The following is a 57671-nucleotide window of genomic DNA, read 5'->3' as shown; positions in this document are numbered from 1 at the left end:
ATACGGGTGGTCAAGACAGGCCATCGCTGTACTTTGAAATTCGTCGTAATAGTGAAGCGCAGAATCCGAAATCTTGGTTAAAACGCTGATTATCTGACTCATCGACTTATAATAAAAAAGGAGCCACTCGGCTCCTTTTTTGCATTCATATTTTGGAAAATGCTATGCGTAGTAGGTTTCTACCGCATCAATAAAAGCATGCACATCATCTTTGCTTAACGCGTTGATTCCTGCCGCCGCCTCTCGGCCCCCACCTGTCGGGAACTGACCACACACGGCCACGGCACCTTGTTTATTGTTTAACGGGGCACGAAGTGAAACCGTATAAGTCCCATCTGCATTTTCAGTAAGTACCGCATGCGCAGAGTCAGGGGTTTGGTTTGCCAGCCAGTTGCCATAAACACCACTGATTCGGCGTGATGCCGCCGTGTTTGGTAACTCAAACAACTTTAGCTTACCGCTCTCATGCATGGCAGGCACTGCGAGAGCCGCCTCCATGTCTTGTTGGTAAGCCGATTGCAATTGGTAGTATGGCGAGGCCGTATCTTCAATAGCTTCAAATGGTGACATGTACTTCAGCAAAGCTCGGTACAGCTCCGCAGGATGAAAGTGTAAATCTTCGACTTTCGAGCCGTAGCCGTTGTAGTTAATTAAAGTACCCAGCTCTTTTAGCTGCTCTTTCTGTTGCTGCGACAAGCCCGCGTTATTCGCTAACTCATCGGCTTTAGCAATCATGTTATCGCCATAAGCCGCCGTAATCGCCCAGTCATGAAAACGCCCATCAAGCAACTTATCGACAATCAACGCCGTGCACATGTTGGCATCGAGATCGATGTGCGCATCCAAATTACCATGCTGAGGAATGTCGCCCGCTTTGTGATGGTCGGCGTAAAAGACGTGAGCGCCTTGAGCCAAAGCTTGCTCTAGACCTGCCATGTTCTTTTCCATCGAAATGTCTAACACAGTCAGCTCATCACCCGCTTGCACGTCTACTTTTTCCACCAGTTTGATGTCGCGCTTTACACCGGTTATTAACTGGGCATCGACAGGATCAGCCAAACGTAATTGCAGAAGAGCAATGATGCCATCAGCATCACCATTAAAAATGTCGTAATTCATGGGGCGATAGTTCCTTTATCGAGAATCTTATCCCTGCAAGGGTTTTTAGCGTATGGGACTATTGTGCGTGGCATATTTGACAAGTCAACTCGAGCCACGACTCGAAAATGAGAGTGACTCTCGAAATATTAAGCAGTTTGACGTTTAACTGTGTAGATTGCTAACCGCATCTTCTAATAACAGTAGCTGCTCTAAGCCCTGCTCAGTTGCTAATGGCTTAACGACATTAAGCATCTGCAACATCCCTTGCTTCACCATTTGCTCAGTAATGTTGGTTTTTGAAGCCATCGCAGATTGATACGCCAACCAACTACACGCAATCAAGTGCAATGTACATACCAGTGACTTCAACTGTTGTTGATCGACATTCAACAGCTTCATCGTTACGAACTCTTGCATAATAGCAATGAGATTCGCTTGCAGCTTCTCTTGCACATCGATGTACTGCTCGTGTAGCTGTTCATCTCGTGACAAGATTTCTGGTAGGTTTGCGTAGAAAAAGCGGTATTTCCACATCAAGGTAAAAATAGAGTCTAGGTAGCTCTTCAGCATAGTCAGGCTCTCTTGCGAACCTTGAATAGGGGTAAATCTTTCTAAAAGTTCTGCTGAATAAAGCGCAAAGATCTCACGAACGATTTCTTGCTTATTGCGGAAGTGGTAATACAGATTACCAGGGCTAATTTCGATGTGATCGGCAATGTGATTGGTGGTGATGTTGCGCTCACCATGTTGGTTGAACAACTCCAGTGCCGCGTAGACGATTTTGTCGCGCGTTTTCATTGTTATCGTGTTCCCTCTTCATTAACGAATCGAGTATAGCGACTTCACCAACCTAGGTCGATAGAGGCTCCAAATCCGGTAACATAACAGACCAGTTAAGATACCAGTTGAGTTGGCGACAAGGTCTAACCAAGAAGTTTGTCGCCCTACATACCCTTGCAACCACTCAATAACGGCGCTGAATAGCAAAATACTAATCGCCACCGCCCAACGTTGACGCCAACGCCACACACAAAAACAACCTAAAAACGCAAAGCCGCTGTATGCCATAGCGTGCTGCATTTTGTCGAGATACACGATATTGCCCCAGTCTTGCAGTTCACCTGAACTCAGAGATAAAAAAGCGATCAATATGGCGTAGCTAAAGATGACGAAACGTGCAGCCGTCAGGTTCATTGGACGTCCTTATGCAATTGGAAATGGAAAGGCCGTCACTTGATCAATGTGGTCACAGCCTAGCGCCAGCATGATCAAACGATCGATACCCAACGCGACCCCTGCACAATCTGGCAACCCTGCTTCCAGTGCAGAGATCAGATGATAATCGATCGGCTGTGGTTTTAAACCCATTTCGATACGCTTTGCGTTATCTTGTTCAAAGCGCGCTAATTGCTCTTTCGGGTTATCCAGTTCATGAAATCCGTTCGCCAGCTCTATCCCCTTAAAGTACACTTCAAAACGATCCGCGACGCGATGATCTTGAGGATTGATTTTCGCAAGCGCCGCCTGTGATGCAGGGAAATCGTACACAAAAGCCGGCACGTCCTGACCAATTTTGTTTTCTACTCCCACGCTAAATAGTAGTTGCAGCAGCGTATCGCGATCTTCTTCTGGCTCAGCAATGTCACTCAAACCCAGCTTGCTTGCCGCCGCTTTCAGCTCAGTCATCGAGCCTTCCAGTGGACACACACCCAACACATCAATGAAGGCTTGCTGATACGTCATGCGCTGCGCTGCGCCACACTTCAATACCAGCTGCAACAGGTCATCCATTTCATCCATCAATTTATGATGGTCAAAGCCAACGCGATACCACTCCAACATCGTGAATTCAGGGTTGTGGTAGCGACCATTCTCTTCATTACGAAATGCTTTGTTGATTTGATAAATACAACCGCTACCCGCAGCCAAAAGGCGCTTCATATGGAATTCTGGGCTGGTCATAAAAAACAGCTTACTGCCATCGGCGTAGCCTGGGCCAACAAACTCGGTTTGGAAAGTATGCAAATGAATGTCAGTCACGGTTGCGTGACTCATGGCTGGCGTATCGACTTCCATCACCTGTCGGTCAGCGAAGAATTGTCGAATCGACGCGATTAACGTCGCACGTTGACGAAGTTGGTCAATGGAAGCAGTAGGTTGCCAGTTGGTTTGCATAACAAGTCTCTCAAACTTTAATTCAGCGAGGAAAGTCTCATTCTACATGCTTTTTACTCTTCAAGAAGAGAGGAATATCCCTTCTTCTTTTTACTAATGTGCTCGCAAATTTGAGGTAAGCATTACTCGTGCCGCAGAACAAAAAACACTCGGTTAAAATCCTATTATCCATGCGGTTAATGTCACGCAACACGGGTTTAACATCCCTAATGTTAATGCTTGAGGGCCAAAACCTCGATGCCGTGATAGCAGTCACATAACCTATAAATTCTATGCCCTTAAGTGCATTACCGAAGCAAAAACCCAATTACATCAATTTTTCTGCCATGTGGCTCATCTACACTAACCCTACTACTTTTGGGGAGTTCTTTTTAAGGAGCGCCTCGTAATGACAATAACAAGCGGATTTCCGCAATCACACACTGGAGGATAACTGTGCAAATTATCACCACAGATATCGCAGTCATCGGCGCAGGCGGCGCTGGTCTTCGTACTGCTATTGCAGCGGCTGAAGCAAACCCAGACTTAGAAGTCGCTCTGATTTCTAAAGTTTATCCAATGCGCTCCCACACGGTCGCTGCAGAGGGTGGCTCAGCAGCAGTTATCAAGGATGAAGATAGCTTAGACAACCACTTCAACGACACTGTTGGCGGTGGTGACTGGCTATGTGAACAGGATGTTGTTGAATACTTTGTAGAGAACGCGACTCGCGAAATGATCCAAATGGAGCAATGGGGTTGCCCATGGAGTCGTAAAGAGAACGGTGAAGTCAACGTACGCCGCTTTGGTGGTATGAAGGTTGAACGTACTTGGTTCGCTGCAGACAAAACTGGCTTCCACATGCTTCATACGCTATTCCAGACATCAATGAAGTACAGCAACATCAAACGTTTTGATGAGTACTTTGTGGTGGATCTGCTTGTTGATGAAGGCGAAGTTCAAGGTCTGATTGCTATTCACATGTCTGAAGGCGAGCTTGTTACTATCAAAGCAAAATCTGTTGTTCTAGCAACAGGTGGCGCGGGCCGTGTTTACCACTGTAACACCAACGGCGGTATCGTAACGGGCGATGGTATGGCAATGGCGTACCGTCACGGCGTTCCTCTACGTGATATGGAATTCGTTCAATACCACCCAACCGGTCTTCCTGGCACAGGTATCCTGATGACGGAAGGTTGTCGTGGTGAAGGCGGTATCATCGTTAACAAGAACGGCTATCGTTACCTACAAGATTACGGCATGGGCCCTGAAACTCCAGTTGGCCAACCGAAGAACAAATACATGGAACTGGGTCCTCGTGACAAAGTTTCTCAAGCTTTCTGGCACGAACAACAGAAAGGCAACACCATCAAACACCCACTGGGTGACGTGGTGCACCTAGACCTTCGCCATCTTGGTGAAGAGTACCTACAAGAACGTCTACCGTTCATCTGTGAGCTAGCAAAAGCTTATGTAAACGTGGACCCTGCAAAAGAGCCAATTCCAATTCGTCCAACCGTTCACTACACCATGGGTGGTATTGAAACGGACGGCGGTTGTGAAACTCGCATTAAAGGCCTATTCGCGGTGGGTGAATGTGCGTCTGTTGGTCTTCACGGTGCAAACCGTCTAGGTTCAAACTCACTGGCTGAGTTCGTGGTATTTGGCCGCGTAGCAGGTGAAAACGCCGTGAAACGTGCGGCAGAATTCAAAGGCTGGAACGACGCGGCAATTGACGCGCAAGTAAAAGCGGTTGAAGAACGCATCGCTAACCTAATGAACCAAGAAGGCGACGAAAACTGGGCAGAAATCCGCACGGAAATGGGTCACACCATGGAAGCGGGTTGTGGTATCTACCGCCAAGAAGATTTGATGCAAGCGACTATCGACAAAATCACTGAGTTGAAAGAACGCTACAAACGCATCAGCATCAAAGACAAAGGTAAAGTGTTCAACACTGACCTTCTGTACGCCATTGAAGTAGGCTACGGCCTAGAAGTCGCAGAAGCGATGGTTCACTCTGCGATTCTACGTAAAGAATCTCGCGGTGCGCACCAACGTCTAGACGACGGTTGTACAGAACGTGATGACGTGAACTTCCTAAAACACTCACTTGCTTTCTACAAGCCAGAGTCAGCACCAAGTATCGATTACAGCAATGTGACCATCACTAAGTCACAACCAAAAGCTCGTCTATACGGTGAAGCAGCAGAAAAAGCCGCGGCTGAAGAGAAGAACGCAGAGGAGCAAGCATAATGTCAGCAAATCGCATTCAAAAAGTAGACATCCTGCGTTACGACCCAGAAAAAGATGCAGAACCATACAAGCAAACATTCGAAGTCCCATTCGATGAAACCATGTCTGTACTTGACGCACTTGGTTACATCAAAGACCACCTAGACAAAGATCTGTCTTACCGTTGGTCTTGCCGTATGGCGATCTGTGGCTCTTGCGGCATCATGGTGAACAACGTACCGAAACTTGCTTGTAAGAGCTTCCTACGTGACTACCCAGACGGCGTGACTATCGAGCCTCTAGCGAACTTCCCAATCGAGAAAGACTTGATTGTTGATATGACGCCATTCATCGAGCGCCTAGAAGCAATCAAACCATACATCATTGGTAACGATCGTAAACCAGAAGACGGTACGAACTTGCAAACGCCAGAACAGATGGCGAAATACAAGCAGTTCGCTGGCTGTATCAACTGTGGTCTGTGCTATGCCGCATGTCCTCAGTTTGGTCTTAACCCAGAGTTCATCGGTCCTGCTGCACTAACGCTAGCCCACCGCTACAACCTAGACAGCCGTGACAACGGTAAAGATGAGCGCATGAAGCTTATCAACGGTGAAAACGGTGCTTGGGGTTGTACGTTTGTTGGTTACTGTTCTGAAGTTTGTCCGAAAAACGTTGACCCAGCAGCGGCAGTAAACCAAGGCAAAGTGGAGTCTTCTATGGACTTCGTGATTGCTATGTTGAAACCTGATGGTTCACCAAAGAAAGTGGAGGCATAAGGATGAGCAATCGTAAACCTTACGTTCGTGAAGTTAAACGCACTTGGTGGAAGAACCATCCTTTCTACCGCTTCTACATGCTACGTGAAGCGACGGTGCTTCCGTTAATCCTATTCACTCTGTTCCTAACTTTCGGTTTAGGTTGCTTGGTGAAAGGTCCTGAAGCATGGCAAGGTTGGTTAGCGTTCATGGCGAACCCAATCGTAGTCGCAATCAACATCGTTGCACTACTCGGTAGCCTATTCCACGCTCAAACTTTCTTCAGCATGATGCCACAAGTAATGCCAATTCGTTTGAAGGGCAAACCAGTGGACAAGAAGATCATCGTATTGACTCAGTGGGCCGCTGTTGCGTTCATCTCACTGATCGTTCTCATCGTGGTGTAAGGAGCTGAGCAATGAAACCGAATTATAGTGTAAACACATCACCAAAACGTTCTGATGAGCCAATCTGGTGGGGTCTGTTTGGCGCAGGTGGTACTTGGTTCGCGATGATCACGCCAATCACCGTTCTTGTGCTAGGTGTCTTGGTCCCACTAGGCGTGATTGACGCAGAAGCGATGAGCTACGAGCGTGTCTCTGCCTTCGCAACCAGCATCATCGGTGCGCTATTCATCATTGGCACGCTAGCATTGCCAATGTGGCATGCAATGCACCGTGTACACCACGGCATGCACGACCTTAAGTTCCACACTGGTGTGATTGGTAAAATTGCATGCTATGCATTTGCAGGCCTCATCACTGCACTAGCAGTTATCTTTATCTTCATGATTTAAGAGACTGACCAAAAAAAGAAAAAGCTGGCTAAATGCCAGCTTTTTTATTGCTTTGGGTTACCTATGATCTTTTTGCTTTTTAAGCTTTTGACCACCCATGATCTTATTGCTGTGCGACCTTCTTTGTCTGGTCCATAAGACCCAGAGCACCAAAGCCAGTAATCACATCTAGGTTTGTTTTCAAGCCCGTTTCGTCACTTCCACCAATGTAATTTTGTGGCATCTGAACTTGGAAGTTTTGCAAATTGTTGTACAGCGAGTTCGCTACGTCTCGATTCAATTCTGCCAAGTAAACTTCACGGTTTGCTCCTAACGCCGCATACTTACCTTTTAGGACTTCAGATTCTGCGCGACCTTTCGCTAATATCGCTTTCGCTTCAAACTCAGCAGAAAGTGCGTTCGCTTTTTGAATCGCTAAGTTAGCCTCTGCGATAGCTAGCTCTTTCTCCTTCTCTACTTCAGCAAGTCGTTTGGTTTTTTCCACTTCAACGATTTCACGCTCTGCAATCTGACGTGCAACTTCCACTTCTTTTTGCTGAGCAATAATTGCGAGTTCTTTACCACGCTGAGCGTCTTGCACCTCACGTGTTCGTTGAATCTCTTTGCGTAACTGCTCGGTCTCTGCCTGTGCTTTCGAAGTTTCTTGTTCCTGAATCGCGCGAATACGATCCGCCACTAAACGCTTTTTATCTGCCAATAGCTGATCTAATTGCTTTTCTGGCTGCGGGTCACCAATGGTCACCTGCGTCACTTGAATACCGTATTGTTGTAACGGATTGTCTTGACGAATTGGTTGCCCGGTTTTGTCTACGACTGGCACAGTTTTCCATACCAGTTGATTGGTGCGCTGTAATTGGTTCGGATTGGCTTGATTCGCCCCAACAGGCGCAAGATCCAACTCTTCCACTTCAACCTGACGTCGCTCTGTTAGATAAATCCCCTCTCGTAACTGATCGCCAAGTTTCGATTTGAATTGGTTCAAACCACCTTGGAAAAACTCTTCACCCGTGTATTGGGTTGCGGTAATCACCGTTACGTTACGTGCGTTCTTTACAAGCAGCGCATCGATCAAGTTACTGTTGTTGCGGAACTCTTTATGCATCTTCTTCACCGCTTCAGGGTCATTACTGAGCTTAAAGCGGAATGTTACGGGGATCTGACCAATATAGGTGTCGGCAAATCGAACCTGAATCGCATCAAGACGTTGATAAAAATCTTCGCCCTTGCTGTTACCGAATGACACGGTGATCACTTGGTCATACTTGGTGATTTTGGACAGAAATGGCATACGAAAATGAATGCCAGGTTCAGTAAACACATCCAACTCACCAGTAATATTATTCTGATGCACGTAGCTGTAACCCGCATCGGTCATCAGCACCGAGCTATTAATCGTTAAGCCTATTGCCAACAGCGGTACGCCAAATACGGCTGCTTTTAATCCTTTATGTAGTAACTGACGTCTTTCTTCCACCTTTAAACCCCTTCCTAAACCTCTGCTTTCCATTTTGTTCTCCTTTTTTGGATTGTTACTGAGTTAAATCGATAAAAATCAGATTGCTATGCAACTCAGCAACAAGTACTAATGTATCAAAATGTTACATTAAGGAATAATCGACAGATTCATGGAATAAATAAGATTTTTACGAATAATACAAAATCATCAAAAATTTGCGGAGGATATCGATGTTTTACGCAGAGGGATTAAAAGAGAAGAATCACAGGCAATAAAAAAGGCCGCCGAAGCGACCTTTCTAACAATCATATAAAGTGCTTACTTCACACGACCTACGTATTCAGCAGTACGAGTATCTACGCGAATCACTTCACCAATTGAGATGAACAGAGGAACACGAACAACAGCGCCAGTTGATAGCGTCGCTGGTTTACCGCCAGTACCTTGAGTATCACCTTTCAGGCCTGGGTCAGTGTCTACAACTTCTAGCTCAACGAAGTTTGGTGGAGTAACAGTAATTGGGTTACCGTTCCAAAGAGTGATCATACAAGTGTTGTTTTCTACCAACCACTTAGCGTTTTCACCTACCGCTTTTGCATCCGCTGCGATCTGTTCAAACGTTTCACTGTTCATAAAGTGGTAGAATTCGCCGTCTGAATATAGATAATCTAGGTCGATATCCATTACGTCTGCCACTTCACAAGTGTCACCAGACTTGAATGTTTTCTCTAGCACTTTACCAGAAAGAAGTTTACGAATTTTAACACGGTTGAACGCTTGGCCTTTACCTGGTTTAACGTATTCGTTTTCCAGAATTACACAAGGCTCGTTATCAAGCATTAACTTAAGACCGCCTTTAAATTCATTGGTGCTAACTGTAGCCATTTTTTCCTCTTACATTCTTAGAGCTAAATTCAATGCCGCACATAATAACCCGAAAAGTCGAATCTGTTGAGCAAAACTGGCTCAAACAGTTGGCGAATGGGATCTCTGATCCTGCAAAATTGCTCGAAATACTGGAAATTGATCCTTCACCGTGGCAAGACGGGTTTGCCGCGCGCAAGCTGTTTGCACAGCGTGTACCGCAAAGTTTTGTCGATAGGATGGAGAAAGGCAACCCTAAAGACCCTCTTTTACGTCAGGTTTTACCACTGAGCGACGAATTTGAGGTGCATCCGGGTTACTCCAATGATCCATTGGAAGAGCAGGACAATGAAGTCCCTGGCCTGCTACACAAGTATCGCAACCGCGCCCTGATGATTGTCAAAGGTGGCTGCGCGGTAAATTGCCGTTACTGTTTTCGTCGTCACTTCCCTTATCAAGAGAACAAAAGCGGGAAACAAGCCTGGACCAAGTGCTTAGAGTACATGGCACAACAACCAGAGTTGAACGAAGTCATCTTCTCAGGTGGTGATCCATTAATGGCAAAAGACGATGAGATTCATTGGCTTTTAGAGCACATTGCTCACATTCCTCACATCAAACGTCTGCGTATTCATAGCCGTTTACCTGTGGTGATTCCTGCTCGAGTCACTGATGAACTATGCCAACTTCTGCAAGCATCAAGGTTACAAATCATCCTCGTCACTCACATCAACCATGCCAACGAAATCAATGACGAATTTGCTGAACAGATGTTCAAGCTCAAAAGAGCGGGCGTTACGCTTCTAAACCAAGGCGTTCTGCTGAAAGGCGTGAATGATTCGGTAGAAGCTCAAGTGGCGTTAAGTGAGGCCTTATTTGACGCGGGTATCTTGCCTTATTACCTCCACGTTCTTGATAAGGTGCAAGGCGCAGCGCACTACTTTATTTCGGACGAAGAAGCGAAAGCTATTATGCGCGGACTCATCACGCGTGTATCGGGTTATCTGGTACCAAAACTCACACGAGAAGTTGGTGGCAGGCCAAGTAAAACGCCGTTGGATTTGCATTTAGAATAAGCTCTGACACTCAATTAAATTTGTCGTCTAGATTGATTATTTTTGTTCGCTTTGCACGGTAAGTCTATGCATACTCCGCACTTTTGGAGGTCAAGATGCATACAGCATTCGAACAAATTTTCGATCTTGGCCCATTCAGTTGGCCTGCCCTACTATGCTGCGCCATTAATGGGCTCATGATCGGTATAGAGCGCCAAACTCGTGGTAAACCGGTTGGCATTCGCACAGCAATATTAATTATTTCAGGCACCTACCTGTTTATGTCGATGGCAGTGTCGTTATCGCCAAATACACTTGATCAAGCACGAGTGCTTGGTCAGATCATTACTGGCGTCGGCTTCTTAGGCGCTGGCGTTATGATGACACTTGATGGAAAAATCCATGGCGTAACATCCGCGGCTGTAATATGGGTGCTAGCAGGTTTAGGTTTGATGATAGGTTTGGGTTATTTAACGCAGTCGGTGGTTATTACTCTCCTGACACTAACCGTGTTGTTAGGTGTGGATAAAGCAGAAAACCACATCAAAGCATTACGCCGCGGTGTTCATCAAAGAATTCAACAACGCAAAACTTCATCACGATTAATTAAATAGTTAACGCTCCGAGAAACTCGCTTCATCTCATCAGTAATTAAAGAGCCCTCGACAAACATCGAGGGCTTTCTGTATATAAAGATTCTGACTTTCTCAGGGATTACTTAGCAAAGTTGATGAGTGGGAAACACTTGAAGAAACCGTTATCCGCACAGTTCAAAAGACCAATTTGCACGCCATCGATTTGATCGGTCATGTTGAAGAAACCAAACTGGAAATTAGACTTCTTAGAGATACTCGCTAAGCCCACATCCGCCATGGTGTAGCCTTCAGAATAGTTCACCGCGCTCCAGTTCAAGCCTTTTACGTTGTTCGTAATGTTAACAGCACCCAAGTTAACACCCGTCGTCTGACCTTGGTTCCAGTTAACTAAGCCTAAAGACGCGCCTTTCATTTCTTGATTTACTTTTGCTGCACCAAAAAACAGACCAAAGTTCACACCTGTCGTACGATCCGTTTCTGACATACCAAGCAGTGAAAAGTCGACACCTTTAACCTCATTTACCTGCCCATGCAACACAGCTAAACGAACGCCACCTACTGAGGAATTAGAGGGTGCGTTTGTGTTATCGATAGTAGAGAACATCACAGGTGTACTGTCGGCTAAAGCAACAGGTGATGCGATAGCGGCTGCAACCGCCAATGACGTCATAAGCTTTTTCATTTTCATCTCCATGATGGGAAGCAACAATTTACAACATAGTGTAATGTTCAGATTTTGCTCTGTCCCCGTTCAAAAAGTGTTAGCAATAGGTCAGATTTAACCATCTGACTCAAAAGAAAAAATATTTCTCTTCGATTTTTTGCTTCTGAAATGGCGCTTTTTACGCTCAAAAATTTCATGATAAGCCACACCAGGACGTCATGTTTCTCAGGTGGCACGCATAAAAAAGTCGAGGCATCTGCCTCGACTTTTAAAGGTTTGGTCGGTTATCTTTCCGCTATAAGGGCTTCCTTAGAGCGATGAGATAAGCTGGCTGTCGGGTAAGGAACAGCCATTACTAGCCGTCCCTCCCCTAAGAACCGTACGTGCGAGTTTCCCCGCATACGGCTCAAGCCTTTATAAGTATCCACTAGAAATGGATACCAGCAACTTTGATGAAATAGGTTGAAGGAGTTGATTGGATTCAATTTTCACTTGGCCTACCTCTCAACTTTCGTGGTCCGCTCAATATCAACTAGCATTAATATTTTCGGTCAACATGAGCATGACAAAAACAGCTCTCGTATCTATCCCACTACCTTCCTGATTTGTCCCCTCTCAGCCAAGACTACCAGTGCTAGCTAGTATGTGAATTGGAGACACTCAAAAATGCTTCCAAAAGAAACCTCCTGAATATCTCTATATTGGTGACAAAAGTATCTTATCTCACAAAAGTAAAAAATTACACGTATGAAGAGTGTAATTGACGGTGACAATTTACATGCAACATCATCAAATTCGAGCTATTGTCGGTGCCACCATCAACCCGCCTGACAATATGGTGAATATCCCATTCGTCTTCTGAGTTAAACTGTTGATGGCAAACCGCACATTGAAAGTTTTGTCTATCAACAATCTTCCACAGTTTCATGTTACCCGCCAAAGATTTCTTCAATCTTTGCATCCTCAGACGCTCAAAATATTGTTCGTCTTCAGGCAAATAACAGTTGGCTGTAGCCCGAATTTTTACGTGCTTGTCGATTTTCACTTTCGCTGCACTTAGCAGGCGATAGTGGCCATCTTCTCCTTCTGGTTTTGGCGCACTAAATACCCAACTTCGGTTTCCGACTGCCTTAAAGTATTTGTCTTTAATCCAGCGTTTACGTCTGTTCAGATGAATGCGCGTACACCACTTCCAGAGCATTTTCCAGATCCGGTAATCCACGTACTTGAACATTTCGCTCGCACAGATCCAGCGATGGTAGTTGCACCATCCCCGAATCATTGGATTCAGTTTGGCAATAACTGCTCTGGCTGGCACCGTTTTGTGCGATTGAAGATAATCTCGTATGTTGTTCAACAGAACCTGTACGTTTTTCTTCGACGGTTTGATTAACATCTTGCCGTTATATTTACGTACGTTCTGCCCCAAGAAGTCGAACCCCTGTTCTATGTGCGTAATCAGCGTCTTTTCCTTCGATAGTGTCAACCCCCGTTCGGCCATAAAGACCTCTACTAGAGGTAGCACTTTATTTTCCAGCAGCTCTTTCGAGATACCAGTAATGATGAAGTCATCCGCGTAGCGAACATAGTTAACCTTGGTTTTGTAACTCGCTTTGGTATTCTTCCTCCCAAAATGAGATTCCAATACCTCGTCCAGCCCATCCAAGGCCATATTGGCAAGCACCGGTGAGATAATTCCACCTTGTGGTGTTCCTGCTTCTGTAGGATTCCAACTTCCGGACTCCATAAACCCGGCTTTCAACCATTTCTTTAATATCGCTTTATCCATAGGAATATGGGCAATAAGCCAGTTATGGTTGATATGGTCGAAACACCCTTTGATATCGCCCTCCAGCACCCATTGGGCACTCGACTTACGGCTGAGGTTCACGAAACATTGTTCGATAGCATCAGCGCAAGAACGGTGAGGTCTAAAGCCGTAGCTATTCCTATCCGCAGTGGTTTCCGATATCGGCTCCAAAGCTAACAGGTACAATGCCTGCATCGCTCTATCACGTATAACCGGAATCCCCAGCGGTCGGGTTTTGCCATTGGCTTTGGGAATATGAACACGTCTTAGCGGCATCGGTTTGTAACCTTTTCGGCTGAGATTATGTATCGCTTCCCACTTCAGTTTCGGTGTATTCCAGATTTCTCCGTCAACACCAGGTGTTTTCTTTCCTCGGTTCTCAGTTACCTTTCGAACCGCTAATGCTCTTGCAGAGAAGGACTTCACAAGCATTCTCTGTAGTTGCTTTACTTGTCGCCAGTTTTTACTTTGTGTTGCTTTCGCAATCCGTACCTGTAGCTTCTTCACCCTCTGATGGCATTGCTTCCAATCTATGGTATGCCAGCCATCATTCTGGTGTGAGAATGCAGGTAAACACTGAATGTTACTCATCTTGCTTTCCTCATGGTGGACCCCCATGAAAATGAAGATAAATCTCCCTGTAGGGGTGATTTGTCATTCACCCTTAGGGGATAGTTTCTGATTAACGAGGCAAATTTCGTTAATCAGCCTTCAGCTTTACAAGCCATTTTGCGATTAAAGACCTAATGGAAGTCAGCACCCTTTCGGGTTAAGGCAAAGCCTGAACCTCTATCTCGACCATTACAGCCAAGCATTCGCTTCCTCCATAATTCCTTTACCCACTTATCCAACAGCTTCCCTTGCGAGTCACCTGCCACTTGGGCGAATAATTGGGCTTACCAAGTTTCTTTACTTGTACAACTAGTTACTTAGGTTCTACCTATTCAACGGTGGCACAACAGTAGCGTATTCCCAGATGTAAAGAGAATATCCTGTCCACGTACCTTTTGGTCAGAGCGTATCAAAGACATTTCGCTCGTCGCGGCTGACGTTGTTTATCAGTAGTTCACATATGTTAACCCTATAACTTAGCCTAGCCCCTTGATCGGATGTCATTACCGATCTCTGTATTATTCGTTCACACGAAGAACACACCTTTACAGGGGGTACATTGTCAGGAAGCTCCGCACCAGTCCGTTACCAGACTCGCACTATCCCTAGGCTACTACTTGCTACAAAGTAGGTCTTATCACATCAAACTGCTGTTGAGAGCAAGACAATACAAGCAAAGACTTAAGCGCGTTAACTAAAAATGCAAGTACATCACCCCTGTACGACTAAGCTTCAAAGCTTAGTTATAGGACTTTGTTTTTGCTATTGCAGGACGCAAAAGAAAACGAGAGAAGCAAATGACAAAGGTCAGTTACTCCTTGTTTCTTGATCAGCGTGTAAACGCTATGACTAGTTGAAAATGTCAACTAGGAAGGACTACATCAAATACCCTCCCTCAAAGTGCACCCAAGGGCTCTTTGAGGAGGGTTATTGATGCAAAAATGGGGCTGGGTACCCATTAGGCTCCGAAAAACCAAAGGTGTTTTCGGTGAGACAGTACGTTTTGTTAGGTATTTACACCATCGAAGGTAAGCTTCCCTCTAATAGTGAAATATTTCTCCTAACTGTACTGTAATAACCAAACTAGTAGCTTAAAGCTCCGCTAGATGGTGACCTTCATATGAAGGTTATTTTTTCCCTTTAACCACAAGGGGGGACTTCAGAAGCATACAGCTTTCTGACTCAACTGGGAAGTTGAGGTTTTAGTTAACACGACTCTTGTCGCGCTACATCATGCCGCCCATACCGCCCATGCCACCCATGCCGCCCATGTCAGGCATCGCTGGCGCGTCTTTTTGCGGTAGGTCAGTAACCATCGCTTCAGTTGTGATCATCAGACCTGCAACCGATGCTGCGAATTGTAGTGCAGAACGAGTAACTTTAGTTGGATCTAGGATACCCATTTCTAGCATGTCGCCGTATTCGCCTGTTGCCGCGTTGTAGCCGTAGCTACCTTCACCCGCTTTCACGTTGTTCGCAACCACTGAGTCTTCCTCACCTGCGTTCTTCGTGATTTGACGGATTGGCGCTTCCATTGCACGTAGTGCAACGCGGATACCAACGTTTTGTTCTTCGTTGTCACCCGTTAGGTGAGCAATCTTAGATGCCGCACGGATCAGTGCAACACCACCACCAGCAACAACACCTTCTTCAACCGCTGCACGAGTTGCGGCTAGCGCATCTTCTACACGGTCTTTCTTCTCTTTCATTTCAACTTCAGTCGCTGCACCGACTTTGATTACTGCAACACCGCCAGCCAGTTTAGCAACACGCTCTTGTAGTTTCTCTTTGTCGTAGTCTGAAGTTGCGTCTTCGATTTGTTGACGAATCTGAGCAACACGGCCAGAGATCATCTCTTCTTCACCGATACCATCGATGATAGTCGTGTTTTCTTTCGTGATAGAAACACGCTTCGCTTGACCTAGATCTTCTAGTGCAACTTTTTCTAGCTCTAGACCGATCTCTTCAGAAATCACAGTACCGCCAGTTAGGATAGCGATGTCTTGTAGCATTGCTTTACGACGGTCACCGAAGCCAGGTGCTTTCACAGCTGCAACTTTTACGATGCCACGCATGTTGTTCACAACCAATGTTGCTAGCGCTTCGCCTTCTACATCTTCTGCAATGATAAGCAGTGGACGAGATGCTTTCGCGACAGCTTCTAGCGTTGGAAGAAGCTCACGAATGTTTGAGATCTTCTTGTCTACTAGAAGGATGAATGGGTTTTCTAGATCAACACTGCCTGATTCTTGGTTGTTGATGAAGTAAGGAGACAGGTAACCGCGGTCGAACTGCATACCTTCTACTACGTCTAACTCGTCTTGTAGCGCCTGACCTTCTTCAACCGTGATAACGCCATCACGACCCACACGCTCCATTGCTTCTGCAATGATATTACCTACGCTTGCGTCTGAGTTTGCAGAGATAGTACCAACCTGCGCGATCGCTTTTGTATCGTTACATTCAACAGAAAGCTCTTTTAGTTGCTCAACTGCCGCAGCAACAGCTTTGTCGATACCACGCTTAAGATCCATTGGGTTCATGCCCGCCGCGACTGCTTTTAGACCTTCGTTAACGATAGATTGCGCTAGTACCGTTGCTGTTGTTGTACCGTCACCCGCTGCGTCGTTTGCTTTAGACGCAACTTCTTTAACCATTTGTGCGCCCATGTTCTGGAATTTATCTTCCAGCTCGATTTCACGCGCTACTGATACACCATCTTTCGTGATAGTCGGTGCACCAAAAGATTTGTCTAGAACGACATTACGTCCTTTAGGACCCAGTGTTACTTTTACTGCGTCAGCCAGAACGTTTACACCTTCCAGCATTTTAACTCGTGCGTCATTACCAAATTTAACGTCTTTAGCAGCCATCTTTGATTTCCTTTCTAAAATTCTTTGTGTGTAATTTCGTAATTGAATCTGAGCAAAAAATTACTCAATGATTGCTATTATTCAACGATCGCCATGATGTCGTTTTCAGACATGACAAGCACTTCTTTACCGTCGATTTTTTCAGTTTTTGTACCGTAACCTTCAGCAAAGATAACGGTATCACCGACTTTAACGTCTAGTGGCAGTACGGTGCCGTTTTCTAGGATGCGGCCTTTACCCACAGCTAGAACAATACCGCGAGTCGATTTTTCTGCAGCAGAACCAGTCAGAACGATGCCACCAGCAGACTTAGATTCAACTTCTTTACGTTCAACGATAACTCGGTCATGTAATGGACGAATGTTCATCGGTCGTCTCTCCTGAAAATTTCCATGTTTATTTGATAATTGTCCTTAGGGACTGTAGCCCCAGACACGTGATCCCTATATAAGGGGTCGAAGCAGCGATCCCAAGGGGGTGGCACAAAATTTTTGTGACTTAGTTAAAATAACGAACAACTAGGCAACGGTTTGCGTTAGAAATGCTCACTCGCTCGGCATCTCGCTTTCTTGTATCCTTGCAGTTTGCTCACCAGATAGTTGTCACACATGCAGGAAAATAACAAGCTGGAACCCCAAGCGACCGATAAGCATGGTTTGTTGACCGCACCCATTCCTGAAACGCTGCGGAAAATGACCGTACCCATGACCATGGGCATGATCGCGATTTTGATGTTTAACTTGGTCGATACCTTCTTCATCTCGTTATTAGGCACTCAAGCGCTAGCGGCTATCAGCTATACCTTCCCTGTCACCTTTGCGGTTAACTGCATTACGATGGGGATTGGGATGGGACTATCGACCAATATTGGTCGCTTGCTTGGGCAAGGTCATGCACCACAAGCTGCACGGTTCACCACCCACGGTTTGTTATTAGCCGTGTTACTTGTGGCTATCGCGTCTTCTATTGGCTTTACCACCATTGCGCCATTGTTTCGTTTTCTTGGTGCGTCTGATGATCTCATCCCTCTTATTGAGCAGTATATGCAGGTCTGGTATCTCACCATTCCTCTGCTAGTGATCCCAATGGCGGGCAACAGTGCTATCCGAGCTACTGGCGACACAAAAACACCAGCAAAAGTCATGATGTTGGCTGGTTTGATTAATGGCATGCTCGATCCATTGTTGATTTTCGGTTATGGCCCTTTTCCGGAACTTGGCATTCAAGGCGCAGCCATAGCAAGTGCCTTTAGCTGGTTAGGTGCTTTGTGTGGCTCATTCTATGTGCTAATTAAACGGGAAAAATTGCTTGCTCAACCCCAATGGGCTTTGCTGAAACAAGACTGGCAACAGACACTAAAAATTGGTACCCCTGCAGCGTTATCAAACGCGATGAATCCGTTGTCCGGTGCCATTCTGATGATGCTGTTATCCAACCACGGTACAGCGGCGGTTGCTGCTTACGGCGCAGCGCAGCGTATTGAGTCCATATTGATTTTAGTATTGATGTCGCTGACCTCTGCCCTCACACCGTTTATGGCACAAAATTTAGGAGCCAAACAACCGCAACGAGCCTTTTCCGGTTTATTTATTAGCATGCGTTTTGCAGTGGTATTCCAAGGGTTTATCTTCTTGATGATGGTGCCACTGAGCATTCCTCTGGCTGCGCTGTTTTCTCAGGAAGATGCGGTGAAAAACCTGCTTTGGCATTATTTACTGGTGGTGCCATTTAGTTATGGCTTCCAAGGCATCGTAATGATGTTAGTCAGTGGTTTGAATGCGATGCACAAGCCATTGCGTGCATTCCAGTGGAGCTTTATGCGGCTGTTCATTTTTACCTTGCCATCGGCGTGGGTCGGGAGCCAAATCTACAGCATTGAAGGCTTGTTTATCGGTATCGCGGTTGGGAATACGTTGGGTGGGCTACTGGGCTACTTGTTTGCGCTGCGCGAGCGAAAATTAACGCTCATAGAGCAGAGCAGCGTGTCTTAACACTCGTCTATCACTAGTTTCTTTTTGTTGATTCTCAAATACAACAAAACCGCGGAAAGCCGCGGTTTTGTTTATCTATTTCAAGCTTGCTTAGAACAACTCTTCAGCAACTTTGTATAGATCGTTGCGTACTGGACGCTTCATGTTTTCGATTGCGTCGATGATATCGTGGTGAACAAGTTGCTCTTTCACGATACCTACACAACGACCACCATGACCTTCGATCAATAGGTGAACAGCGTAGTTACCCATACGAGATGCTAATACGCGGTCAAATGCAGTTGGACGACCACCACGTTGGATGTGACCAAGTACTGTTGCACGAGTTTCACGACCTGTCGCGGCTTCGATGTCACGTGCTAGTTCATTAGCATCCATCATTAGCTCAGTAAGCGCGATGATCGCGTGTTTCTTACCTTTAGCGATACCATCTTGGATGTTGCTGATCAGCTTGTCTTTGTCTAGACCAGTTTCCGGAGTGATGATGTATTCACAACCGCCCGCAATTGCAGACATCAGAGTCAAATCACCACAGTGACGGCCCATGATTTCTACAATTGAAATGCGTTGGTGAGATGAAGAAGTATCACGTAAACGGTCGATTGCATCGATAACGGTGTTTAGTGCACTTAGGTAGCCCACAGTGTAATCCGTACCTGCGATATCGTTGTCGATTGTGCCCGGAAGACCGATACATGGGTAACCCATTTCAGTCAGTTTCTTCGCACCCATGTACGAACCATCACCACCGATTACCACTAGTGCATCGATACCATGTTTTTTCAGGTTCTCAATCGCTTTTTCACGAACTTCCACTTGTTTAAATTCAGGGAAACGTGCAGAACCTAGGAACGTACCACCTTTGTTGATCACATCTGAAACGCTAGAACGATCTAGCTTCTCGATGCGGCCTTCGTATAGGCCTAGGTAGCCGTCGTACACACCGAATACTTCCAATCCTTCGGATAGTGCTGTACGTACTACGCCGCGTATCGCAGCGTTCATACCAGGTGCGTCACCGCCACTTGTTAAAACACCGATCTTCTTAATCATGCTCACCCTCGATCTTTGGCAATCAATTATTTAATTTTCTTTTAGGCCCCTTGTTACCAAGCAACCTGCATAATCCAGAACTGTGCGTTATGTTACATTTCCTCTACAGGATTACCAATGAAAACGCACTTTTTTATGTAACTTTTCTACTTATGTAAGAGTATTACAGTTTCTCTATGAAACTTTGTTGATTCATATCAGGATCACGAATCTTAATAAGTATTGATGGAAAGATAGTCAATAAGTACCTGTTTGTCGTCGGGCACTGATGGATTTTTCAAGCCGACCAATCTTGTGCTTTCTGCTCTTTCTCTGGTCCGAAAACGACAGACAATGGATCTTGATGGATCAATACATCCGCATCAGGAAACAGATCCAATAAATTATCTTCCACTTTATCAGCGATGTAATGCGCCTCAATTAATCGTAAGTTATCGTCTAGCTCTAAATGCAACTGTATAAAGCGCGTCGGTCCGGACATTCGCGTGCGTAACTGATGCACGCCCAATACCCCTTTTACGCTCAAACAAGCTTGGTTAATTTGCTCAAGCTCTTCATCGGGCAACTTTCTATCAAGTAAGGTTTGAATCGCTTCGCTGACCATTTTGAAAGCGCTATAAAGAATGAAGACACCAATACCAATCGCAAACACAGCATCCGCTTGAGTCACTCCAAAATAACTGAGCCCCAGAGCCACCATGATCGCAGCATTCATATACAAGTCAGTCTGATAATGCAGAGAATCCGCCGCTATTGCTTGGCTCCCCGTCACGCGAACCACATGTTTTTGGAACATCACCAAGCCAAGTGTGACCACAATCGCAAACAGCGATACATACACACCTAACTCCGGTGCGTGTAAAGCATGTGGGCGGAAAAATCGGTCAATCCCGTTAAGAATCAAAAATACTGCCGAGCCCGAAATAAACATTGCTTGGGCTAGGGCCGCTAAGGACTCAGCTTTACCATGTCCAAACGTATGTTCGCGGTCTGCCGGTTGTAAGGCGTAACGAACCACCACAAGATTCACAACCGAAGCCGCGATATCTAACATGGAGTCAATCAATGACGCCAATAAGCTCACTGAGCCGGTTACCCACCACGTGATGACTTTTACTATCAGAAGAAGCGTCGCCACAATGGTTGCAGTCCAAGCGGCGGTCGTAACTAAACGTGCGTATTGCTGTTTCATAATCAAAGAGTTAACTAAAACCATACGTTGAGTATATTGAATGACCATGAAATAACCAGATCAAAAAGAGGCAACCAATGGCTGCCTCTTTATATAACATCAATTCATGACTTAATTATTGCGCGACTTTTCCATGCGCTTGTGCATTCTGTCGCCACACTCTTGCATACGTTCATTTTGTAGCTCAACAAATTTCGCTTTCTGCTCAGGTGTTAATACGCTAAGCATTTGGTGCTTTCTTTCTAGCATTTGCACGCGACGTTCCGTTTGGCGCTCAACCATCTCTTTTGCTAATTCGCTAGCTTGAGCTTCATCAAAGTTATCCGCCAGCAAAAGCGATTGTACTTTTGCGTGATGCGCTTGACGCTCAGCCATACGTGCTTCTTTGCCATCAGCGAATTTTGCTTTCATTTCTGCTTTGTTTGCTTCACGCATTTCTTTTAGCTGATCTTTTTGTGCATCAGTCAGGTCTAGTTGACGCATGACACCTCGGTCCATACCCATGCCGCATTCGTCACGAGGGCCTTTATGATGGTTTTTACCACCGTAAGCGAATGCGCTTGCGGCGCCAAGAGTAAGAGGTAGAACAACAGCAGCTAACACAAGTTTTTTTGCAGACTTCATAATACGATTCCTTACACAGGTGAGTGGTTCTTCTGAGCTGTTCTCACAGCGCTTGAGTATAGAATACGACCCACTAGGTAAAGCGACGTATAGGGAGCGTAAAGAATCGTAAAGAGTGATTTTTCTCCTCTTCGTTGCGCATCATTCCAATGTAATATTAGGCTATCGGTAACTTACTATAGGTGCCCCCATGGCAAACATTCTTTTAATCGATGACGATATCGAGCTAACTAGCTTATTAAAAGAAGTACTCAGTTTCGAAGGGTTTGACGTCAGCGAAGCAAATGACGGTGAAGCCGGCTTAGCCGCGATCAATGATAAGATTGATTTGATTTTGTTGGATGTCATGATGCCAAAACTCAATGGCATGGAAACGCTGAAACGCTTACGTGAAAATTGGGAAACTCCCGTCTTGATGCTGACCGCTAAAGGGGAAGAAATTGATCGCGTGATCGGCTTGGAACTGGGCGCGGATGATTATTTACCAAAACCTTTTAGTGACCGAGAGCTGTTAGCGCGAATCCGCGCGATTTTACGCCGCACTAGCAGCACACAAAAAAATACCAAAAACAGCGATTGCATTGAGTATCAAGAAATCCGCCTCTATCCCGGTAAGCAAGAAGCGTATTGTGAGCAACAGTTACTCGATCTCACAGCAACCGAGTTTGCGCTACTCACCCACTTCGTACAAAACCCAGGACAAGTGCTGACCAAAGAGACACTGAGCTTAGATGTGCTTGGTAAACGACTCGCTGCTTTTGATCGCGCTATCGATATGCATGTCTCGAACTTACGTAAAAAATTACCAGATCAAAGCAATGGCAAGCCGCGAATCAAAACCCTGCGTGGTCGTGGCTACATGCTGCTTGAGGAGGATTAATGCGCCTATCACGCATCAAACTGCCAAACATCAATAGCCTGTATGGACGCATCTTTGCCATTTTTTGGTTCACCATGTTATTAGTATTGATAGCCGTGCTATCACTGCCACATTTGGACCCACGCAAAGCTCGCGATATTCCAGAAGAACACTACAAACGTATGGTAGAAACGCGTGACTCAATCCAACAAAAATACAGCCAGCAAACAGATTTAGGCCGCATACTTTTTCGTATCGAGGGCAACCGTCACGGCAAGCACGACCCTCGCCCACGAGTCTTTTTTTCTGACTACAGCGGTAATGTTCTTACGACAGAAAAACGCAGCAATTTTCAATTGCGTGCCATGCAAAACTTTGTCACCAGTATCGAAGATTACAATAATCCAAAGCAGAAGCTGTATGGTCGATACATGATTGCGGGCCCAATTCCTATTACTTTGGCAGGTTCCGATATCTTGATGTACGTGGGCTTCAAATGGAATGAGCCACCACCTCTACTCCTGCGTCTGTTTGATCACCCATTCCAGCTCTTGCTTGCGGTCATGTTGGTTAGTACACCATTGCTGTTATGGCTTGCTTGGGCTTTGAGTCAGCCTGCACGTCGTCTTGAAGCCGCTGCTCAACGTGTAGCGAAAGGTGAATTTGTCACAGACCCAAATTTAGAAAAAGGTACGGCGGAATTTCGTCAAGCAGGCAGCAGCTTCAACCAGATGGTCGAAGCGGTTAATCAAATGATTTCAGGACAACAACGTTTGCTATCCGATATCTCTCACGAGCTGCGCTCACCTTTAACTCGTCTGCGCATGGCAAGCGCATTAGCGACGCGTAAACAAGGCGAAAGCCCAGAACTGACTCGTATCGATACCGAAGCGCAGCGCTTGGAACAGATGATCAGCGAACTATTAGAGCTTTCTCGCATGCAGGCGAACAGTCATATGACTCGCGAAACACAGCCACTAGAAAGTTTATGGGAAGAAATCATTAAAGATGCGCAGTTTGAAGCAGAGCAAATGGGCAAACAGCTACACTATTCAGAATTACCTAAGCGCAATATTTCCGGTAACCCTAAACTGCTGATGAGTGCGGTGGAAAATATCGTTCGTAACGCCATTTACTACGGAAAAGATGAGGTACAAATCGACATCAAAGCCGATGACGATACGCTTCGTATCACGGTTGACGATAATGGAGAAGGTGTACCAGAAGAGGAACTGGCCGCGATTTTTCGCCCGTTCTATCGCGTTTCCACGGCACGCGATCGCCACTCTGGCGGCACAGGTCTCGGCCTAACCATTACCGAAAGTGCCATTCGCCAGCACAGTGGCACGATCGCAGCCAGCCGAAGTCCTTTAGGCGGATTGCGTATGAGTATCACCTTACCGATCAATTGTTAGTCTCAATTTGATGAACTAACAATAATTCGCACCATATTTCTAGAGTGAGTGATTAACAGCCCCACCCTCACTTTAGAAATTGGTGAGGCTTCTTAGAATACCCTTACAAAGATCAAAGTTGATAATAATTATCGTTAGCATTAAAGTAAATTTTCCAATTAAGGAGGATTTACTATGTCACATACATTTCCCGCTCTGCCTTACCCGTACGATTCACTAGAGCCGTACATCGACGCGAAAACCATGGAAGTGCATTACAGCAAACACCACAAGACGTACTTTGATAAGTTTGTAAATGCCGTTGAAGGGAGCGAGCTCGAAACTCAGTCATTAGACGAGATCTTTGACAATATCTCTAAGCTCAGTCCAGCAGTACGTAATAATGGTGGCGGCTATTACAACCACATCATTTATTGGAATTGCATGTCACCAAACGGTGGCGGAGAGCCTCAAGGCGCGCTTGCTCAAGCAATTAACGATAAATTTGGTAGCTTTGCGCAATTTAAAGAGGCGTTTGCCCAAGCTGCCATCAATACCTTTGGGTCTGGCTTTGCATGGCTGATCGTAAAAGATGGTGAGATTCACATTACGTCCACCAGTAATCAAGACAACCCTCTGATGGACGTAGTGGATGTGCGCGGTGAACCAATCCTCGCATTAGACGTGTGGGAGCACGCGTATTACATCAGCTACCAAAACCGTCGCCCAGAATATATTGATGCGTGGTGGAACGTCGTCAACTGGCGAGCAGTTGAAGAAAACTATGCTCACGCTCTCTTATAAAGAGCATCGCTACTTACGGTATTATAACATCCGCGCTAATGCCTGCTTTCATACCCAGGTCAATTTTGCTGAATCTCGCATCTCTCGGTGACTTGGGTATATACTGCCCTTCTCTTTGACCAACTCTATTTCAATACCATGTTTGATATCGCTTTATACGAACCAGAAATCGCGCCGAACACCGGCAACATCATTCGACTATGCGCCAACTGCGGTGCAAACCTTCACTTAATTGAACCTCTGGGTTTCGATCTTGAAGAGAAAAAAGTCCGCCGTGCTGGTTTGGATTACCATGATTTAGCTCGCGTAACACGCCATAAAAACTATCAAGCGTTCTTAGAGTATTTAGAGAAAGAGAAGCAAGGTAACTATCGATTGTTTGCCTGCACCACCAAAACCACAGGTCACCACGTTGATGCACAATACCAAGCGGGTGATGTTTTGATGTTTGGTCCAGAAACTCGTGGCTTGCCTGCTGAAATCATCGATAGCTTGCCAATGGAGCAGCGTATTCGCATTCCAATGATGCCAGATGCGCGCAGCCTAAACCTTTCGAATGCCGTTGCGATCATTGCTTTTGAAGCATGGCGTCAAATGGGCTTTGAAGGCGCATTGTAAGCAGCACGAATTCCAAATACAGAAAAGGGCGCTTGATGCGCCCTTTTGTTTTCTTTACTGTCTAACTCAATCAGTTGAGCTTGTTGCGATCATCATCGTCTTTACGCTCGTATTCCCCTTCGAAGGTCTTGCCATTATCTGACTGGGAATCAAATGGGTCACGACGGAACGGGTCTTGCTCAAATGGCCCCTGGTTAGAGAAACCACCTTGGAAGCCACCGCCATGCATGGTTTTCACCACCATTTTGCTCATCAAGTATTTAGCTATCGCGGCGCGTGGCGCAGGAAGCAACACCAACATACCAAGGGCATCGGTCATAAAGCCCGGGGTTAACAGTAGCACGCCAGCCACCGCTAGCATTACGCCTTCAAAAATTTGCTGGGCTGGAATTTCACCTTGTTCAAGACGCCCCTGTACTGAAATCAGTGTTTGTATACCTTGGCTACGAACCAACGATGCACCAACAAATGCCGTGATTAAGACTAGTGCAATGGTCGGCCATAAACCTAAAAAGCCGCCCACCTGAATAAATAAACCGATTTCAATGATCGGAACAAAAATAAACGCTAATAATAAGATAGGAAACACACGCCCTCCTTTGTTTAATTCAGTGTAATGGTAAAAGCAGACTAAGCTCAAACGAATCGTTGTAAAAAAGCGTGTTCATACTGGTCTCCTTCTCTTTTAGACAAAGTAGCGGGAGCGCGTTTCATTCAATTGCATACCGATTTTTTCGTGCTTTTAAAGTGCTAATTTCGAACTCTAAAAACTCATGTTTGTCGAGGAAAATCGAGTACCCATAAAGGGTTATTAATAACCCGTTCATACTTTGCAAATTATTGACTCATGAAAAACGAAAAAGGTGATCTAGTTACTATTTTTATGCGCTAGGTGCAGTATCATGTGCCACATAAGTCAGGACGGATTTTCCAGCCAAAAATTCTGATGAATGGATTCTAGATTGCAGAAATGGCTAATAAATAACTTTATTATCAGAATTATCATCTAAGGATCCTGCTATGGCTACCCTATCTGATGCTCCAAAAACAGCAAACCCAGCCACTCGTATTGAAGAAGATCTATTAGGTCAACGTCATGTCCCTGCAGATGCGTACTACGGTATTCATACGCTACGTGCGATCGAGAACTTCAACATCTCCAATATGACCATCTCTGACGTACCAGAATTTGTACGCGGCATGGTAATGACCAAAAAAGCAGCAGCGTTAGCAAACAAAGAACTTGGCGCTATTCCAAAAGACGTTGCAAACTACATCATCGAAGCGTGTGATTTGATCCTAGAAACTGGCAAGTGTATGGATCAGTTCCCATCAGACGTATTCCAAGGCGGTGCAGGCACTTCAGTTAACATGAACACGAACGAAGTGATCGCAAACGTTGCGCTTGAGTTGATGGGTAAAGAGAAAGGCCAATACGAATTTGTTAACCCAAATGACCATGTAAACAAGAGCCAATCAACCAACTGTGCGTACCCAACAGGTTTCCGTATTGCGGTATACAACAGCGTACACAAGCTAATGGAAGCAATTGAGTACCTAAAAGGCGCATTCGAACTTAAAGCCGTTGAGTTTAAAGATGTACTGAAAATGGGCCGTACTCAGCTTCAAGACGCAGTACCAATGACAGTAGGTCAAGAGTTCCATGCATGGGCGGTAACACTAAACGAAGAGATTCGTGCTCTAGATTACACATCTAAACTCCTCCTAGAAATCAACCTAGGCGCAACCGCAATCGGTACTGGTCTAAATACACCAACTGGCTACCAAGCGCTTGCAGTAAAACACCTAGCGGAAGTAACAGGCCTTGACGTTGTTGCAGCAGAAGACCTTATCGAAGCAACGTCTGACTGTGGTGCATACGTAATGACTCACGGCGCGCTAAAACGCCTAGCAGTGAAACTATCGAAGATCTGTAACGACCTTCGTCTACTTTCTTCTGGTCCTCGTGCGGGTCTAAATGAATTGAACCTACCTGAAATGCAAGCAGGCTCTTCAATCATGCCAGCTAAAGTAAACCCAGTTATCCCAGAAGTAGTAAACCAAGTTTGCTTCAAAGTTCTCGGTAACGACAACACGGTTTCTTTCGCAGCAGAAGGCGGTCAGCTACAGCTAAACGTTATGGAACCTGTGATCGCACAAAGTGTGTTTGAGTCTATCTCTCTACTACACAACGCGTGTGTGAACCTACGTGATAAATGTATCGACGGCATCACTGTGAACAAAGAAGTTTGCGAAAACTACGTTTACAACTCTATCGGTATCGTCACTTACCTAAACCCATACATCGGCCACCACGAAGGTGACATCGTAGGTAAGATTTGTGCAGAAACTGGTAAGAGTGTTCGTGAAGTCGTGCTAGAGCGCGGTCTGCTTACAGCAGAGGAGCTTGATGAAATCTTGTCAGTAGAAAACTTCATGCATCCTACTTACAAAGCAAAACGTTACGAGTAATAACGAATCCGAAGGGGGCCACTCAGGCCCCTTTTTTAGGCTCTCATACGGTTAACCACATTTTTTATATGCTTTTATTGCCGCTAAACCACTAGGTTCTCATTCTCTGAGCATTTACTCCTGTTCCTGAGTGTTCAAAAAATCAGAATCAAATAAAAAACTAAAGAGGTATCAATATGGTCATGGTCGAACTCTTCGTGGTTCTGCTCTTCATCTATTTGGGGGCAAGAATCGGTGGTATCGGCATTGGTTTTGCCGGTGGTGCTGGGGTCATTGCGTTGTCTTTGATCTTGGGCGTACCAACAAGCCAAGCTTACATTCCCGTTGACGTAATTTTGATCATCATGTCTGTAATCACCGCTATCGCAGCAATGCAAGTAGCTGGTGGTTTAGACTGGATGGTGCAAGTTGCTGAAAACTTTTTGCGCAAGCATCCTGAGCGCATCACCTTTTATGCGCCTATCGTAACTTACCTAATGACATTAATGGCGGGTACTGGCCACACGGCATTCTCTACTTTGCCAGTGATTTCAGAAGTAGCGAAAGGCCAAGGCGTGCGCCCTTCTCGTCCACTGTCTATCGCGGTCGTAGCATCGCAAATCGCTATCACCGCATCACCAATCTCAGCGGCTGTTGTCGCGTTCGCGGCAATGCTGCACCCATTTGGCGTTGACTACCTAACACTACTAGCAATCTGTATCCCAACGACGTTCATCGCGTGCATGATCGGTGCGTTCGTGGCGAACTTCATGGGCTGTGAGCTAAAAGACGATGCTGAATACCAAGAGCGTCTAGAAAAAGGCTTAATCAAGCTAAATACAGAAGCAAAACGCGAAATCCTACCAACAGCGAAGAAAGCAACCTTCATCTTCCTAGGCGCAATCGCATTTGTCGTGTGTTACGCAGCAGCAATTTCTGGCTCTGTGGGTCTTATCGAGAACCCTGCTCTAGGCCGTAACGAAGCTATCATGACGGTAATGCTCGCAGCTGCGGCAGCTATCGTAATGAGCTGTAAAATCGATGCTGGCAAAATCCCAGCCGCAGCAACATTCCGCTCTGGTATGACAGCGTGTGTGTGTGTTCTTGGTGTGGCATGGCTAGGTTCTACGTTCGTTAACGCGCACGTTGACGGCATCAAAGAAGTTGCGGGTGCGCTACTAGCAGACTACCCATGGATGCTAGCACTTGTTCTATTCTTCGCTTCAATGCTGCTTTACTCACAAGGTGCAACCACTGTTGCGCTGATGCCAGCAGCACTAGCAATCGGTGTTGCACCACTTACCGCAGTTGCATCTTTCGCAGCAGTAAGTGCGCTATTCGTGCTGCCAACTTACCCAACGCTTCTAGCAGCGGTTGAGATGGACGACACGGGCTCAACTCGTATCGGTAAGTACGTATTCAACCACCCATTCTTTGTACCTGGTGTGGTAACCATCGCTTCTGCGGTAGCACTTGGCTTCGCATTCGGTGGTCTACTGATCTAGTAGAAACAGAGTCTTACTCGGGGAGCTTCGGCTCCCTTTTTTATTGCCTGTTGTCTTGATTTATGCTCAATAAATCTTCATTTTCATGAAACTTATTGACTCGCCTCCGGGTCTGATTGAGTTACACTAACGGCAATTATCTAAGATGAATTGACTCTTTTATGCGCGCATTACTTTCCGTTTTACTCTTAGGGCTCATTACCTTTTCCACTCCGTCTTTAGCTTTATTTGGCAAAGACCAGTTTAACAGTAGCCAGAACAACAGTTTTGGTAGCAGCAGCGACAGCTTTGTTCCGGTTGATCAGGCGTTTCCATTTAACTTCTACCAGCAAGATGACAAATTGATGCTCGATTGGCAGGTACGTGACGGGTACTACCTATATCAAGAGCGCTTGTCTGTAGCTGGTGAGAAAGTATCGCTAGGCGAACTGCAAATGGAAGACGGCACACCGCATAAAGATGAATTCTTTGGTGACGTGCATATCTATACGCAACCTCTCTTCGTTAACGTACCAATGTATGATTGGCAAGACGGTGCGCGCGTGGTGGTGCAATACCAAGGTTGTGCGAAAGCAGGCTTCTGTTACCCGCCAGAAACTCGCGTGATTCCTATCAGCGCGTTTACTTCGTCGAACTCAGATTCAACAACGGCGACAACTGCATCAAAAGCAGAACAGGCACCAACAGCAACGCCACCAGCGGTGCAATCATCTACGTCTGGTGACACATCATCAGTGCCAGTAACACAGCAAGATAGCCTTGCTGCCAACCTTGCTGATAACTGGTGGACACCACTTCTGTTCTTGGCGCTTGGTGTGGGCTTGGCGTTTACACCTTGTGTGCTGCCGATGTACCCAATTCTGACCAGCATAGTGCTTGGCAGTGGCAAGCTAAGCCAACGCCGCGCGCTAGGCTTGTCATTCGTCTACGTGCAAGGCATGGCACTGACTTACACCCTACTCGGCCTTGTGGTGGCATCTGCAGGTATGCAGTTCCAAGCGGCAATGCAACACCCTTATGTGCTGATTGGTTTGAGCGTACTGTTCATCGCACTCGCTTTGTCTATGTTTGGTCTGTACTCATTGCAGCTACCAAGCAGCGTTCAAACGTGGTTAAACAACCTCAGCAACAAACAGCAAGGCGGCAGCAGTGCTGGCGTGTTTGCAATGGGGGCAATATCTGGCTTGGTTTGTTCTCCTTGTACCACGGCACCTCTGTCTGGTGCGCTACTTTACGTTGCACAAAGCGGCGATTTGCTTACCGGTGGTATCGCGTTATACGCGCTGGCGATGGGCATGGGTATTCCGTTGATCCTTGTAGCGGTATTTGGCAACAAGTTGCTACCAAAAGCCGGCGGTTGGATGGACCGCGTGAAAACGCTGTTCGGCTTTATTCTGCTTGCCGCACCTATCTTCTTACTAGAACGCATCATGCCAGAAATGTGGTCAACGATTCTGTGGTCAGCACTGGGTATTGCTGCTTTTGGTTGGCTATACCACATCAAAAACAGTCTAGAGTTTGGTGGCTGGAAACAAAGTGCCGTGGGCATAATCGCCGTCTTAGGTTTGCTAGCCTCAGCACAACCTATCTTAAATTACTGGTTTGGCAACAGCACAACACAAACTCAGCAAGCCACTGTTAGCTTTACTCGCATTGCTAACGTGGCGGATCTTGAAGAACAACTGGCACTTGCGAAAGCGGCAGGTAAACCCGTCATGCTCGATTTCTACGCCGATTGGTGTGTAGCATGTAAAGAGTTTGAAAAGTACACCTTCCATGACCCAAGCGTCGAAGCCAAACTGCAAGACTTCGTTCTTCTGCAAGCGGACGTGACCAAAAACCAAGTGCAAGACATCGAACTACTGAAGCACATGAGTGTGCTTGGTTTACCAACAATTGAGTTTTGGGATGCCAGTGGTGAACACGTTTCAAACGCTCGTTTGACGGGCTTTATGCAAGCCGAGCCTTTCTTAGAGCATATCAAGCAGTTCTGATAACCAGATATTCAAACGCCAGTGATGTCCACTGGCTTTTTTTGTTGCTCAGATTTGAATAAGAACATTGCGTTTATATGCAATTTTCCTAATAAAAGTCGATTTGGTTCAGACTTTTAGCGAATAAATATTGTCCACTCTCTCAAAGCTGGACAATAATAAATTTAACGAAATAGTCAAAAGTGTTTAACGTCATGGATTCGACCTACACCATCATTATTGCAGATGATCACCCACTCTTCCGGAATGCCTTGTTTCAATCTATCCACATGGCTATTAGTGGTGCAAATTTGCTGGAAGCGGACTCACTCGACGCACTTCTGGCTTTGTTGGAGCGAGAGGAAGAGCCAGATTTAGTGCTATTGGATCTCAAAATGCCAGGAGCAAATGGTATGTCTGGCTTGATTCATTTGCGAGCAGAGCATCCAGATTTACCTATCGTCGTCGTTTCAGCGAGTGAAGAGCCGGCGATCGTGACGCAGGTGAAAAGCCATGGTGCATTTGGTTTTATTCCCAAGTCCAGCGACATGCGCGAATTAGTGAACGCGCTCAATCAAGTGCTGAATGGCGACCCATACTTCCCTGAAGGGTTGATCACCAATAACGCGGCATGTAATGACTTAGCGGAAAAGATTGCTGCGCTAACACCGCAGCAATATAAAGTGTTGGGAATGTTGTCCGATGGCTTGCTGAACAAGCAAATCGCTTACGAATTGAATGTTTCAGAAGCCACCATAAAAGCGCACATGACAGCGATTTTCCGTAAGCTCGGTGTAAAGAACCGCACGCAAGCCGTGATTATGCTGACGGAAATGAGCGACTAGATTGACATCTTATCGTCAGACTTACTTTTTTCGTTTGGCAATCGGATACCGACTTTAGTGACCTGCTGATCAACAACATCAGCGACGATCCAATGCAAACCTTGCCACTCGAAATGGTCTCCCAATACTGGCGTGCTACCTAATTGCTCTTCGACAAGGTTTCTCAAACTTTTATCCAGCGGTTCATCCCCCAGATTCAAACCATACATCACGGCAATATCGGCAAGCTTCACTTCAATATCGAGGAAGAAGTCACCGAAGAATCGCGCTAGCGACGCTTTCTCTGGGGCTTCACTAAACAGTAAGCTCAGTGCATCTAAATCCTTTTCTTGTGCTAATACACACAAGGTATCATCTTCCTCAAGACGCGTACTGCCGGATGGGTGCAATAGCTCTTTACTGCGAAATACAGCGGCGATACGCGTTCCTTCCGGCATCGAAAGACTACGTAATGGCTCACCAATGCACCATTTATCTGCTTTAAGTCTATAGATAAACAGCTCCCACTCACTGGTCGGGTAAATCTCTACACCCGTACGCGAAATTGGCTCAGGCTTAGAAGGTAGCTCGACCTTTGCAAGAGACATCGCCTTAGTCAACGTGCCCCCTTGTACTATCAAAGACACCATTACTACAAAGAATGCCAAATTGAAGTACAGTTGAGCATCTGGCAACCCTGCCATCATCGGAAATACCGCGAGGATGATAGGTACAGCACCACGCAGTCCTACCCAAGAGACAAACCACTTTTCACGTGGCGTGAAACTCTTGAATGGCAGTAAACCAATCCAAACTGAGATTGGTCGGGCAAACAAAATCATCCCGAAAGCAAGCGCAAGACCTGGCAACGCAATAGAGAGTAAATTGGATGGCGTAACCAACAAACCAAGCACCAAGAACATACCAATTTGAGCTAGCCACGTCATACCATCTAAAACATGAAGAATAGAGTGGCGGCTGCGTGTTGGACGGTTACCTAATAAAAGACCAACAAGGTAAATCGACAAAATACCACTGCCACCCAAAGTGTTAGATAAAGCGAAAATAAGCAAGCCACCACTGACCGTTAAAATAGAATACAGCCCATCTGGTAATTGATTGCGATTGATAACTTTCCATAAGATCCAGCCACCAGCGAAGCCAAGTAACGCGCCAATACCAAACTGCTTAAGAAAACTGAACGCCAAAAAGCCCGCACTTAAATCTGCGCCAGGGTTCGCTAAAATAGCAATCAGAGTTACGGTCAGAAACACCGCCATTGGGTCATTGGTGCCGGATTCAATTTCCAGCGTTGAACCAACACGTTCGTTCAGGCTACGACCTTTGAGTAGAGAGAAGACCGCGGCAGCATCGGTGGAACCAACAATCGCACCAACCAATATGCCTTGCAATAAATCTAAGTCGAATAACCACGTTGCCATCAGCCCGGTTAAAATGGTGGTGATCGCAACGCCAAATGTCGCCAAAGAGACCGAGGGCCATAACGCAACCCTAAAGCTGGCGACCCGCGTTCTCATCCCACCATCAAGCAAAATGATGGCTAATGCGAGGTTACTAACCAAATAAGCGATCGAAAAGTTATCGAATAAAATGCCGCCTAAGCCGTCTTCCCCCGCTAGCATTCCAACGGCTAAAAATACCAAAAGAATTGGGATTCCCAACTTAGAAGACACTGGGCTTAAAAGAACGCTAAGTGCGATTAACAACGCACCTATTAGAAAAAAACTGTTAATGGTGTCTGCGTCCATTCTCACCCTCCCTTAATGAAAAACGATAATAATTGTGATGAGCAAGGCTACTTCGTTAATGAGGTAATGCCCTAATCTGCCTCCCCTTTACACCGTCTCAAAATGCGAGGTTGTACGAGAATGACTCAGTTATATTACTTTATTGTGCGTTAAAACGGTGATTTGATGCGAAAACTTTATGTAAATAAATTACTTGTGAGCTTTCTTATCTACGCCTTCTCTCTTTAAGAGCCACAAGATCACCACCAATACTTACACAGCATCTCCAAGTTCAATGAAGAAAAGATTAATGGCCCGTCTTAATCATGCCTGTTTATCCAATCAACCTTTAGACCTTTGGCTAACTTAACAGTTTATTAACATAACGTTTTGCCCCTTTGTTCGCTGCAAAAGCCCATAATATGGGGGTTCTTCATTTTTAACACCCCGACTAAAGTTGAAAAGAGTTATTGCCAACACCTTGCTAATGTACATATTGAAACATTTCATTAACAACAATACCAATCGTAAGGAGACGGCAATGGCATTTGAAAGCGAAGAAAGAGCCAAAGCCTATTGGGACAAAAACGTGAAGCTCATGATCGGCCTAATGGTCATCTGGTTCGTCGTGTCTTTCGGCTGCGGCATTTTATTTGTCGACGTACTAAATCAATTTCAACTAGGCGGTTACAAACTCGGTTTCTGGTTTGCTCAACAAGGCTCCATCTATGCGTTCCTAGGAATTATTTTCTATTACGCATGGAAGATGCGCCAAATTGACCGTGAATTCGGCGTGGACGAATAAGGAGTCACTCAGATGGATTTGAAAACTATTACCTACCTGGTCGTTGGCGCCACGTTCATCCTGTACATCGGGATTGCTATTTGGGCTCGCGCCGGATCAACCAAAGAGTTTTATGTTGCTGGTGGCGGTGTAAACCCGATTGCAAACGGTATGGCAACCGCAGCCGATTGGATGTCCGCAGCGTCGTTTATCTCAATGGCAGGCTTAATTGCCTTCATGGGCTATGGCGGCTCAGTATTTCTAATGGGTTGGACTGGTGGCTACGTTCTGCTTGCGCTGTTGCTAGCGCCTTACCTACGCAAATTTGGTAAGTTTACGGTGCCAGAGTTTGTTGGTGAACGCTTTTACTCCAACACAGCACGTATCGTAGCGGTTGTTTGTCTTATCATCGCATCAGTGACTTATGTTATCGGTCAGATGAAAGGCGTGGGCGTTGCGTTTGGTCGCTTCTTAGAAGTGGATTACTCCACCGGCCTATTAATTGGTATGTGTATCGTTTTCATGTACGCGGTTCTTGGCGGCATGAAAGGCATCACTTACACGCAGATTGCTCAATATTGCGTACTCATTCTTGCTTACACTATCCCTGCAATCTTTATCTCTCTGCAACTCACTGGTAACCCAATCCCACAAATTGGTCTGGGGAGTACCATGGCTGGTACCGATGTCTATCTACTCGATCGGCTTGACCAAGTTGTGACCGAACTCGGATTCAGTGAATACACGACCCAAGTACGTGGCGACACACTTAATATGTTTGTCTACACCATGTCACTGATGATTGGTACTGCCGGTCTACCACACGTAATTATCCGTTTCTTTACCGTGCCGAAGGTTCGCGACGCACGTACATCAGCAGGCTGGGCTCTGATCTTCATCGCAATCCTTTACACTACAGCACCAGCGGTATCAGCGATGGCTCGTCTCAACCTAATGAATACGGTAAATCCAGCTCCGGGTCAGCACCTAGCGTATGACGAGCGTCCTGCGTGGTTCAAAAACTGGGAAACAACTGGACTACTCGGTTTTGACGATAAAAATGGCGATGGCAATATCCAATACACTTCAGATGCGTCCACCAACGAACTGCGCGTTGATAACGACATCATGGTATTGGCTAACCCAGAGATCGCTAAACTACCAAACTGGGTGATCGCACTTGTGGCAGCAGGTGGTCTTGCAGCTGCACTATCTACCGCAGCAGGTTTACTACTCGCCATTTCTTCAGCTATTTCCCATGACTTAATCAAAGGGGTTATCAATCCGAACATATCCGAGAAAAAAGAGCTACTTGCTAGTCGAATATCAATGGCAGTAGCGATAGCAGCCGCAGGCTATCTCGGTTTAAATCCGCCTGGATTTGCCGCAGGTACGGTAGCACTCGCCTTTGGTCTTGCCGCTTCATCCATCTTCCCTGCATTGATGATGGGCATCTTCAGCAAGAGCATCAACAAAGAAGGCGCAATCGCCGGTATGATTGCAGGTATCAGTATTACGCTGTTCTACGTATTCCAACACAAAGGCATCCTTTTCGTTGCTGATTGGAAATATCTAGAAAGCTGGGGAACAAACTGGTTCCTGGGTATTGAGCCAAACGCGTTTGGTGCTATTGGCGCACTATTTAACTTCATCGTCGCATTCGCTGTCTCCAAAGTAACAGCAGAAACGCCACAAGAAGTAAAAGACCTAGTCGAACACGTTCGCGTGCCAGTAGGTGCTGGTAGTGCAGTGGATCACTAAAAACTAATCAAAACCACAAAAGCCCCGTTTGGAACCAGCCGTCCGGGGCTTTTTTATTCTCACTTTTCAGTTACCATATTCGCAGTATGTCGTTGCAAGGAAGCCAAGATGTTCAAAAACAAGCACTTTATTCTCGCTCTACTGATTGCGCCAGTTCTCTCTTTGATCGCTTACTTCGGTACCGATATGGCCCTCAGCGAGAAACCCCACGCGGCGCAAGAAGGGGAAACTTACAAACTCGCGAGTAAGTCTAATTGTCGTTACACCAGTGGTCTGTGTGATATGGAAAATGGCGATTTTAAAGTGAAATTTCGCTCTGAAAAACTCACTAAAAATAACTTAGAATTGTCACTCAACGCCGCTTACCCACTCGAAGGGGTTAAAGTTTCTATTGTGAGTGACAAAGAGAAAAACGCTCAACCGATTGATATGAAGCCCGCCGATCAAGCAGGCCAAAGCTGGTACATCACCTTACCAAAGCCTGCATCTGCAGAAAGCTGGTTAAGAGTCGTCATTCAATCAGGCGGCACACTGTATTATGGTGAAACACAAACCGCATTTGTGAAGTACGAAACCTTATTTACTGAATAACGGCGACAAGCTAATTCACCGGTATTCAAACGACAGTGACTTAGTTTCACTCAGCATAAATGAATTCCTACTCAGCCGACGCCTTTGCGTCGGCTTTTGTTTCCGTAAGTCTTTCTTCAACAACCTCTTACTCTAAAAAGGGTTGCCAACCCACAATTTAATTGATAATAATTATCATTACATTTAATGAGAGGTGGTTATGGACAACAAACGGGACATCTTTAACGCATTTTTTAAAGCCCAAGATAGATTCCTTCTCGCCGCACCACATGGCTTTGAGCCAGACGTGATTCATGACTATATTCATTGGGGAATGGTGTTGTCTTCTTGTTATGAACACGATGCCGATGAAGAAAATCTATTGTTGTGTGAGCTGTTTTTACGTCAGGTTTATTTCCATTTACTAGACGCAATTCAAGACTCAACTCGCAGTCGCATCTTCCGTCGTGTCTGTCTCGATTCTATCCATACGCCATTATTCTGCCTCAAACGCTATTACTACCAGTTTGAACAAGGCGACGTGAAATTTCTCGCACTACAACAACAATTACGCCTGATTCAAATCTCACTCGATTAACCAAAAGGATCCCTACCATGAGCACCGAATTCCGCATAGAAACTGACAGTATGGGCGAAGTTACTGTCCCTGCAGATGCTCTCTACCAAGCCCAGACTCAACGCGCCGTCGATAACTTCTCATTCAGTCAACATAAAATGCCATCTGGTTTTATCAAAGCGTTAGCACACATCAAGCAGACTGCGGCACTCACCAACGCACAGCTAGGGCTGCTTGAAGGAGATATTGCCAACGCGATTGCTGACGCAGCTCAAGCAATTATCGAAGGCAATCATATTGAGCAATTCCCAATTGACGTGTTCCAAACAGGATCAGGCACTAGCTCAAATATGAATGCGAATGAAGTAATTGCAACACTGGCCTCCCAGCATCTAGGCGGCACTGTCAGCCCTAATGATCACGTCAACATGGGACAAAGCAGCAACGATGTGGTACCGACGGCCATTCAAGTTAGCGCAGCATTAGCCATTGAAAAACAGCTCTTCCCGGCCCTGTCACACCTAAGCCAAACACTAGAGTCTAAGCAACAAGCATTGAAAGATGTTGTAAAAACCGGTCGCACCCACTTAATGGATGCGATGCCAATTACCTTTGCTCAAGAACTTGGCGGTTGGCAGTTCCAAATCGAGCACGCAAAACAAGCGATTGAACAAGCACTTCCTGCTGTAAAAGCCTTAGCCCAAGGTGGTACGGCAGTTGGAACGGGGATCAATGCCGATCCACGCTTTGCGGACTTATTCGCTAGCAACCTAACCCAGTCAACTCGTATTCAGTTCACGGCCAGTGATAACTTCTTTTTCAATTTAAGCAGTCAAGATGCGATCGTCGCTCTGTCGGGACAGCTCAAAACAGCAGCAGTTGCGATCATGAAGATCGCAAACGATCTTCGTTGGATGAATTCAGGCCCATTGGCTGGTTTAGGTGAAATTGAATTACAAGGCTTGCAACCGGGTTCTTCCATCATGCCTGGCAAAGTAAATCCTGTGATCCCAGAAGCCGCAGCTATGGCATCAGCGCAAGTCATTGGTAATGACACCACCATTACCGTCGCAGGCCAAGCGGGCAACTTCCAGCTTAACGTCATGCTGCCAGTTATTGCTCATAACGTATTGGAGAGCATCGAGTTACTCTCTAACAGCGCAACCGCTTTAGCTGACAAAGCCATTGCGACGTTTGAAGTTCGCCAAGATAACTTGGATATAGCACTCGCCAAAAACCCTATTTTGGTCACGGCTCTCAACCCGGTCATTGGCTACCTAAAAGCGGCAGAAGTCGCGAAAAAAGCCTACAAACAGGGACGCGCGATTATTGATGTCGCGGAAGAAGAAACGGATTTGGATAGAGCCACACTAGAGCGATTGCTTAATCCAGCCAAACTGACTCAAGGCGGCGTCGCAGAATAAGCGGCAAACTCAGCCTATCAACTAAGATTACAAACATCGAGACCTCCATTCGGAGGTCTCTTTTTATAGCGATTTTTCAAACACTCCAATCCTAAGCGACTCGATTGAGCACCGAACGCAGCTTAAGCGGCTTAACTGGCTTAGCAATAAAGCTGAACCCATTTGCTTTGATGCCATCAAGCATATCATCGGTACGATCTGCACTGATGATGACGCCTTCAAAGCTGTGGCCTAATCTCAGGCGGCATTGCTGTAGCACTTCTAAACCAGTACGACCATCATCAAGTCGGTAATCGGAGAAAATTACATCCGGAATCCAACCATCCTCAAGCGCTTGTAGACTTTCAACTAAATCAATCGCAACTCGTGTATCGCAACCCCATCGGGAAAGTAAGTTTTCCATGCCGACTAGAATGTCAGGCTCATTATCGACACAAAGGATTCTCAGATGACCAAGTTCAGATTGCTTATTCATCGCCACGTGAACTGGATGAGGCTGAACATGATCAGCTTTATCTAGGGTGATGGAAAAAACACTGCCTTTTCCAACCCAAGAGCGCATCGAAATTTCATGCCCAAGTACCTGAGCAATTCCTTTCGAAATCGCCAAACCAAGTCCGAGACCTTGGTCGGAACGAACTTGAGTTCCGCGATTAAACTCTTCAAAAATCTCTTGCTGCTTCTCTTCTTCAATCCCCACTCCATTATCCCATACATCAATACGCACTCGCCCTTTCACGCGGCGAACACCGAGTGCGACTTTGCCATTCGGGTTATAACGAAACGCATTGGTCAGGAAGTTTTGCACCACACGGCGCAGCAGTTTGGGATCCGACTTAACCATGAGTGAGGACGGAATCATGGTGAACTCTATACCTTGCTGTTTGGCTAACGCACTAAACTCAGCATTCAAATTCGATAACACATCATTTAACGCAAAGCCATGCACGTTGACTTCCAACTTGCCCGATTCCAAACGCGAGATATCCAGCAAATCTCCAATTAAGTCTTCGGCAGCCTCTAAAGCACTTTCAATGTGTGCTGACAGCTTTTTGGCTTCGCTGTCTTTGGCGACTTCCGATAGTGAAGATGCGAATAGACGCGCCGCGTTGAGCGGTTGCATCAAGTCATGGCTTACTGCCGCCAAGAACCGTGATTTGGACTTCGATTCCAAATCCGAGCGCTGCGTCGCTTCCACCAGCTGCTTGTTAAGTTGTTCTAATTCTCGAGTCCGCAGACGTACCCTTTCTTCCAATGTCTCGTTGGCGTCTTTCAGTGCTTGCTCTGCATCACGGAATACGGTGATGTCGGTAAAGCTCATCACAAAGCCACCACCTGGCATTGGGTTACCTTGCACCTCTATCACGCGACCATCGGGACGAACCCGAGAAGAGGTGTGCCGAGTCCCTTGCTCGAGGTGATAAACACGGCGACGGACGTGGTCATCAGGGTCACCAGGGCCACACAACCCCTGCTCTGCATTGTGCCGAATCACATCCGCAATCGGTCGACCTACTTGAATCAGGCCTGGCGGAAATTCAAAGAGTTCTAAATAGCGTTGGTTCCACGCAACCAAGCGTAGTTGCTTATCGACGACCGCAATACCTTGTCCAATATGCTCAATCGCGCCTTGGAGTAAACCCCGACTAAAATCGTACAGTTCAGAGGCTTCATCGACGATAGTCGCCACCTCTTCAAGCTGCATGTTTCTTCCTTGCAGAGCGGAAGTAAGCACTAACTTAGCAGAAGATGCACCAAATACCCCTGCTAGCACACGCTCCGTATGCCGAATCAGAGAAGATGGCGCTTGTTGATTCGGCATCAACTCTTCTCGTTGCTGGCTCCAGTAGGCTTGAAACGCCGCTTTAACTCGCGTTCGTCCTACAAATCTGGACGCTAGCATTTCCAGTTCTGCAACCGTAACGCGGCTCTGGTACAGACTCATATTTTCGCTTTCAGGCAACGGTGTACCAACGAATGATGCCGATTGTAAGCGCTCACTTAGGCTTGGTCGGGTAGCCATAGAAACCACAACAAAACACACTGCATTAGCGACCACGCTGAGGATCATCCCCCAATCTGAAATCGCGATATCAAAACTAGCCAATACCTCTGGTGGCGTAATCAACCAGATCAGGAAGTTATTGCTGGCGTCTCCGGCAAGCATGTCTGTTTGGCTCATTAACGTAATCAACCAGGTAGCAAAACCCACCGCGAGGCCAACATACACACCTTTCTTATTCCCTTGACGCCAATACATACCGCCAACCAGCGCAGGAGCGAATTGCGTGATAGCCGCGAACGAGAGAAAGCCGATAGCAGAAAGTGAATGAATGGTGTCCAACGCTTGATAGAAACACCACGCGCCAATCAACAAAACTAAAATCAAACCACGGCGGATCCGCAGTAATAATTCAGAAAAATGGTGATGGTTACGCTGCGTCAGTCGCATGCGACGCAATAGCAATGGCATAACCAAGTCATTCGAGACCATGATCGCTAAGGCAATCGTCGATACGATAACCATGCCACTTGCCGCTGAAGTACCGCCTAGAAACGCAAGTAAGGCGATTTCACTCGCCCCTACCGACATCGGCACACTGATGACATAAGTATCAGGCGAAGCGCCACTCAAGAGACCTTGCCCTACCCACGCAATAGGTAAAACAAAAATCCCCATTAAGATCAGATAAATGGGGAACAACCAACGAGCCACGTGCAAATCTTGAGCACGTTCATTTTCCACCACCATCGTATGGAATTGTCGCGGAAGGCAAACGATCGCCAGCATGGTCAGTACAGTATGAATCAATATAGTCGGGATATTTGGTGACTGATACGTCTGTGCGGCAACATCAAGTAAGCTCAAATTCTCGGTGTTCATCGCCAACCAAACAATGAAGACACCAACCACTAAAAAAGCCAGCAGTTTGATAATGGATTCGAAGGCAATTGCCATCATCATCCCACGATGGTGTTCCGTGTTATCAATGTGGCGGGTACCGAATAGCATCGTAAAAATCGCCAATGCGACCACAACAAACCACGACACGCTATCGTTTTGATAACCAAAATCAGTAGCCAGCTCTGGTGCAATGATTTCAAGCCCCATAGTGATACCACGCAGCTGTAAAGCGATGTACGGCAAAATTCCCGCAACCGCTATGAGCGTAACAACCACGGCCAAACCTTGGGATTTACCGTAGCGTGCTCCGATAAAGTCAGCAATCGACGTGATGTGTTCCCGTTTAGCAATCAAAATAAGCCGAGCTAAAACGCGCCATCCGATGGTAAACACTAAAATGGGAGCAATATAGATGGGCAAGAAAGACCAAGGATTACTGCTGGCCTGCCCGACCGTGCCGTAGAAGGTCCATGATGTACAGTACACCGCAATGGAAAGGCTATAAATCCAAGGCCGCCAGCGCGCTAGCCACCTTTTCTGAATGTCGCCGTACCACGCGATGATAAATAAAGCTCCCAAATACGCTAAAGAAACGGGAACCACCAGCCATCCTTGCATCCGATATCCTTTCTTGCCTTTCTTGCTACTTTTAAAGCAAGAGAATAAAAAAACCTCTCCATGAGGGAGAGGTTTCATTTAACACTGCTTTGATAACGGAGACAAAGCTTAGTTTTTAACCTTTGTTACATAAGTCTAATTCTGTGTTTCAAGTGGCTTGTCTGATACATCAACCACCTGATGTGGGTCTTGCGAATCAAGCTTGATGAACAGAGCCAATAACCCCATCGCGGCCATGCCCCAGAACACAAGCGGTCCCCAGTGCTCATAACCCCAGCCACTCAATACGGTCATTAACGCGATAAATGCGCCCAACGGAATCGCGTTATACAACGCTTGCAACGCTACGATCTTATTTTCTTCGGAGTTTTGGATATATTGGATCGCGGCAATGTGTGCGGTAGCGAAAGTCACACCATGCAATAGTTGAACAACCACCAAAGCAATAATTGATGTTGTCGACGCCGTAATACCCCAACGCATCATTACACCAACGGCAGCAGCAATAAACAGCGCGCGTATTGACCAACCTACGAATAAGCGCTTACTCAATGCAAACACTGCCACTTCTGCGGCCACTCCTAAGCTCCACAAGTAGCCAATGACATCTTCCGAGTGACCAGCGGCCTTCCAGTGAATCGCACTAAAGCCGTAGTAAGCCGCATGACTGCCCTGAATTAGTGACACCAACACTAAGAATTTTAGTATCGGCTTGTCGGTCAAAAGAGCGGTCAGCTTTGGACGTTCTGCGCTTTGCCCACCGTGCGTTACAGGCATTGGGTTAGTCGGTCGCATAGCAAACAGCAACGAGATAAACACGCCGAACATCGCAGTGTACAAGATCATATCGGAGCCAAATTCAGCCACCAGGTAGCCCACTGCCGTCGAGCCTGCGATAAAGGCGATCGAACCCCATAGCCGCGTGCGGCCATAATCGAGCATTTTCAGGCGAGCGTAGTAATTTGCCATCGCGTCCGACAACGGAATAATCGGTCCACAACAAAGATTGAACAACACTGTCGCTAGTGCCATTAACCAAAAGCTACCACCCGTAAAAAAGTGAAATCCAACAAAAAGGAGGGCAGCGAAACTCAACCAACGTAAAGCAGGCATAAGATGTTCGACTTTGTGTACTCGTGGGGTGATCACGATATTGGCAACACAACGTGTCGCAAGGCCTAACCCGACCAGCAAACCGATATCTGTCGAAGATACGCCCTGATCCTTAAACCAAAGTGACCAAAATGGCAGATACACGCCATACGCAAAGAAGAATCCGAGAAAGTACTGGGAAATCCAGCCATACGGAGAAGGTTTCAACATTACTAATATCCTAAAACGGGAACACCAACGTTCGAGCCGGGAATTATGGATCGCCATGCGTATTATAAAAAGGGAAGAATAAGAAACTTATCGTTTCCTCGATGGAATACTAACTTTGCGACATTTGGCATCTTCAAGCGAAAACATCGTAATTTAGACCAAAGTCGTCTGGCTTCCGGTAAGAAATTTGTCAGACTTAGAGAGTGTTCCTTCCATCATTATTGGGTGTTCTCATGCCTGACAAATTTAACATGCAATCTCCACCGTTCGATCGCTTAACTGAAGCACAACAAACGCGACTGCGATCGTCTCTGGACGTCGCCTACTATCGAGCTCGAGATGTTATTTTATCCTGCGGACAGAAGAACCCCCACTTACATATTCTGATCAAAGGCGCGGTAGAAGAGCGCTCCAACGATCAACAGGAAGTGTTCGCACATTATGCCAACGACGATATGTTCGATGTACGCTCGTTACTTGAAGACAAGGTACGTCATCACTACATCGCGCTTGAGGACACGCTCTCTTACCTACTGCCGAAAGAAATTTTCCTTGCCCTTTACAACGAAAATGGCCAGTTTGCAGCCTATTTCGATAACAATTTATCGAAACGGCAAGAGCTCATCGAAGCGGCCCATCAACAGCAAAACTTAGCGGAGTTTATTCTCACTAAAGTTGACCGCAGCATTTATCACCCACCGATGATCCTCGAACCAAATACACCAATTAACGAGGTAACACGTTCCTTAAAAGAAAATGGGATTGACGCTGCATTGGTTCAACTCCATGGCGATGATCCACGATTGGAAAAATGGCCATCAGCCCACCCGTACGCAATAGTGACTCGTACTAATATGCTGCATTCTGTGATGATAGATGGTTGCGCGCTCGACACACCAGTGGGTGAGATCGCGAGCTTTCCTGTTTATCACGTTGATGATGGAGACTTTCTATTCAACGCCATGATCACAATGACCAGAAATAGAATGAAACGCCTCATGGTATGTGAAGGCAACAGAGCCGTCGGCATGCTGGATATGACCCAAATTCTTAGCGCGTTCTCAACCCACTCTCACGTGTTAACGCTCAGTATTGCTCGAGCAAGCAGCGTGGAAGAGCTCGCTTTGGCCTCAAACCGCCAACGTCAATTGGTCGAGAGCTTATTGAAAAACGGCATCCGCACTCGCTTCATCATGGAGCTTATCTCAGCCGTAAACGAACAAATTATCGAGAAAGCGTTCGAGTTAGTGATACCACCAGCCTTGCACGACCATTGTTGCTTGATCGTACTCGGCTCTGAAGGCCGAGGAGAGCAAATTCTCAAAACCGATCAAGACAATGCCCTGATTATTCAAGATGGTTTGGAATGGCCTCATTGCGAACAAGTGATGCGATCCTTCACACACACCCTACAACAGCTCGGTTATCCACTTTGCCCGGGTAAAGTGATGGTTAACAACCCGAAATGGGTCAAAACACAGCAAGAATGGATAAGCACCCTAAACCACTGGATAGCTAAAGCCGAACCAGAACAAATCATGGACTTAGCCATTTTCAGTGACGCCCATGCTGTTGCTGGGAATTGCGAGCTGCTGGCTCCAATTGCGGCGCATCTTCGTGACACAATGAAAGATCGCATGTTGATATTGTCTGACTTTACTCGCCCTGCCTTGCAGTTTTCGGTGCCCCTAACTCTATTTGGCAACGTAAAAAGTGCTAAAAACGGATTGGACATTAAACGCGGCGGTATTTTCCCAATTGTACACGGCATTCGCGCCTTGTCTTTGGAGTATGCCATTGAAGAGAAGAACACGTTTGAACGCATTGAAGCTCTGAGAAATAAGCGCATCTTAGAACCCGAAACAGCAGATAATCTCAACGAAGCACTGAAATTGTTCTTTAAACTTCGCCTTAATCAGCAACTCAAAAAGCAAGAAGCGTTGAATAACATTGATATTAAACAACTGGATAGAACTGAGCGTGATTTGCTTCGCCACAGCTTACATGTGGTGAAGAAATTTAAGCAATTTTTAGGCTTCCATTATCAAATTCGTGATTAACCCTGATTTTCATAAATCACAGAGGCGTAAGCAATGAACTGGTTACAACGCAAATACTGGTACTACAAATTGAAAGGTTCGCCTTATCAGTCGCTGTTTTGCACGCCAGATAAAACAGAATACGTCTCTCTTGACTGCGAAACCACCAGCCTTGACCCAAATCGCGCCGAGCTGGTGACTATTGCAGCCACCAAGATCATCGACAACCGCATCATCACCAGTCAACCATTTGAAGTCCGCTTACGCGCGCCACAATCGCTCGACTCTGGCTCGGTCAAGATCCATCGAATTCGCCACCAAGACTTAGTCGATGGCATCAGTGAAAAAGAGGCGCTGCTCGAGCTGCTCGACTTTATCGGCAACCGACCACTTGTGGGCTATCACATTCGTTACGATAAAAAGATCTTAGACCTTGCTTGTCTGCGGCAACTTGGCTTCCCACTTCCTAACCCACTGATCGAGGTCAGTCAGATTTATCACGATAAGTTGGAACGACATTTGCCGAATGCCTATTTCGACTTAAGTCTGGATGCCATTTGTAAACACCTCGAACTTCCTATCCAAGACAAACACGACGCTTTGCAAGACGCGATTTCTGCCGCTTTGGTCTTTGTCCGCTTAACGAAAGGCGATTTACCCAACCTAACCGCACCGTATACATAAAAATCAGTTGACCTAGCTCCCAGAAATACTTTTGTTTCAGCGATTTCCCGGCGCTTCTATCACTCTCATCCTAAAGTCTAATTGTGGAAATACGCGCGGTGACTGACAGTTATAAGCACAACGTCGTCATTACCACGACCAAGTTATTTAGAACCAAAAAACAGCCCTACAAAAATATATTCAAAATCTTATCTAGATTGGTGTAAGGCCGAGAAATAAGGCACAAGGAGAGAAGCCATGAGCGAAGCCCACGTTTATCCGGTAAAAGAAAATATTAAAACTCATACACACGCGGATAATGATACTTACTTAGCCATGTATCAGCAGTCGGTAACCGATCCAGAGGGCTTCTGGAACGAACACGGCAAAATCGTTGATTGGATCAAACCTTTCACCAAAGTAAAAAGCACTTCTTTCGACACTGGCCATGTTGATATTCGCTGGTTTGAAGATGGCACACTGAACGTCTCGGCTAACTGTATTGACCGTCATCTTGCAGAACACGGGGACGACGTCGCCATCATTTGGGAAGGCGATGATCCAGCCGACGACAAAACACTCACTTTCAACGAACTGCACAAAGAAGTGTGTAAATTCTCCAACGCATTGAAAGAGCAAGGCGTACGCAAGGGAGACGTGGTGTGTCTATACATGCCAATGGTGCCAGAAGCCGCTGTGGCTATGCTCGCTTGTACCCGTATTGGTGCGGTTCACACCGTAGTATTTGGCGGTTTCTCACCAGAAGCACTATCCGGCCGTATCATCGACTCTGACGCTAAAGTCGTGATCACCGCAGACGAAGGCGTACGTGGCGGACGCGCTGTTCCACTGAAAAAGAACGTGGATGAAGCACTAACCAACCCAGACGTAAAAACCATCAATAAAGTCGTCGTGCTTAAACGTACAGGTGGTGATGTTGAATGGCATGAACACCGTGATGTTTGGTGGCACGAAGCAACAGCCAACGTTTCTGACGTTTGCCCACCAGAAGAGATGAAAGCCGAAGACCCGCTGTTCATCCTCTACACATCTGGCTCGACAGGTAAACCTAAAGGCGTACTACATACCACAGGCGGTTACCTCGTCTACGCGGCAATGACCTTTAAATATGTCTTCGATTATCAACCAGGTGAAACCTTCTGGTGTACCGCGGATGTGGGCTGGATTACAGGCCATACTTACCTAATTTATGGTCCACTAGCGAACGGGGCCAAAACCATTCTGTTTGAAGGTGTTCCAAACTACCCAAGCACGGCTCGGATGAGTGAAGTGGTTGATAAGCACCAAGTGAACATTCTCTACACTGCGCCAACCGCTATTCGTGCACTAATGGCAAAAGGTAACGAAGCGGTAGCAGGGACATCTCGTTCAAGCTTACGTGTGATGGGTTCAGTAGGTGAGCCTATCAACCCTGAAGCGTGGGAGTGGTACTACAAAACGATTGGTAACGAGAGCTCGCCTATCGTTGATACTTGGTGGCAAACAGAGACCGGCGGTATCTTAATTGCACCACTACCAGGTGCAACAGATTTAAAACCAGGCTCAGCAACTCGACCATTCTTCGGAGTCCAACCTGCACTGGTTGATAACATGGGCAACATCATTGAAGAAACCGCAGCAGAAGGTAACTTGGTGATCCTTGATTCATGGCCAGGTCAGATGCGTACTGTTTATGGCGACCACGAGCGCTTTGAACAGACCTACTTCTCAACCTTCAAGGGAATGTACTTTACTAGTGATGGGGCTCGTCGTGACGAAGACGGTTACTACTGGATCACGGGCCGTGTTGATGACGTACTAAACGTGTCGGGTCACCGCATGGGTACCGCTGAAATAGAATCGGCTCTTGTCGCACATCATAAAATTGCTGAGGCCGCTATTGTGGGCATTCCGCATGATATCAAAGGCCAAGCTATCTACGCTTACATTACCTTGAACGATGGTGAATTCCCGTCAGCAGAGCTACACAAAGAAGTGAAAGATTGGGTGCGTAAAGAAATTGGTCCAATTGCAACACCAGATGTACTGCACTGGACGGATTCCTTACCGAAGACTCGTTCTGGTAAGATCATGCGTCGAATCCTGCGTAAAATTGCAACGGGTGATACCAGCAACCTCGGAGACACATCAACGCTTGCCGATCCGAGCGTTGTAGATAAACTTATCGCAGAGAAAGCAGAATTGGCATAAATTCAACCAACTGTTTTAAAAGCACTTTAAAAACCGCCATCACTCATGGCGGTTTTTTGCTTTAGTGCACAAATTGGCCACACAAAAAATATGGCAATTATGTTGTTTTTGTTAACTTGGTTACAGAAACGAGAGTGGCTATTAGGAGATTAGACCAGTAAATTGCTGCTAATTGCTATGAATTAGCTATAATCTTGGTCGATTTTTTAAAATTTGCTCGGTTTTAACAAAAAAATCGTGCTGAACTATCGTATATTTGGGAATATAAACGTTCCACTCACGATAAGGGAAGATAGCAACACAATGTCTGCAAAGTCACGGATTCTTGTTCTAAACGGACCAAATCTTAATCTATTGGGTCTGCGCGAACCGACACACTATGGTCACAGTACCTTAGCTCAAGTTGTGGATACTCTTACAGAGCAAGCCCATAACGCTGGGGTAGAACTGGAACACCTACAATCAAATCGTGAGTACGAACTGATTGAAGCCATTCACGCTGCCTATGGCAAGATTGACTTCATCATCATCAATCCAGCGGCTTTCACTCATACTAGTGTGGCGCTGCGAGATGCATTACTTGGCGTCGCCATCCCATTTATTGAGGTGCACTTATCAAATGTGCACGCACGTGAACCATTCCGTCATCACTCTTATCTGTCAGATAAAGCAGAGGGTGTGATTTGCGGTTTAGGCGCACAAGGTTATGAATTTGCTCTGTCTGCAGCGATCAATAAGCTACAGGCAAAGTAACCCTAACACTCTGCAACCCTACGAGGGTTGTCTTAATCACAAGATAAAAGAGAAAGAAAAGATGGATATTCGTAAAATCAAGAAGCTAATTGAGTTAGTTGAAGAGTCTGGCATTGCTGAGCTAGAGATCTCTGAAGGTGAAGAGTCAGTGCGCATCAGCCGTCATGGCACTGCAGCCCCTCAAGCACCAATTCACTACGCAGCAGCTCCAGCAGCGGCACCTGCTCCAGTAGCAGCGGCACCAGTAGCGGAAGCACCAGCAGCAGAAGCTCCAGCAGCAACACCTGTAGGTCACCAAGTTCTTTCTCCAATGGTTGGTACTTTCTACCGCTCTCCAAGCCCAGACTCTAAAGCATTCGTAGAAGTGGGTCAGAAAGTAAATGCTGGCGATACTCTATGTATTGTTGAAGCAATGAAAATGATGAACCAAATCGAAGCGGACAAATCTGGCGTTGTTACAGCAATCCTAGCTGAAGACGGCCAACCAGTTGAATTCGACCAACCTCTTGTTGTAATCGAATAAGCGGGGCTTGCCTTATGCTAGACAAAGTAGTCATCGCGAACCGAGGTGAAATTGCACTTCGTATTCTTCGCGCTTGTAAAGAATTAGGTATTAAGACCGTCGCTGTTCACTCAACAGCGGACCGCGATCTTAAGCACGTACTACTCGCAGACGAAACCGTATGTATCGGCCCTGCTCGTGGTATCGACAGCTACCTAAACATTCCACGCATCATTTCTGCAGCAGAAGTGACTGGTGCTGTGGCTATCCACCCAGGTTACGGCTTCCTGTCTGAGAACGCAGACTTCGCAGAGCAAGTTGAGCGCAGTGGTTTCATCTTCGTTGGTCCAAAGGCAGACACTATCCGCCTAATGGGCGATAAAGTATCTGCTATCAATGCAATGAAGAAAGCAGGCGTTCCTTGTGTACCGGGTTCTGACGGCCCTCTAGACAATGACGAAGAGAAAAACAAAGCATTTGCTAAGCGCATTGGTTACCCAGTAATCATCAAAGCATCTGGCGGCGGCGGCGGTCGTGGTATGCGTGTTGTTCGCGCAGAGAAAGACCTTATCCAAGCCATTGCAATGACACGTGCTGAAGCAAAAGCGGCGTTCAACAATGACATGGTTTACATGGAGAAATTCCTAGAAAACCCTCGTCACGTTGAAGTTCAGGTTATTGCTGACGGTCAAGGCGGCGCAATCCACCTTGGTGAGCGTGACTGTTCAATGCAACGTCGTCACCAAAAAGTAGTGGAAGAAGCTCCAGCACCTGGTATCACCGAAGAAATGCGTAAGTACATCGGTGAACGCTGTACTCGTGCATGTATCGAGATCGGTTACCGCGGCGCAGGTACGTTTGAATTCCTATACGAGAACGGTGAGTTCTACTTCATCGAAATGAACACTCGTATTCAGGTAGAGCACCCAGTAACAGAGATGGTTACTGGCATCGACCTAATCAAAGAACAGCTTCGTGTTGCAGCGGGTCAGCCTCTGTCATTCACTCAAGATGATATTAAGATCCGTGGCCATGCGATTGAGTGTCGTATCAACGCAGAAGACCCTGAGCGCTTCCTACCATCTCCGGGTAAGATCGAGCGTTTCCACGCTCCTGGCGGTATGGGTGTACGTTGGGAATCTCATATCTACACAGGCTACACAGTACCACCTCATTACGATTCAATGATTGGTAAACTGATCACTTACGGTGAGAACCGTGATGTAGCGATTGCACGTATGAAAAACGCACTGGGTGAGATGATCATCGAAGGCATCAAAACTAACGTGCCACTGCAATTCTCCATTATGAATGACGAAAACTTCCAACACGGTGGTGCAAACATCCACTACCTAGAGAAGAAGCTTGGCTTACAATAAGCCTAAGCAAACGTCTTAAAAAATGCCCACTCCCGTGGGCATTTTTGTTTTATATGTACGCAAAGGGCTCAACATATAAATCGGCTTATTTGGGTATATACTCAAACAAATCGTAGAGTTCTGGTAAACTCTGCGCCACTTCATTCACTTTAAGAGCAAAAACCAATGCCTTGGATTCAAATCAAACTCAACGCGACCAATGAAAACGCTGAGCAAATCGGCGATATGCTAATGGAAGAGACTGGCGCGCTGTCTGTTACATTCTTAGACGCGCAGGATACACCTGTATTCGAACCTCTACCTGGCGAAACTCGCTTATGGGGCGATACTGATATTCTGGCACTGTATGATGCAGAAGCAGACACTAACTTCATCATCGACCAAATTAAAGCGAGCAATATGCTGGCTGACAATTTTGCTTACAAAGTAGAACAGCTTGAAGATAAAGACTGGGAACGCGAATGGATGGAAAACTTCCACCCAATGAAATTTGGTGAACGCCTATGGATTTGCCCAAGCTGGCGCGACATTCCAGATCCTGACGCTGTTAATGTTATGTTGGATCCAGGCCTTGCATTCGGTACGGGTACTCACCCTACAACAGCACTTTGTCTTGAGTGGCTAGAAAGCATGGACTTAAGCGGTAAGACCGTTATCGACTTCGGTTGTGGCTCAGGTATTCTTGCGATCGCAGCGATCAAACTGGGCGCTGAAAAAGTGATAGGGATCGACATTGATCCTCAAGCCCTGCTTGCTTCAAAAGACAATGCTGAGCGTAATGGCGTTGCAGACAAACTAGAAGTTTACTTACCGCAAAATCAACCAGAAGGTCTCGTCGCTGACGTCGTTGTGGCCAACATCCTTGCGGGACCTTTACGTGAACTTGCACCTATCATCAAAGGACTAGTTAAGCCAAATGGCGACCTCGCTATGTCCGGCGTATTAGACACTCAAGCTGAAGATGTTGCGAACTATTACCGTGACGAGCTTCACATTGACCCGATTGTTGAGCAAAGTGAATGGTGTCGCATCTCTGGTCGTAAGCAAGGCTAGACAAGGTTTTCAGAGCTAATTGTTTGAAATTCATACAATTTACAAAAACAATTTGTAAATGCTCAAATATTAGTCTTTTCACGCAGTGAAAAAATGCGTAAAATGCGCGCCCTTGCTGGTACAGAACTGTGATGACGTTTTGAAAATCGGAAACTATCAACTTAAGAACAATCTAATCGTAGCCCCTATGGCTGGTGTAACGGATAGACCGTTTCGCGAGTTGTGTCTTCGCTATGGTGCGGGAATGGCCGTCAGTGAAATGATGTCTGCTAACCCAAAACTATGGGGAACGTCAAAGTCGAAACAGCGCATGGTACACGAGGGCGAATCGGGCATTCGCTCTGTACAGATTGCGGGTTCCGATCCACAGCTTATGGCGGACGCAGCTCAATTCAGTGTTGAGAACGGTGCACAAATCATCGACATCAACATGGGCTGCCCGGCAAAAAAAGTGAATAAGAAGCTAGCGGGCTCTGCTCTGCTTCAATACCCAAACATTATCGAAGAGATTTTGAAAGCGGTCGTGAATGCAGTGGACGTTCCTGTAACGTTAAAGACTCGAACTGGCTGGGATACAGACAACAAGAACTGTGTCCAGATCGCTAAATTAGCCGAAAACTGCGGCATACAAGCTCTTGCTCTGCATGGCAGAACGAAAGCATGTATGTACAAAGGTGAGGCCGAATATGACAGCATTAAAGCGGTAAAAGAGGCGATTTCAATTCCGGTTATCGCGAACGGTGATATCGATAGCCCGGAGAAAGCCAAATTTGTACTGGAGTACACCGGTGCGGACGCTTTAATGATTGGACGCCCTGCCCAGGGTCGTCCTTGGATTTTCCAGGAAATCCATCACTATTTGGAAAACGGCACCACAATGGAGGAACTTCCAACTGAGGAAGTGAAAACCATTATGCTTGGTCATGTAAATGCTCTGCATGAGTTTTATGGGGAGTTCTTAGGTCCACGTATCGCGCGCAAGCACGTTGGGTGGTACCTGAAAGAGCATGAACAGGCAAGTGAGTTTCGCCGTACCTTCAACGCTATCGACGCAGCTCCGCTGCAAATTGAGGCGTTAGAAGGTTATTTTGATAACGTTGCATCATAATTAAGAGAAGAGCTAGACCGAATATGTTCGAACAAAATCTGACTTCAGAAGCATTAACAGTAACTACAGTAACGTCACAAGACCAGATTACTCAGAAGCCTTTACGTGACTCTGTTAAAGCGTCTCTTAAAAACTACCTTGCTCAACTAAACGGCCAGGAAGTAACAGAACTATACGAATTAGTTCTAGCTGAAGTTGAACAGCCACTACTAGATACTATCATGCAGTACACTCGCGGTAACCAAACTCGCGCAGCAACTATGATGGGTATCAACCGCGGTACTCTTCGCAAGAAACTTAAGAAATACGGCATGAACTAAGACCGTTTTTCAAAAAGTATTTGGAACAAGCCGTTACCTTTTTAGGTAACGGCTTTTCTTTATCTACTAAAACACTACGAATAACGCTCACTTTGTTCAGTATTACCAACTGGCTTTAAGATAACTACTGCTGAGCCAAACAATAGCAAAGCCACGAAAGCGACCCATTCATTGCCTACAGAATACGCGAAGCCCGCCAAGGCAGACCAAATCGCGACACCAAAGTGCATCATACTCATTCCAAAAGACATTAACACACCTCGATATTCATCAGATAAGCTTGCGATATGTGCTTGTAATGCCGGAGAACCAACCCCTCCAGCAAGAGACCAGAGCACTAGAGCTGGAAGATAAGCGGTAACCGTACTCATCTCACTTGAGAACACCCATGCACTGCAAGGTATGCACACCATTAAAGCCACTCGCATAACAGCTCGAGAGCTACCAAGCCAACGGCAAGCTCTCCCCACGCACATATTTCCAACCACACTCACGATCCCTAGAGCAGCATAAATAGCACCCACCCAACCGAGCGCCAACTCGCTGGTATCTCGAATATGAAGGCCTATCAGGTTAAATACACCAATACCTCCCCCTAGGCCTAAACACATCGCTAGAATCGCCCTCAACGCGCATGGAAGATGAATGACGTCTGTGATAGGTGGCAGAGTATCTGACTTCTTGGACTCATTATGCTTGTTGTTCATGGACACTACGCTCATGGCACCGACAAAGAGAGCCGCCACGCCCAAAATAATAAAAGCGGCACGCCATGATAAAAGCTGGGTCAACAATGCTCCGATCGCCGGGCTAGTTATCATACCTAGCGTTAATCCCGCCTGAACCATCACAATTTGACGCATCGCTCTATTACCCTTCGCGTCTCCCGCTAACGCGAATGCAATTGGTAACATGCCTGCACTTGCAATACCAGTGATCACTCGAGTTGCAATAGCAAGTTCAAAATCATGAACTATGCCCGTCGTAATAGACGCAACCCCAAATACAAAGCAAGCAGGCACCATGATACGAATACGCCCAACTCGGTCTGATAAACGGCCCAAGTAAGGAGCGCAAATTGCTATGGCTAAACTATATGCCGTAATAAATAAGGTAACCTGACTCGGTTGAACACTTAAATCATTTCCGATGGGTTCAAGAATAGATCCAAGCATCAACTCATCAGCACCAACAAGAAAAGCAACGAGAAATAGGATCATGGACTGCATCATAGCTCCACCTCCTGTTCTGTTTTCGATTCAGCACAAGTGAGCAACGAAATATCTAAAACTCTATCAGGCCAAGATTGCAAAAATGCCTTCTCATGAGATACCACAATCACGCTACCGGAAAAGCGCTGGAGAGCCTCTTTAAGCGCATTTTTGCTGCTGCTATCCAAATGTGTTGTTGGTTCGTCCAACAGCAAAACATTGCATTTCTGAACCGATAAACAACACAGTTTCACCCGAGTTTGCTCACCACCGCTCAATGTATCTAAGTGGCGCTGCGTCTTATCCCCCGTGATCCCAAAGCGAGCTAATAGCTTGCGTGACTCTTTGCTTGAGATTGTTGGCGCACAAGAGCACAGCTCCTGTTCAGGCGTGTTCTGAGGATGGCGCCAAGACAAATCTTGAGAAAAATAACCAATCATTGCACCTTTTGCCAATACCACCTCACCAGAGAGTGGCTCGATCTTCCCCATCAGGGTTTTAAGTAAGGTCGACTTACCCACGCCGTTAAAGCCAGCAACAACCAACTTTTCCCCGCGCGCTAACGTGATATCAAATACTGGAAGCAGAGGCTGCTGATAACCGATCATCAACGCTTTTGCCTCAACCACATTCGGTTGCTCAATGGGCTGGTAAGCAAAGTCAAACGTCGATACTTTCTCTACATGATTCAGTTGAATACGTTCGATTCTATCCAGTCTCTTCTTACGCCCTTTAGCAAGACTGGCGTTAACTCCTGCACCATTTTGGGCAACAAATTTCTCTAACTTTCGAATTTCACTTTGCTGAGCCTTATATTGCTTTTCTAATAAAGCACCGTCGTGCTGCTTTTGCTGCATTGCTTTGACATAAGTACCGCTGTATTTTCGAACCGTTTGATAATCAATATCACAAACACTGGTCGCTACTTGATTAAGGAAATCAATATCATGAGAAACCAGTAAAACGGTGCCAATGTAATCATTGAGAAACGCGACTAGCCATTCAATGTGCGAAGCATCAAGATAGTTTGTCGGCTCATCAAGAATTAACACATCGGGGTTGCGAAGTAACAACTTGCCTAAAAGGACTTTGTGTCTTTGACCACCACTTAGCGAGACAAGCGGTGTATCTAAGCCAAATTGATAAATACCAAGACCTACAGCAACTCGTTCAATTTTGGTATTAATTGCATAGAAGTCTTCATCTTCTAAATATGCCTGTAGCCGAGCGACTTGGCTTAAAAGAGATGTAGAGTGAGACTCGGTCATCGCCTGATACAAAGTCCAAAGCTTCTGCTCGGCAGCGTATAAGTTCTCAAAAGCACTCTTTAAGCATTCATAAACCGTCAGCGCATTATCCATCTTAAAATGTTGCTCTAAATACCCCACCTCAAGGTTTGGTAACCAGTCAATGCAGCCCTTATCTGCAGATAATTCACCAATAAGCAATTTTAATAAGGTGCTTTTTCCAACGCCATTCGCTCCAGTGATACCTATTTTCTCTCCCACGTTAATACGAAAGGTCACGTTGTTGTATAATGTCTTATCGGCTATCTGATAAGACAAATTTTTAACTTGTAAAATACTCATGTTTTCAACCAAATAAAAAAGGGCCGGTGATCAATACCGGCCCTTATTTCAATACTGGGTAATGCTTTGTAGCTGCTTAACAGATACAAAAAGGCCGATGATGAAATATCACCGGCCATCTCTTCTCTTTTATCAGGTGTAGAGACGCCTGCGTATAACTTCAGCGAAGCTACCCACACATAAAACACCTGATGAAGATTAATTTAAGACTCCGAGCAACACTTCATCGCGTTTTTTGCACGGAGTTCAGCCTTCTTACAAAGCTTTTAAACAAGAGATATAACATGATTTACTGTCGAAAAAATATTCGATGTGAAGCGTACACCTTTAGAATAAAAAGTACCAGATAATTATTAAAACTATCGTGACTTACACGAAGGTCCACTGAAAGAAGACTTTTCCTCAGTCAATGTGCTAGGTGAACGACTTACTCAGCAAACACAACTATGAGAGCACCTATACCGCTCACGTTATACGAATGTAGTGGTGGCTTTGTAGGTTGGAGAGGGTTAGAGGGAAGAAGTAGCGAATACACTTTAAGACACTAGCTTAAATAGATCGACAAAACAAAATCCATGTTTGGAAAGTTTTAAATGCGCTGAGTTTATATTAATAAGCGCCTATGGCTAAATCAAAACATCTAAAGCAGAGAAATCTCCCCCGAAAATAACATAACCTAGTGAATAAATTTTCCAGGTAATAATAAAGGAAGCTTTGGTAAGTAAGCATAAGGGCTGAGAACTAGCGCTCGATACTAGGACCCGGTTCAGTAGAAACCACACAAAACTGAGTTCCACTTCACTCATAACAGGGCTTAGAAAGCATCGCCAGAGGGAAGCCTGCCTCTAGATGCAAGGTTTCAATATGAAAG

At 46.0% G+C, this 57671-nt stretch carries 49 protein-coding genes (1 of these 49 running past the window's edge); 30 read left to right on the top strand and 19 right to left on the bottom strand.

Annotation, left to right across the window (positions count from 1 at the left end; all coding sequences use genetic code 11):
* On the top strand, positions 1-89 hold the 3' portion of the coding sequence (locus KJB35_RS25945) for a murein hydrolase activator EnvC (protein WP_285357232.1). It extends 1057 nt beyond the left edge of the window; 89 of the gene's 1146 nt are visible here — the last part of the coding sequence; the start codon falls outside the window, past its left edge; its stop codon occupies positions 87-89.
* 73 nt (positions 90-162) lie between these two features.
* Here the strand turns inward: KJB35_RS25945 and KJB35_RS25940 are convergent, their stop codons facing one another.
* The 4 genes from KJB35_RS25940 to epmA all read right to left on the bottom strand — a co-directional run bounded on the left by KJB35_RS25940 (position 163) and on the right by epmA (position 3276).
* The gene (locus KJB35_RS25940) at positions 163-1119 is read right to left on the bottom strand and encodes a DHH family phosphoesterase (protein ID WP_213961188.1); all 957 of its coding nucleotides are present in this window, start codon (positions 1117-1119) and stop codon (positions 163-165) included.
* A gap of 144 nt (positions 1120-1263) precedes the next feature.
* Positions 1264-1899, bottom strand: a complete 636-nt coding sequence (locus KJB35_RS25935; protein ID WP_005381480.1) for a TetR/AcrR family transcriptional regulator — start codon at positions 1897-1899, stop codon at positions 1264-1266.
* A 21-nt stretch (positions 1900-1920) separates the two neighbouring features.
* Entirely contained in the window at positions 1921-2295 is a 375-nt protein-coding gene (locus tag KJB35_RS25930; protein ID WP_238842827.1) for a VanZ family protein, read from the bottom strand.
* Between the two features lie 9 nt (positions 2296-2304).
* On the bottom strand, positions 2305-3276 hold the full coding sequence (epmA, locus tag KJB35_RS25925) for an elongation factor P--(R)-beta-lysine ligase (protein ID WP_005381485.1): 972 nt from the start codon (positions 3274-3276) through the stop codon (positions 2305-2307).
* Positions 3277-3711: 435 nt separating this feature from the next.
* Here epmA and frdA point away from each other — a divergent pair, with 435 nt between their 5' ends.
* From frdA to frdD, 4 genes are read left to right on the top strand one after another with little or no spacing between them, the layout of a single operon-like run.
* Positions 3712-5511, top strand: a complete 1800-nt coding sequence (gene frdA / locus KJB35_RS25920) for a fumarate reductase (quinol) flavoprotein subunit (protein WP_115386347.1) — start codon at positions 3712-3714, stop codon at positions 5509-5511.
* Positions 5511-6269, top strand: coding sequence for a succinate dehydrogenase/fumarate reductase iron-sulfur subunit (locus KJB35_RS25915; protein ID WP_005381489.1), 759 nt, complete (start codon positions 5511-5513; stop codon positions 6267-6269). The genes frdA and KJB35_RS25915 overlap by 1 nt, the downstream gene beginning before the upstream one ends.
* Before the next feature lie 2 nt (positions 6270-6271).
* Positions 6272-6655, top strand: coding sequence for a fumarate reductase subunit FrdC (gene frdC / locus KJB35_RS25910; protein WP_005381491.1), 384 nt, complete (start codon positions 6272-6274; stop codon positions 6653-6655).
* 11 nt (positions 6656-6666) lie between these two features.
* Positions 6667-7044 carry a fumarate reductase subunit FrdD gene (gene frdD, locus KJB35_RS25905; RefSeq protein ID WP_238842825.1) on the top strand — a complete coding sequence of 126 codons (378 nt, stop codon included), beginning with the start codon at positions 6667-6669 and terminating at the stop codon, positions 7042-7044.
* Between the two features lie 103 nt (positions 7045-7147).
* Here the strand turns inward: frdD and KJB35_RS25900 are convergent, their stop codons facing one another.
* On the bottom strand, positions 7148-8551 hold the full coding sequence (locus tag KJB35_RS25900; protein WP_005386397.1) for an SPFH domain-containing protein: 1404 nt from the start codon (positions 8549-8551) through the stop codon (positions 7148-7150).
* Between the two features lie 267 nt (positions 8552-8818).
* Positions 8819-9385, bottom strand: coding sequence for an elongation factor P (gene efp, locus KJB35_RS25895; protein WP_005381500.1), 567 nt, complete (start codon positions 9383-9385; stop codon positions 8819-8821).
* A gap of 32 nt (positions 9386-9417) precedes the next feature.
* Between efp and epmB the strand changes: the two genes are divergently transcribed.
* Together epmB and KJB35_RS25885 are read left to right on the top strand one after the other, a co-directional pair.
* Positions 9418-10440: an EF-P beta-lysylation protein EpmB gene (gene epmB / locus KJB35_RS25890; protein WP_053307395.1), complete on the top strand. Its 1023-nt coding sequence runs from the start codon at positions 9418-9420 to the stop codon at positions 10438-10440.
* Positions 10441-10535: 95 nt separating this feature from the next.
* On the top strand, positions 10536-11033 hold the full coding sequence (locus KJB35_RS25885) for an MgtC/SapB family protein (protein WP_005381504.1): 498 nt from the start codon (positions 10536-10538) through the stop codon (positions 11031-11033).
* Between the two features lie 100 nt (positions 11034-11133).
* On the opposite strand, the gene KJB35_RS25880 is transcribed toward KJB35_RS25885, so the two are convergent.
* The 4 genes from KJB35_RS25880 to KJB35_RS25865 all read right to left on the bottom strand — a co-directional run bounded on the left by KJB35_RS25880 (position 11134) and on the right by KJB35_RS25865 (position 17342).
* Positions 11134-11697, bottom strand: a complete 564-nt coding sequence (locus KJB35_RS25880; RefSeq protein ID WP_005395435.1) for a VC2662 family protein — start codon at positions 11695-11697, stop codon at positions 11134-11136.
* Positions 11698-12418: 721 nt separating this feature from the next.
* Complete coding sequence (ltrA, locus tag KJB35_RS25875) at positions 12419-14080, bottom strand: group II intron reverse transcriptase/maturase (RefSeq protein ID WP_238842952.1); 1662 nt, start codon at positions 14078-14080, stop codon at positions 12419-12421.
* Between the two features lie 1247 nt (positions 14081-15327).
* On the bottom strand, positions 15328-16974 hold the full coding sequence (gene groL, locus KJB35_RS25870) for a chaperonin GroEL (protein ID WP_005381509.1): 1647 nt from the start codon (positions 16972-16974) through the stop codon (positions 15328-15330).
* Positions 16975-17051: 77 nt separating this feature from the next.
* The gene (locus KJB35_RS25865) at positions 17052-17342 is read right to left on the bottom strand and encodes a co-chaperone GroES (RefSeq protein WP_031855216.1); all 291 of its coding nucleotides are present in this window, start codon (positions 17340-17342) and stop codon (positions 17052-17054) included.
* Between the two features lie 240 nt (positions 17343-17582).
* Here KJB35_RS25865 and KJB35_RS25860 point away from each other — a divergent pair, with 240 nt between their 5' ends.
* Positions 17583-18965 (top strand): MATE family efflux transporter, encoded by a 1383-nt coding sequence (locus tag KJB35_RS25860; protein WP_017635565.1) that lies wholly within the window; start codon positions 17583-17585, stop codon positions 18963-18965.
* A 90-nt stretch (positions 18966-19055) separates the two neighbouring features.
* Here KJB35_RS25860 and pfkA read toward each other — a convergent pair whose 3' ends face one another.
* From pfkA to KJB35_RS25845, 3 genes are all read right to left on the bottom strand, one after another.
* Positions 19056-20018, bottom strand: a complete 963-nt coding sequence (pfkA, locus tag KJB35_RS25855; protein WP_005381521.1) for a 6-phosphofructokinase — start codon at positions 20016-20018, stop codon at positions 19056-19058.
* A gap of 277 nt (positions 20019-20295) precedes the next feature.
* Entirely contained in the window at positions 20296-21210 is a 915-nt protein-coding gene (fieF, locus tag KJB35_RS25850; RefSeq protein ID WP_213908169.1) for a CDF family cation-efflux transporter FieF, read from the bottom strand.
* Positions 21211-21321: 111 nt separating this feature from the next.
* The gene (locus KJB35_RS25845) at positions 21322-21834 is read right to left on the bottom strand and encodes a CpxP family protein (RefSeq protein ID WP_005386388.1); all 513 of its coding nucleotides are present in this window, start codon (positions 21832-21834) and stop codon (positions 21322-21324) included.
* 190 nt (positions 21835-22024) lie between these two features.
* On the opposite strand from KJB35_RS25845, the gene KJB35_RS25840 reads away from it, so the two are divergent.
* The 4 genes from KJB35_RS25840 to trmL all read left to right on the top strand — a co-directional run bounded on the left by KJB35_RS25840 (position 22025) and on the right by trmL (position 25509).
* Entirely contained in the window at positions 22025-22714 is a 690-nt protein-coding gene (locus KJB35_RS25840; RefSeq protein ID WP_005382384.1) for a response regulator, read from the top strand.
* Positions 22714-24108, top strand: coding sequence for an envelope stress sensor histidine kinase CpxA (gene cpxA / locus KJB35_RS25835; RefSeq protein WP_005382383.1), 1395 nt, complete (start codon positions 22714-22716; stop codon positions 24106-24108). Before KJB35_RS25840 ends, cpxA begins: the two co-directional genes overlap by 1 nt.
* 174 nt (positions 24109-24282) lie before the next feature.
* Positions 24283-24891: a superoxide dismutase gene (locus KJB35_RS25830; RefSeq protein ID WP_005382382.1), complete on the top strand. Its 609-nt coding sequence runs from the start codon at positions 24283-24285 to the stop codon at positions 24889-24891.
* A gap of 138 nt (positions 24892-25029) precedes the next feature.
* Entirely contained in the window at positions 25030-25509 is a 480-nt protein-coding gene (trmL, locus tag KJB35_RS25825) for a tRNA (uridine(34)/cytosine(34)/5-carboxymethylaminomethyluridine(34)-2'-O)-methyltransferase TrmL (protein ID WP_005382381.1), read from the top strand.
* Positions 25510-25579: 70 nt separating this feature from the next.
* Here the strand turns inward: trmL and KJB35_RS25820 are convergent, their stop codons facing one another.
* Entirely contained in the window at positions 25580-26098 is a 519-nt protein-coding gene (locus KJB35_RS25820; RefSeq protein WP_005382380.1) for an FxsA family protein, read from the bottom strand.
* A gap of 431 nt (positions 26099-26529) precedes the next feature.
* Here KJB35_RS25820 and aspA point away from each other — a divergent pair, with 431 nt between their 5' ends.
* From aspA to KJB35_RS25800, 4 genes are all read left to right on the top strand, one after another.
* Positions 26530-27981, top strand: coding sequence for an aspartate ammonia-lyase (gene aspA, locus KJB35_RS25815; protein ID WP_005382379.1), 1452 nt, complete (start codon positions 26530-26532; stop codon positions 27979-27981).
* 176 nt (positions 27982-28157) lie between these two features.
* A complete protein-coding gene (locus KJB35_RS25810) occupies positions 28158-29465 on the top strand; it encodes an anaerobic C4-dicarboxylate transporter (RefSeq protein WP_042523706.1) in 1308 nt (435 codons plus the stop codon).
* A 161-nt stretch (positions 29466-29626) separates the two neighbouring features.
* Positions 29627-31459: a protein-disulfide reductase DsbD gene (locus KJB35_RS25805; RefSeq protein ID WP_285357220.1), complete on the top strand. Its 1833-nt coding sequence runs from the start codon at positions 29627-29629 to the stop codon at positions 31457-31459.
* Between the two features lie 194 nt (positions 31460-31653).
* Entirely contained in the window at positions 31654-32283 is a 630-nt protein-coding gene (locus tag KJB35_RS25800) for a response regulator transcription factor (RefSeq protein ID WP_005382375.1), read from the top strand.
* Here KJB35_RS25800 and KJB35_RS25795 read toward each other — a convergent pair.
* The gene (locus KJB35_RS25795) at positions 32280-34031 is read right to left on the bottom strand and encodes a potassium/proton antiporter (protein WP_054577280.1); all 1752 of its coding nucleotides are present in this window, start codon (positions 34029-34031) and stop codon (positions 32280-32282) included. The genes KJB35_RS25800 and KJB35_RS25795 overlap by 4 nt on opposite strands.
* 520 nt (positions 34032-34551) lie before the next feature.
* On the opposite strand from KJB35_RS25795, the gene KJB35_RS25790 reads away from it, so the two are divergent.
* From KJB35_RS25790 to KJB35_RS25770, 5 genes are all read left to right on the top strand, one after another.
* Positions 34552-34815: a DUF4212 domain-containing protein gene (locus tag KJB35_RS25790; RefSeq protein WP_005382373.1), complete on the top strand. Its 264-nt coding sequence runs from the start codon at positions 34552-34554 to the stop codon at positions 34813-34815.
* A gap of 12 nt (positions 34816-34827) precedes the next feature.
* Positions 34828-36555: a sodium:solute symporter family protein gene (locus KJB35_RS25785; protein ID WP_005382372.1), complete on the top strand. Its 1728-nt coding sequence runs from the start codon at positions 34828-34830 to the stop codon at positions 36553-36555.
* A 108-nt stretch (positions 36556-36663) separates the two neighbouring features.
* On the top strand, positions 36664-37146 hold the full coding sequence (locus tag KJB35_RS25780) for a hypothetical protein (RefSeq protein ID WP_005382371.1): 483 nt from the start codon (positions 36664-36666) through the stop codon (positions 37144-37146).
* A gap of 199 nt (positions 37147-37345) precedes the next feature.
* A complete protein-coding gene (locus KJB35_RS25775; protein ID WP_005382370.1) occupies positions 37346-37723 on the top strand; it encodes a hypothetical protein in 378 nt (125 codons plus the stop codon).
* A gap of 17 nt (positions 37724-37740) precedes the next feature.
* Positions 37741-39126 (top strand): lyase family protein, encoded by a 1386-nt coding sequence (locus tag KJB35_RS25770; RefSeq protein ID WP_025768815.1) that lies wholly within the window; start codon positions 37741-37743, stop codon positions 39124-39126.
* A 91-nt stretch (positions 39127-39217) separates the two neighbouring features.
* Here the strand turns inward: KJB35_RS25770 and KJB35_RS25765 are convergent, their stop codons facing one another.
* Both KJB35_RS25765 and KJB35_RS25760 read right to left on the bottom strand, forming a co-directional pair.
* Entirely contained in the window at positions 39218-42649 is a 3432-nt protein-coding gene (locus tag KJB35_RS25765) for a PAS-domain containing protein (RefSeq protein ID WP_017635559.1), read from the bottom strand.
* A 135-nt stretch (positions 42650-42784) separates the two neighbouring features.
* Positions 42785-43972, bottom strand: coding sequence for a 3-phenylpropionate MFS transporter (locus tag KJB35_RS25760; protein WP_053307400.1), 1188 nt, complete (start codon positions 43970-43972; stop codon positions 42785-42787).
* Positions 43973-44205: 233 nt separating this feature from the next.
* Here KJB35_RS25760 and KJB35_RS25755 point away from each other — a divergent pair, with 233 nt between their 5' ends.
* The 9 genes from KJB35_RS25755 (at position 44206) to fis (ending at position 54000) form a co-directional block, all read left to right on the top strand.
* On the top strand, positions 44206-46032 hold the full coding sequence (locus KJB35_RS25755; RefSeq protein WP_262630478.1) for a DUF294 nucleotidyltransferase-like domain-containing protein: 1827 nt from the start codon (positions 44206-44208) through the stop codon (positions 46030-46032).
* Positions 46033-46065: 33 nt separating this feature from the next.
* Positions 46066-46695, top strand: a complete 630-nt coding sequence (locus KJB35_RS25750) for a 3'-5' exonuclease (protein ID WP_025768818.1) — start codon at positions 46066-46068, stop codon at positions 46693-46695.
* A 237-nt stretch (positions 46696-46932) separates the two neighbouring features.
* Positions 46933-48885, top strand: a complete 1953-nt coding sequence (gene acs, locus KJB35_RS25745) for an acetate--CoA ligase (protein ID WP_005386359.1) — start codon at positions 46933-46935, stop codon at positions 48883-48885.
* 303 nt (positions 48886-49188) lie between these two features.
* Positions 49189-49638, top strand: a complete 450-nt coding sequence (gene aroQ, locus KJB35_RS25740; RefSeq protein WP_005382360.1) for a type II 3-dehydroquinate dehydratase — start codon at positions 49189-49191, stop codon at positions 49636-49638.
* A 61-nt stretch (positions 49639-49699) separates the two neighbouring features.
* A complete protein-coding gene (accB, locus tag KJB35_RS25735) occupies positions 49700-50161 on the top strand; it encodes an acetyl-CoA carboxylase biotin carboxyl carrier protein (RefSeq protein ID WP_025768820.1) in 462 nt (153 codons plus the stop codon).
* A 14-nt stretch (positions 50162-50175) separates the two neighbouring features.
* A complete protein-coding gene (accC, locus tag KJB35_RS25730) occupies positions 50176-51519 on the top strand; it encodes an acetyl-CoA carboxylase biotin carboxylase subunit (RefSeq protein WP_005382509.1) in 1344 nt (447 codons plus the stop codon).
* 165 nt (positions 51520-51684) lie between these two features.
* Positions 51685-52572 (top strand): 50S ribosomal protein L11 methyltransferase, encoded by an 888-nt coding sequence (prmA, locus tag KJB35_RS25725; RefSeq protein WP_005382507.1) that lies wholly within the window; start codon positions 51685-51687, stop codon positions 52570-52572.
* A gap of 139 nt (positions 52573-52711) precedes the next feature.
* Positions 52712-53680, top strand: coding sequence for a tRNA dihydrouridine synthase DusB (gene dusB, locus KJB35_RS25720; RefSeq protein WP_005382505.1), 969 nt, complete (start codon positions 52712-52714; stop codon positions 53678-53680).
* Positions 53681-53703: 23 nt separating this feature from the next.
* Positions 53704-54000, top strand: coding sequence for a DNA-binding transcriptional regulator Fis (fis, locus tag KJB35_RS25715; protein WP_000462885.1), 297 nt, complete (start codon positions 53704-53706; stop codon positions 53998-54000).
* Between the two features lie 74 nt (positions 54001-54074).
* Here the strand turns inward: fis and KJB35_RS25710 are convergent, their stop codons facing one another.
* Together KJB35_RS25710 and KJB35_RS25705 are read right to left on the bottom strand one after the other, a co-directional pair.
* Positions 54075-55232 (bottom strand): MFS transporter, encoded by a 1158-nt coding sequence (locus KJB35_RS25710; protein ID WP_017635555.1) that lies wholly within the window; start codon positions 55230-55232, stop codon positions 54075-54077.
* The gene (locus tag KJB35_RS25705) at positions 55229-56800 is read right to left on the bottom strand and encodes an ABC-F family ATP-binding cassette domain-containing protein (RefSeq protein WP_256900679.1); all 1572 of its coding nucleotides are present in this window, start codon (positions 56798-56800) and stop codon (positions 55229-55231) included. Before KJB35_RS25705 ends, KJB35_RS25710 begins: the two co-directional genes overlap by 4 nt.
* Between the last annotated feature and the right edge of the window lie 871 nt (positions 56801-57671).

Origin of the sequence: Vibrio sp. D431a, assembly GCF_030248655.1 — a bacterium.
GTDB classification, from domain to species: domain Bacteria; phylum Pseudomonadota; class Gammaproteobacteria; order Enterobacterales; family Vibrionaceae; genus Vibrio; species Vibrio alginolyticus.
The sequence above is the reverse complement of the archived record's forward strand: the minus strand, read 5'-3'. Positions and strand labels throughout refer to the sequence as shown.

What these genes read in the sequence shown, in the direction of transcription:
- KJB35_RS25760 (WP_053307400.1), bottom strand. Translation starts at nt 43,972, where the DNA reads ATGTTGAAACCTTCTCCGTATGGCTGGATTTCCCAGTACTTTCTCGGA.
- groL (WP_005381509.1), bottom strand. Translation starts at nt 16,974, where the DNA reads ATGGCTGCTAAAGACGTTAAATTTGGTAATGACGCACGAGTTAAAATG.
- KJB35_RS25900 (WP_005386397.1), bottom strand. Translation starts at nt 8,551, where the DNA reads ATGGAAAGCAGAGGTTTAGGAAGGGGTTTAAAGGTGGAAGAAAGACGT.
- KJB35_RS25885 (WP_005381504.1), top strand. Translation starts at nt 10,536, where the DNA reads ATGCATACAGCATTCGAACAAATTTTCGATCTTGGCCCATTCAGTTGG.
- KJB35_RS25780 (WP_005382371.1), top strand. Translation starts at nt 36,664, where the DNA reads ATGTTCAAAAACAAGCACTTTATTCTCGCTCTACTGATTGCGCCAGTT.
- KJB35_RS25775 (WP_005382370.1), top strand. Translation starts at nt 37,346, where the DNA reads ATGGACAACAAACGGGACATCTTTAACGCATTTTTTAAAGCCCAAGAT.
- KJB35_RS25795 (WP_054577280.1), bottom strand. Translation starts at nt 34,031, where the DNA reads ATGGACGCAGACACCATTAACAGTTTTTTTCTAATAGGTGCGTTGTTA.
- efp (WP_005381500.1), bottom strand. Translation starts at nt 9,385, where the DNA reads ATGGCTACAGTTAGCACCAATGAATTTAAAGGCGGTCTTAAGTTAATG.
- KJB35_RS25865 (WP_031855216.1), bottom strand. Translation starts at nt 17,342, where the DNA reads ATGAACATTCGTCCATTACATGACCGAGTTATCGTTGAACGTAAAGAA.
- ltrA (WP_238842952.1), bottom strand. Translation starts at nt 14,080, where the DNA reads ATGAGTAACATTCAGTGTTTACCTGCATTCTCACACCAGAATGATGGC.
- frdD (WP_238842825.1), top strand. Translation starts at nt 6,667, where the DNA reads ATGAAACCGAATTATAGTGTAAACACATCACCAAAACGTTCTGATGAG.
- KJB35_RS25755 (WP_262630478.1), top strand. Translation starts at nt 44,206, where the DNA reads ATGCCTGACAAATTTAACATGCAATCTCCACCGTTCGATCGCTTAACT.
- KJB35_RS25930 (WP_238842827.1), bottom strand. Translation starts at nt 2,295, where the DNA reads ATGAACCTGACGGCTGCACGTTTCGTCATCTTTAGCTACGCCATATTG.
- KJB35_RS25830 (WP_005382382.1), top strand. Translation starts at nt 24,283, where the DNA reads ATGTCACATACATTTCCCGCTCTGCCTTACCCGTACGATTCACTAGAG.
- KJB35_RS25810 (WP_042523706.1), top strand. Translation starts at nt 28,158, where the DNA reads ATGGTCATGGTCGAACTCTTCGTGGTTCTGCTCTTCATCTATTTGGGG.
- KJB35_RS25800 (WP_005382375.1), top strand. Translation starts at nt 31,654, where the DNA reads ATGGATTCGACCTACACCATCATTATTGCAGATGATCACCCACTCTTC.
- KJB35_RS25915 (WP_005381489.1), top strand. Translation starts at nt 5,511, where the DNA reads ATGTCAGCAAATCGCATTCAAAAAGTAGACATCCTGCGTTACGACCCA.
- KJB35_RS25710 (WP_017635555.1), bottom strand. Translation starts at nt 55,232, where the DNA reads ATGATGCAGTCCATGATCCTATTTCTCGTTGCTTTTCTTGTTGGTGCT.
- fis (WP_000462885.1), top strand. Translation starts at nt 53,704, where the DNA reads ATGTTCGAACAAAATCTGACTTCAGAAGCATTAACAGTAACTACAGTA.
- KJB35_RS25750 (WP_025768818.1), top strand. Translation starts at nt 46,066, where the DNA reads ATGAACTGGTTACAACGCAAATACTGGTACTACAAATTGAAAGGTTCG.
- KJB35_RS25940 (WP_213961188.1), bottom strand. Translation starts at nt 1,119, where the DNA reads ATGAATTACGACATTTTTAATGGTGATGCTGATGGCATCATTGCTCTT.
- KJB35_RS25880 (WP_005395435.1), bottom strand. Translation starts at nt 11,697, where the DNA reads ATGAAAAAGCTTATGACGTCATTGGCGGTTGCAGCCGCTATCGCATCA.
- accB (WP_025768820.1), top strand. Translation starts at nt 49,700, where the DNA reads ATGGATATTCGTAAAATCAAGAAGCTAATTGAGTTAGTTGAAGAGTCT.
- aroQ (WP_005382360.1), top strand. Translation starts at nt 49,189, where the DNA reads ATGTCTGCAAAGTCACGGATTCTTGTTCTAAACGGACCAAATCTTAAT.
- KJB35_RS25785 (WP_005382372.1), top strand. Translation starts at nt 34,828, where the DNA reads ATGGATTTGAAAACTATTACCTACCTGGTCGTTGGCGCCACGTTCATC.
- epmA (WP_005381485.1), bottom strand. Translation starts at nt 3,276, where the DNA reads ATGCAAACCAACTGGCAACCTACTGCTTCCATTGACCAACTTCGTCAA.
- KJB35_RS25845 (WP_005386388.1), bottom strand. Translation starts at nt 21,834, where the DNA reads ATGAAGTCTGCAAAAAAACTTGTGTTAGCTGCTGTTGTTCTACCTCTT.
- trmL (WP_005382381.1), top strand. Translation starts at nt 25,030, where the DNA reads ATGTTTGATATCGCTTTATACGAACCAGAAATCGCGCCGAACACCGGC.
- fieF (WP_213908169.1), bottom strand. Translation starts at nt 21,210, where the DNA reads ATGAAACAGCAATACGCACGTTTAGTTACGACCGCCGCTTGGACTGCA.
- acs (WP_005386359.1), top strand. Translation starts at nt 46,933, where the DNA reads ATGAGCGAAGCCCACGTTTATCCGGTAAAAGAAAATATTAAAACTCAT.
- epmB (WP_053307395.1), top strand. Translation starts at nt 9,418, where the DNA reads ATGCCGCACATAATAACCCGAAAAGTCGAATCTGTTGAGCAAAACTGG.
- KJB35_RS25705 (WP_256900679.1), bottom strand. Translation starts at nt 56,800, where the DNA reads ATGAGTATTTTACAAGTTAAAAATTTGTCTTATCAGATAGCCGATAAG.
- accC (WP_005382509.1), top strand. Translation starts at nt 50,176, where the DNA reads ATGCTAGACAAAGTAGTCATCGCGAACCGAGGTGAAATTGCACTTCGT.
- KJB35_RS25790 (WP_005382373.1), top strand. Translation starts at nt 34,552, where the DNA reads ATGGCATTTGAAAGCGAAGAAAGAGCCAAAGCCTATTGGGACAAAAAC.
- aspA (WP_005382379.1), top strand. Translation starts at nt 26,530, where the DNA reads ATGGCTACCCTATCTGATGCTCCAAAAACAGCAAACCCAGCCACTCGT.
- KJB35_RS25935 (WP_005381480.1), bottom strand. Translation starts at nt 1,899, where the DNA reads ATGAAAACGCGCGACAAAATCGTCTACGCGGCACTGGAGTTGTTCAAC.
- prmA (WP_005382507.1), top strand. Translation starts at nt 51,685, where the DNA reads ATGCCTTGGATTCAAATCAAACTCAACGCGACCAATGAAAACGCTGAG.
- pfkA (WP_005381521.1), bottom strand. Translation starts at nt 20,018, where the DNA reads ATGATTAAGAAGATCGGTGTTTTAACAAGTGGCGGTGACGCACCTGGT.
- frdC (WP_005381491.1), top strand. Translation starts at nt 6,272, where the DNA reads ATGAGCAATCGTAAACCTTACGTTCGTGAAGTTAAACGCACTTGGTGG.
- KJB35_RS25770 (WP_025768815.1), top strand. Translation starts at nt 37,741, where the DNA reads ATGAGCACCGAATTCCGCATAGAAACTGACAGTATGGGCGAAGTTACT.
- KJB35_RS25805 (WP_285357220.1), top strand. Translation starts at nt 29,627, where the DNA reads ATGCGCGCATTACTTTCCGTTTTACTCTTAGGGCTCATTACCTTTTCC.
- KJB35_RS25860 (WP_017635565.1), top strand. Translation starts at nt 17,583, where the DNA reads ATGCAGGAAAATAACAAGCTGGAACCCCAAGCGACCGATAAGCATGGT.
- KJB35_RS25840 (WP_005382384.1), top strand. Translation starts at nt 22,025, where the DNA reads ATGGCAAACATTCTTTTAATCGATGACGATATCGAGCTAACTAGCTTA.
- cpxA (WP_005382383.1), top strand. Translation starts at nt 22,714, where the DNA reads ATGCGCCTATCACGCATCAAACTGCCAAACATCAATAGCCTGTATGGA.
- KJB35_RS25765 (WP_017635559.1), bottom strand. Translation starts at nt 42,649, where the DNA reads ATGCAAGGATGGCTGGTGGTTCCCGTTTCTTTAGCGTATTTGGGAGCT.